This is a genomic window from Streptomyces sp. NPDC007917 (genome assembly GCF_042959105.1).
GTDB lineage: Bacteria > Actinomycetota > Actinomycetes > Streptomycetales > Streptomycetaceae > Streptomyces.
Map to the genome: position 1 here is coordinate 1 of NZ_JBIBKK010000014.1, position 57,671 is coordinate 57,671.

44 protein-coding genes and 5 pseudogenes (1 of these 49 running past the window's edge) are annotated in these 57,671 nt (G+C 70.2%); 25 read left to right on the top strand and 24 right to left on the bottom strand.

Annotation, left to right across the window (positions count from 1 at the left end; translation table 11 throughout):
* Window positions 1–175 precede the first annotated feature (175 nt).
* The gene (locus ACFZDL_RS26605; protein WP_353593737.1) at window positions 176–1,231 is read right to left on the bottom strand and encodes a polyprenyl synthetase family protein; all 1,056 of its coding nucleotides are present in this window, start codon (window positions 1,229–1,231) and stop codon (window positions 176–178) included.
* A complete protein-coding gene (locus ACFZDL_RS26610) occupies window positions 1,221–1,499 on the bottom strand; it encodes a polyprenyl synthetase (RefSeq protein ID WP_353593738.1) in 279 nt (92 codons plus the stop codon). Before ACFZDL_RS26610 ends, ACFZDL_RS26605 begins: the two co-directional genes overlap by 11 nt.
* 325 nt (window positions 1,500–1,824) lie before the next feature.
* Between ACFZDL_RS26610 and ACFZDL_RS26615 the strand changes: the two genes are divergently transcribed.
* Window positions 1,825–2,055 (top strand): SDR family NAD(P)-dependent oxidoreductase, encoded by a 231-nt coding sequence (locus ACFZDL_RS26615; RefSeq protein ID WP_353593739.1) that lies wholly within the window; start codon window positions 1,825–1,827, stop codon window positions 2,053–2,055.
* Between the two features lie 305 nt (window positions 2,056–2,360).
* Here ACFZDL_RS26615 and ACFZDL_RS26620 read toward each other — a convergent pair whose 3' ends face one another.
* Window positions 2,361–3,014 (bottom strand): helix-turn-helix domain-containing protein, encoded by a 654-nt coding sequence (locus ACFZDL_RS26620; protein ID WP_353593740.1) that lies wholly within the window; start codon window positions 3,012–3,014, stop codon window positions 2,361–2,363.
* A 130-nt stretch (window positions 3,015–3,144) separates the two neighbouring features.
* Between ACFZDL_RS26620 and ACFZDL_RS26625 the strand changes: the two genes are divergently transcribed.
* The 3 genes and pseudogenes from ACFZDL_RS26625 (at window position 3,145) to ACFZDL_RS26635 (ending at window position 6,293) form a co-directional block, all read left to right on the top strand.
* A complete protein-coding gene (locus ACFZDL_RS26625) occupies window positions 3,145–4,107 on the top strand; it encodes an alpha/beta hydrolase (RefSeq protein WP_353593741.1) in 963 nt (320 codons plus the stop codon).
* A gap of 67 nt (window positions 4,108–4,174) precedes the next feature.
* A complete protein-coding gene (locus ACFZDL_RS26630; protein ID WP_391192559.1) occupies window positions 4,175–4,684 on the top strand; it encodes an aldo/keto reductase in 510 nt (169 codons plus the stop codon).
* Between the two features lie 26 nt (window positions 4,685–4,710).
* Window positions 4,711–6,293 (top strand): annotated as a pseudogene (locus ACFZDL_RS26635) (glycoside hydrolase family 3 N-terminal domain-containing protein).
* A gap of 269 nt (window positions 6,294–6,562) precedes the next feature.
* Here ACFZDL_RS26635 and ACFZDL_RS26640 read toward each other — a convergent pair.
* Entirely contained in the window at window positions 6,563–7,360 is a 798-nt protein-coding gene (locus ACFZDL_RS26640) for an SGNH/GDSL hydrolase family protein (protein WP_353593743.1), read from the bottom strand.
* A gap of 130 nt (window positions 7,361–7,490) precedes the next feature.
* The gene (locus tag ACFZDL_RS26645; protein WP_353593744.1) at window positions 7,491–7,862 is read right to left on the bottom strand and encodes a MerR family transcriptional regulator; all 372 of its coding nucleotides are present in this window, start codon (window positions 7,860–7,862) and stop codon (window positions 7,491–7,493) included.
* 48 nt (window positions 7,863–7,910) lie between these two features.
* Here ACFZDL_RS26645 and ACFZDL_RS26650 point away from each other — a divergent pair, with 48 nt between their 5' ends.
* The 3 genes and pseudogenes from ACFZDL_RS26650 to ACFZDL_RS26660 all read left to right on the top strand — a co-directional run bounded on the left by ACFZDL_RS26650 (window position 7,911) and on the right by ACFZDL_RS26660 (window position 9,975).
* Entirely contained in the window at window positions 7,911–8,792 is an 882-nt protein-coding gene (locus ACFZDL_RS26650) for an NAD(P)H-binding protein (protein ID WP_353593745.1), read from the top strand.
* A gap of 102 nt (window positions 8,793–8,894) precedes the next feature.
* A pseudogene (locus ACFZDL_RS26655) lies at window positions 8,895–9,446 on the top strand (helix-turn-helix domain-containing protein); the annotation flags it as partial.
* A gap of 295 nt (window positions 9,447–9,741) precedes the next feature.
* Window positions 9,742–9,975, top strand: coding sequence for a glycoside hydrolase family 30 beta sandwich domain-containing protein (locus tag ACFZDL_RS26660; RefSeq protein WP_353593746.1), 234 nt, complete (start codon window positions 9,742–9,744; stop codon window positions 9,973–9,975).
* A 425-nt stretch (window positions 9,976–10,400) separates the two neighbouring features.
* Here ACFZDL_RS26660 and ACFZDL_RS26665 read toward each other — a convergent pair whose 3' ends face one another.
* The 8 genes and pseudogenes from ACFZDL_RS26665 to ACFZDL_RS26700 all read right to left on the bottom strand — a co-directional run bounded on the left by ACFZDL_RS26665 (window position 10,401) and on the right by ACFZDL_RS26700 (window position 16,345).
* Window positions 10,401–10,598: a ferredoxin gene (locus ACFZDL_RS26665; RefSeq protein ID WP_353593747.1), complete on the bottom strand. Its 198-nt coding sequence runs from the start codon at window positions 10,596–10,598 to the stop codon at window positions 10,401–10,403.
* A 107-nt stretch (window positions 10,599–10,705) separates the two neighbouring features.
* Window positions 10,706–11,926, bottom strand: coding sequence for a cytochrome P450 (locus tag ACFZDL_RS26670; protein ID WP_353593748.1), 1,221 nt, complete (start codon window positions 11,924–11,926; stop codon window positions 10,706–10,708).
* Entirely contained in the window at window positions 11,923–12,966 is a 1,044-nt protein-coding gene (locus ACFZDL_RS26675; RefSeq protein WP_353593749.1) for a cytochrome P450, read from the bottom strand. Before ACFZDL_RS26675 ends, ACFZDL_RS26670 begins: the two co-directional genes overlap by 4 nt.
* Before the next feature lie 246 nt (window positions 12,967–13,212).
* Complete coding sequence (locus ACFZDL_RS26680) at window positions 13,213–13,386, bottom strand: hypothetical protein (RefSeq protein WP_353593874.1); 174 nt, start codon at window positions 13,384–13,386, stop codon at window positions 13,213–13,215.
* 166 nt (window positions 13,387–13,552) lie between these two features.
* Window positions 13,553–13,708 (bottom strand): annotated as a pseudogene (locus ACFZDL_RS26685) (TetR/AcrR family transcriptional regulator); the annotation flags it as partial.
* Window positions 13,709–13,893: 185 nt separating this feature from the next.
* Window positions 13,894–14,490: a hypothetical protein gene (locus ACFZDL_RS26690; protein WP_353593750.1), complete on the bottom strand. Its 597-nt coding sequence runs from the start codon at window positions 14,488–14,490 to the stop codon at window positions 13,894–13,896.
* Between the two features lie 241 nt (window positions 14,491–14,731).
* Window positions 14,732–15,319 (bottom strand): EamA family transporter, encoded by a 588-nt coding sequence (locus ACFZDL_RS26695; RefSeq protein WP_353593751.1) that lies wholly within the window; start codon window positions 15,317–15,319, stop codon window positions 14,732–14,734.
* Window positions 15,320–15,367: 48 nt separating this feature from the next.
* A complete protein-coding gene (locus ACFZDL_RS26700; RefSeq protein ID WP_353593752.1) occupies window positions 15,368–16,345 on the bottom strand; it encodes a zinc-binding dehydrogenase in 978 nt (325 codons plus the stop codon).
* A 158-nt stretch (window positions 16,346–16,503) separates the two neighbouring features.
* Here ACFZDL_RS26700 and ACFZDL_RS26705 point away from each other — a divergent pair, with 158 nt between their 5' ends.
* From ACFZDL_RS26705 to ACFZDL_RS26735, 7 genes and pseudogenes are all read left to right on the top strand, one after another.
* Window positions 16,504–17,331 carry a sugar-binding domain-containing protein gene (locus ACFZDL_RS26705; RefSeq protein ID WP_353593753.1) on the top strand — a complete coding sequence of 276 codons (828 nt, stop codon included), beginning with the start codon at window positions 16,504–16,506 and terminating at the stop codon, window positions 17,329–17,331.
* Between the two features lie 196 nt (window positions 17,332–17,527).
* The gene (locus ACFZDL_RS26710; RefSeq protein ID WP_353593754.1) at window positions 17,528–18,181 is read left to right on the top strand and encodes a TetR family transcriptional regulator; all 654 of its coding nucleotides are present in this window, start codon (window positions 17,528–17,530) and stop codon (window positions 18,179–18,181) included.
* Between the two features lie 352 nt (window positions 18,182–18,533).
* The gene (locus tag ACFZDL_RS26715) at window positions 18,534–19,799 is read left to right on the top strand and encodes a cytochrome P450 (protein WP_353593755.1); all 1,266 of its coding nucleotides are present in this window, start codon (window positions 18,534–18,536) and stop codon (window positions 19,797–19,799) included.
* A 5-nt stretch (window positions 19,800–19,804) separates the two neighbouring features.
* The gene (locus tag ACFZDL_RS26720; RefSeq protein WP_353593756.1) at window positions 19,805–20,986 is read left to right on the top strand and encodes an FAD-dependent oxidoreductase; all 1,182 of its coding nucleotides are present in this window, start codon (window positions 19,805–19,807) and stop codon (window positions 20,984–20,986) included.
* 13 nt (window positions 20,987–20,999) lie between these two features.
* Window positions 21,000–22,475, top strand: a complete 1,476-nt coding sequence (locus ACFZDL_RS26725) for an aldehyde dehydrogenase family protein (RefSeq protein WP_353593757.1) — start codon at window positions 21,000–21,002, stop codon at window positions 22,473–22,475.
* A pseudogene (locus tag ACFZDL_RS26730) lies at window positions 22,475–22,774 on the top strand (alcohol dehydrogenase catalytic domain-containing protein); the annotation flags it as partial. The gene ACFZDL_RS26725 and the pseudogene ACFZDL_RS26730, both read left to right, overlap by 1 nt.
* Window positions 22,740–23,744: an MFS transporter gene (locus ACFZDL_RS26735; protein WP_353593758.1), complete on the top strand. Its 1,005-nt coding sequence runs from the start codon at window positions 22,740–22,742 to the stop codon at window positions 23,742–23,744. The pseudogene ACFZDL_RS26730 and the gene ACFZDL_RS26735, both read left to right, overlap by 35 nt.
* A 3-nt stretch (window positions 23,745–23,747) precedes the next feature.
* Here ACFZDL_RS26735 and ACFZDL_RS26740 read toward each other — a convergent pair whose 3' ends face one another.
* Window positions 23,748–25,625, bottom strand: coding sequence for an RICIN domain-containing protein (locus ACFZDL_RS26740; protein WP_353593759.1), 1,878 nt, complete (start codon window positions 25,623–25,625; stop codon window positions 23,748–23,750).
* 521 nt (window positions 25,626–26,146) lie between these two features.
* Here ACFZDL_RS26740 and ACFZDL_RS26745 point away from each other — a divergent pair.
* Window positions 26,147–26,302, top strand: coding sequence for a hypothetical protein (locus ACFZDL_RS26745; RefSeq protein WP_353593760.1), 156 nt, complete (start codon window positions 26,147–26,149; stop codon window positions 26,300–26,302).
* A 114-nt stretch (window positions 26,303–26,416) separates the two neighbouring features.
* Here the strand turns inward: ACFZDL_RS26745 and ACFZDL_RS26750 are convergent, their stop codons facing one another.
* The 3 genes and pseudogenes from ACFZDL_RS26750 to ACFZDL_RS26760 all read right to left on the bottom strand — a co-directional run bounded on the left by ACFZDL_RS26750 (window position 26,417) and on the right by ACFZDL_RS26760 (window position 30,854).
* Window positions 26,417–26,734 (bottom strand): alpha/beta hydrolase fold domain-containing protein, encoded by a 318-nt coding sequence (locus ACFZDL_RS26750; protein WP_353593761.1) that lies wholly within the window; start codon window positions 26,732–26,734, stop codon window positions 26,417–26,419.
* Window positions 26,735–26,820: 86 nt separating this feature from the next.
* Window positions 26,821–26,946 (bottom strand): annotated as a pseudogene (locus ACFZDL_RS26755) (alpha/beta hydrolase fold domain-containing protein); the annotation flags it as partial.
* Between the two features lie 248 nt (window positions 26,947–27,194).
* Entirely contained in the window at window positions 27,195–30,854 is a 3,660-nt protein-coding gene (locus ACFZDL_RS26760; protein ID WP_353593762.1) for a LamG-like jellyroll fold domain-containing protein, read from the bottom strand.
* Between the two features lie 473 nt (window positions 30,855–31,327).
* On the opposite strand from ACFZDL_RS26760, the gene ACFZDL_RS26765 reads away from it, so the two are divergent.
* The 5 genes from ACFZDL_RS26765 (at window position 31,328) to ACFZDL_RS26785 (ending at window position 37,448) form a co-directional block, all read left to right on the top strand.
* The gene (locus ACFZDL_RS26765; protein ID WP_353593763.1) at window positions 31,328–32,374 is read left to right on the top strand and encodes a LacI family DNA-binding transcriptional regulator; all 1,047 of its coding nucleotides are present in this window, start codon (window positions 31,328–31,330) and stop codon (window positions 32,372–32,374) included.
* 129 nt (window positions 32,375–32,503) lie between these two features.
* Entirely contained in the window at window positions 32,504–33,745 is a 1,242-nt protein-coding gene (locus ACFZDL_RS26770) for a sugar ABC transporter substrate-binding protein (protein ID WP_353593764.1), read from the top strand.
* Between the two features lie 19 nt (window positions 33,746–33,764).
* Window positions 33,765–34,733, top strand: a complete 969-nt coding sequence (locus ACFZDL_RS26775) for a sugar ABC transporter permease (protein ID WP_353593765.1) — start codon at window positions 33,765–33,767, stop codon at window positions 34,731–34,733.
* A complete protein-coding gene (locus ACFZDL_RS26780; protein ID WP_353593766.1) occupies window positions 34,730–35,554 on the top strand; it encodes a carbohydrate ABC transporter permease in 825 nt (274 codons plus the stop codon). Before ACFZDL_RS26775 ends, ACFZDL_RS26780 begins: the two co-directional genes overlap by 4 nt.
* A gap of 136 nt (window positions 35,555–35,690) precedes the next feature.
* Window positions 35,691–37,448 (top strand): trehalase family glycosidase, encoded by a 1,758-nt coding sequence (locus ACFZDL_RS26785; protein WP_353593767.1) that lies wholly within the window; start codon window positions 35,691–35,693, stop codon window positions 37,446–37,448.
* 46 nt (window positions 37,449–37,494) lie between these two features.
* Here ACFZDL_RS26785 and ACFZDL_RS26790 read toward each other — a convergent pair whose 3' ends face one another.
* On the bottom strand, window positions 37,495–38,277 hold the full coding sequence (locus ACFZDL_RS26790; RefSeq protein WP_353593768.1) for a Rid family hydrolase: 783 nt from the start codon (window positions 38,275–38,277) through the stop codon (window positions 37,495–37,497).
* Between the two features lie 72 nt (window positions 38,278–38,349).
* Between ACFZDL_RS26790 and ACFZDL_RS26795 the strand changes: the two genes are divergently transcribed.
* Window positions 38,350–39,258, top strand: coding sequence for a LysR family transcriptional regulator (locus ACFZDL_RS26795; protein WP_353593769.1), 909 nt, complete (start codon window positions 38,350–38,352; stop codon window positions 39,256–39,258).
* Here ACFZDL_RS26795 and ACFZDL_RS26800 read toward each other — a convergent pair.
* Both ACFZDL_RS26800 and ACFZDL_RS26805 read right to left on the bottom strand, forming a co-directional pair.
* Entirely contained in the window at window positions 39,255–40,040 is a 786-nt protein-coding gene (locus ACFZDL_RS26800; RefSeq protein WP_353593770.1) for a phosphotransferase, read from the bottom strand. The genes ACFZDL_RS26795 and ACFZDL_RS26800 overlap by 4 nt on opposite strands.
* A gap of 70 nt (window positions 40,041–40,110) precedes the next feature.
* Window positions 40,111–40,716 (bottom strand): GNAT family N-acetyltransferase, encoded by a 606-nt coding sequence (locus ACFZDL_RS26805; protein WP_353593771.1) that lies wholly within the window; start codon window positions 40,714–40,716, stop codon window positions 40,111–40,113.
* 450 nt (window positions 40,717–41,166) lie between these two features.
* Between ACFZDL_RS26805 and tap the strand changes: the two genes are divergently transcribed.
* Both tap and tpg read left to right on the top strand, forming a co-directional pair.
* Window positions 41,167–43,389 carry a telomere-associated protein Tap gene (tap, locus tag ACFZDL_RS26810; RefSeq protein ID WP_353593772.1) on the top strand — a complete coding sequence of 741 codons (2,223 nt, stop codon included), beginning with the start codon at window positions 41,167–41,169 and terminating at the stop codon, window positions 43,387–43,389.
* An 11-nt stretch (window positions 43,390–43,400) separates the two neighbouring features.
* Window positions 43,401–43,958, top strand: coding sequence for a telomere-protecting terminal protein Tpg (tpg, locus tag ACFZDL_RS26815; protein ID WP_353593773.1), 558 nt, complete (start codon window positions 43,401–43,403; stop codon window positions 43,956–43,958).
* Window positions 43,959–44,079: 121 nt separating this feature from the next.
* Here tpg and ACFZDL_RS26820 read toward each other — a convergent pair whose 3' ends face one another.
* Window positions 44,080–44,316 (bottom strand): acyl carrier protein, encoded by a 237-nt coding sequence (locus ACFZDL_RS26820; protein WP_353593774.1) that lies wholly within the window; start codon window positions 44,314–44,316, stop codon window positions 44,080–44,082.
* A gap of 81 nt (window positions 44,317–44,397) precedes the next feature.
* The gene (locus tag ACFZDL_RS26825) at window positions 44,398–45,156 is read right to left on the bottom strand and encodes a thioesterase domain-containing protein (protein WP_353593775.1); all 759 of its coding nucleotides are present in this window, start codon (window positions 45,154–45,156) and stop codon (window positions 44,398–44,400) included.
* Window positions 45,157–45,274: 118 nt separating this feature from the next.
* Here ACFZDL_RS26825 and ACFZDL_RS26830 point away from each other — a divergent pair, with 118 nt between their 5' ends.
* Entirely contained in the window at window positions 45,275–51,850 is a 6,576-nt protein-coding gene (locus ACFZDL_RS26830) for an amino acid adenylation domain-containing protein (RefSeq protein ID WP_353593776.1), read from the top strand.
* A 48-nt stretch (window positions 51,851–51,898) separates the two neighbouring features.
* On the opposite strand, the gene ACFZDL_RS26835 is transcribed toward ACFZDL_RS26830, so the two are convergent.
* Window positions 51,899–55,885, bottom strand: coding sequence for an SDR family NAD(P)-dependent oxidoreductase (locus ACFZDL_RS26835; RefSeq protein WP_353593777.1), 3,987 nt, complete (start codon window positions 55,883–55,885; stop codon window positions 51,899–51,901).
* A gap of 43 nt (window positions 55,886–55,928) precedes the next feature.
* Window positions 55,929–57,134 carry an MFS transporter gene (locus ACFZDL_RS26840; RefSeq protein WP_353593778.1) on the bottom strand — a complete coding sequence of 402 codons (1,206 nt, stop codon included), beginning with the start codon at window positions 57,132–57,134 and terminating at the stop codon, window positions 55,929–55,931.
* Window positions 57,135–57,195: 61 nt separating this feature from the next.
* Between ACFZDL_RS26840 and ACFZDL_RS26845 the strand changes: the two genes are divergently transcribed.
* Window positions 57,196–57,671: the 5' portion of an AMP-binding protein gene (locus ACFZDL_RS26845; protein WP_353593779.1), read on the top strand. 1,000 nt of this gene lie beyond the right edge of the window; only the first 476 of its 1,476 coding nucleotides appear in the window; its start codon is at window positions 57,196–57,198; its stop codon lies beyond the right edge, outside the window.

Genomic DNA, 57,671 nt, shown 5'->3' on the forward strand with positions numbered 1-57,671 from the left:
AATGTCCTGTGGGCCATGATCCGCGACGGAGCGTGTTACCAAGCCACATCGCCTGTTACGGCAGCAGCTTGACATCAGCATTGGGAAGCTCCTTGTCTTCCACGGGACCGTCCACGGCCGGCGGGATGGCCGGCGGCGGTGGAGAGCACGGGTCTGTGCCGTCCCGGTGGCGGGGTCAGGACAGGCGGACCGTCGCCGAATGCGCCAGCGCGGTCAGGGCAGCGGCGGCGTGCGCCGGTACATCCAGCTCGTGGAGGGCGCCGAGCGCTTCCTCGACCCGTGCGCTGATCATGTCCTCGATGCGGTCGGGTGCCCTGAGCCGGCGCATCACCTCGCGGACCGTGTCCAGATCCTCCGCGTCCAGGTCGCGTCGGCCCAGTACCGCACGGAGCCCCTCCCGGTCGTCGTCGCGGGCGAGGCGCCAGGTCTCTGCCAGCAGGGCCGTGGGCCGGTGGCCGCGCACGTCGTCGGCGTCGGCCTTGCCGGTGCGTTCCGGATTTCCGAACAGACCGAGCAGGTCGTCCCGCAGCTGGAACGCCTCGCCCAGCGGCAGCCCGTACGCGCAGTAGCCCTCGCGCAGCCGCGCGCCGGCCCCGGCCAGGGCGCCGCCGATCAGCAGGGGCTGCTCGACGGTGTACTTGGCGGTCTTGTAGCGGATCACCTTCAGCGACGCTGTGGTGTCCGGACCGGCTCCGGTACGCAGGATCTCCAGGCACTCGCCCGCGATCAGCTCGCGGGCCATCACCGACCACAGGGGGCGGGCCCGGGCGAGGTACGCGGCGGGCAGACCGCTGGTGGCGAACAACTGCCCGGCCAGCGCCATCAGCAGGTCTCCCACCAGCATCGCCAGCGACCTGGCGGCGGCGTCGGCGCGCGGGCGACGCCGTACGGCACCGCGCAGGGCGACATGTGCAGTGGGGCGCCCGTGCCGCAGCGGGCTGTCGTCGATGAGGTCGTCGTGCACGACCGCGGCGGCGTGCACCAGCTCCATGGAGGCCGCCGCCCGCACCAGCGCGCCGCTGTCCGGCTGTCCCACCGCACGCCAGCCCCAGTAGCAGAATGCCGCCCGCAGCCGTTTGCCGTCCGCTACTGCCGCCTCCAGCTGCTCGGCCACCGGGCCCAGGAGCGGATCAATCGCCGCGAACTGGTCGGCCTCCTGGGCGACGAACCGGTGCAGTACCTCATCCACGCGGACCTTGAACGCGGCCGGCTCCCACCGGTCAGACGTCATCAGCGGTCTTCCGAGCCAGGGCGTGCCGGGCGAGGATCTCCAGGTGGGCCGGGGGTACGGCGGCGTACCGGTCAAGCACCAGGCGCCCACGCGCCATCAGGTCGTCCCCGGCCTCCGCCGCCAGCTCCGCGGCGTCCGAGCGGCGCAGCAGCCCCCGCACCGTCCCCAGGGCCGCACCCAGCGTGCTCACCGCCAGATCGGCCAGCCCGGCCGCCAGCAGCACCGCCTTGCCGTCCAGGCCCCCGCCCCGTCCCGCTTCCTGCGTCATGGCATCTCCCCACCCACTGCACGTTCAGGCGGCGCCGGTCCCACGCCGTCCTTCTGAGCGTCGAGGTCACATATCGCACGACCGTACGGATCCACAGCCGCTGCTGTCCCGCACCCGCACTCCATGCTGCTCAGACTTCGATGGCACGAAACTTGCTGCTCTCGGGGTGGCACCAGCCTCACCCTGCCGCTGGATCGGGCCGCGGAGGACTGCAAGGCGATGGGCGTGGTCCGCGTAGGGCATTGCGCGCGGGCTCGTCATGCGGCGGGCATTCCCGGCCGAGGGTTCACGGCACCCGTTGCCACAAGGGCGGGAGATGATTGACATGGCACTGGTTCTGGTGACGGGGGCGTCCAGTGGTCTCGGGCGCGATACGGCGAACGCGTTGGCCGAGGACGGGCATGACGTGGTCATCCACGTCCGTAACCCGGCCCGTCTTGGCGACGGGGATGACACCGCCCGATGGAAGGGTGTCGTCGCCGGTGATCTCGCCGAGCTGTTCCAGACTCACCTCATCCAGGCCCTGGAAGGCCATGCGGGTGTTCCGCTCGGCTGACCGTGCCCCCGCTGCACGCGGAAGCCTTCCGGCCCTACAGCCGGTTCGAGCTGGACATGAACCCCCACCTCGAATTGGCCGCCGCCGCGGCGACGGCCAGGATGCCCGGCCCCCGCCCCGCGCCCGGAGTGCCCACTGACCAGTCGGCGGGCGGCCGGACAGGCTCGGTCTGAACGACCGCCCGGCTCTCCTCCCTCCGGTACGACCACATCACCTTCCCCGGCCGCTGCTCCGGCACCCGGCCTCAGGCACCGGGCCTGCGGCAGTGGCGCGACCCATCCGCATCGCATTCGTGATCCGGCACATCAGGGGATCTGGGCCTCGATGTGGACGAGGTGGGCGGCGAGGATTTCTTCGAATGCGGCGCGGCGGTCCGCTCCGAGGGGGCGGATGTCGCGGGCGAAGTGGGCCAGGGCGGGGAAGCGTTCGGGGTCGGCGCCGAGCACCGCGACGCGGAACTGCTCCATGCCCTGTTCGTACTCCTTGGGGGTGATGGTGCTGATACCGGCTTCGGAGGCGATCAGCGCGGCGAGGAGGATCACGATGCGGTGGTATCGCACCGGGACCTCCTCGTCGGGCAGGCCGGACGCGCGCAGGGCCTGCAGCAGCTCCTCCATGACCAATCGGGATCCGGTGCCGCCGGAACCATAGCGTCCCCACACCGTGGCGAGTTGGGGTTGCTCGCCGAAGGCCTCGCGCAGGTGCAGGGCCAGGGCGGTGACACGCTGCTTCCAGTTGCCCTCGGGACGGTAGCTGTCCATGGCGGCCAGCAGGATCCGGTCGGCAACCGCGCGCAGCAGTTCGGTCTTGTTGCGGAAGTGCCGGTAGAGGCTGGAGGAGTCGGTTCCGAGCGCTGCGGCGAGTTTGCGCACGCTGAATGACTCGGCGTCGCTCGTGCGCAGCAGCTCCGCCGCCGTGTCCAGGATCTCCTCGGTCGACCATCGCCTTCGGCCAGTCATCTCGCCCCTCTCGTCCGGGCTCAGCCTAACCTATGCACTTGCTGATGCACGCACCGCGTGCATAATGAGGTCAACGCACTGGCCGGCCACATCGACACACTCGGCATCCGGCCGGGAGGGGAGAAGGCACATGAGTGAGACCACTACCGCGACACGGCCGCCGACGCCGGACTTCTCGGCGATCACGACCGAGGAACTGCGCGCCTACCGCGACGCGGAGAACCGCTTCCGGGCCTCCAGCACGGCACGGACGATCCTCGGAGAGCCGGACGCCGACGCCGCGATCGTCTGGCAGGAGATCGCGCTTCCCGGCCGCGAACTACCGGTCCGGGTCTACCGGCCGGCCCCGACGGGAGACGATGAAGCCGCAGCCCGAACCGAACTGCCACTCGTGGTTCATGTCCACGGAGGCGGCTTCGTGGGCACGGCGGTGCAGTGCGACTGGACCAACAGCCACCTCGCCGTGGGACTGCCGGCCCTCGTCGTCTCGGTCGAGCACCGCCTCCTCGCCCCCGGCAGCCCGCTCGCGAACGCCGCCGACGACGGCTGGGACGTGCTCCAACACGTGATGCGGCACGCAGCGCAGTGGGGCGTCGACCCGGCGCGCACGGCCGTCTTCGGTGAGAGCTGCGGCGCGCTCATCAGCGCGCTGACGGCCATCCGGGCCAGGGAGGCCGGCCTGGAGCTCAAGGCGCAGGTGCTGGTCAACCCCGCAGTCGACGTGACCGAGACGATGTTCGACTACCCCTCGATCGCCGAGTACGCAGACAGCCCGACCCTGGCCCTGCCGCAACTGCGGTTCTTCCAGCGGCTCGCCGTCCCGCCGGGAACCGACGCCAGCGCGGTCTCGCCGCTGTACGCGGACGACCTGAGCGGGCTCGCCCCGGCGCTCGTGGTGGTGCCCACCCAGGACGCGGTCGCCGATCACGGCCGCTGCTACGCCGAGCGACTGCAAGCGGCCGGGACCTCCGTGCGGCTCACCGAATACCCGGGAGCGCGACACGCGTTCCTCACCCTGCCCGGCGTGGAACCCCAGGCCGAGGCCGCCCAGGCGGAGATCCTCGCGTTCCTCCGCGCGGCCCTGGCAAAGTGACGGAGGAACGGTGCACCCCAACCTTGCACCCGACGGCCCAGCGCTCTCCCGACTCGGCCTCGGCTGCATGAGCATGACCGGCATCTACGGCCCCACCGACCCGCACGAAGCCGCGGCCACCCTGCTGGAGGCCCTCGATTCGGGCGTCACCCTGTTCGACACCGGCGACTTCTACGGCGACGGAGCAAACGAGGAACTCCTCGGCCGGACCCTCGCACCGCACCGCGACCGCGTCGTACTGGCCACCAAGACCGGAGTCCGCCGCACCGCCGAGGGCCTGGCGCCCGCCGGCTCACCCAACGAGCTGCGCCATGCCTGCGAAGCGTCGTTGCGACGGCTGCGCACCGATCACCTCGACCTGTACTACCTCGCCCGCATCGACCCCGCCGTCCCCGTCGAGGAGTCCGTCGGCGCCCTGGCCGACCTGGTCGCCCAGGGCAAGGTGTGCCACATCGGCCTGTCCGAAGTCTCGGCCGCCACCCTCCGCTGCGCCCACGCCATCCATCCGATCAGCGCCGTCCAGACCGAGTACTCGCTGTGGGAACGCCATGTCGAAATCGACATGGATACGACGTGATCCACGGGCTGCGTACGATCTTCCCGGTGCCGATCGCGCTCAGCGCCACCTGGTCCCCGCGGGCCATCGAGGCCGCCCAGACGGTCGCGGCGCGGGAGGCCCGCGCGGCCGGCATCCACTGGACCTTCGCACCGATGATCGACATCGCCCGTGACGCGCGCTGGGGTCGCATGATCGAGGGCTCCGGCGAGGACCCGGTGCTCACCGCGGCCGTCGCCGCGGCGCAGGTGCGGGGGTTCCAGGGCGACCTCGGTCCGGACCGTGTGATGGCCGGGCCCAAGCACCTCGTCGGATACGGCGCGGCACGCGGCGGCCGGGACTACGACGACGCGGACATCTCCGACTCCGAGCTGTGGAACGTCTACCTCGCGCCGTTCAAGGCGGCCATCGAGGCCGGGGCCGCCAATGTCATGAGCGCCTACATGGACCTCAACGGAGCCCCGGCCTCGGGCAACCGCCAACTGCTGACCGACGTGCTCCGCGACGCGCTGGGCTTCACGGGTTGGGTGGTCTTGGACGCCAACGCGGTGCGGTCGCTGGAGACCCAGCACTTCGCGCGGGACCAGAAGGACGCCGCAGCACGGGCGCTCCACGCCGGTGTGGACATGGAGATGGCCGCCTTTGACCCGGAGTACGACAACCTGCCGCATGCGCTCGCCGAGGGGAAAATCAGCACGGAGAAGCTGGACCAGGCGGCGCGTCGCGTGCTCACCGCCAAGTTCCGCCTGGGCCTGTTCGACAACCCGTTCGTCGACGAGGACGCCGCGCCGGCGATCCTCGCCCAAACCGCCCACCGGGACCAGGCGCGGTCGGCGGCGGAGCAGTCGATGGTGCTCCTCAAGAACGACGAGCGGACCCTGCCCCTGGAGGCTGGGAAACTGACGTCGGTCGCCGTCATCGGCCAGCTCGCCGACAGCAAGCGCGACACCCTGGGGCCGTGGGTCTTCGACCACGACACCCAGGAGACGGTGACGATCGTGGAGGGACTGCGGGGGCGCCTCGGCGACGGCGTCCGTGTCGAGCACGCCCCCGGCGCGGGCATCGTCGAGCGGGTCTTCCCGACTCCGTTCGACCAGATGGACACGACGGTCGAGTCGACCCCCGCGGACTGGACGACGACGCCGGGATCGGCCGGGCCGTCGCACGTGCCGCCGAAGCGGACGTGGCCGTCGTCGTGGTCGGCCAGCGGCAGAGCCAGATCGGCGAGAAGGCCTCCACCTCCACCCTCGACCTCCCTGGCCGACAGCTCGAACAGCTCAAGCGGATCACCGCCACCGGCACCCCGGTCGTGGTCGTCGTCATGACCGGCCGCCCGGTGGACCTCCGCTGGGCGGACGCCAACGTACCGGCGATCGTGCAGGCGTGGTACCCGGGGACGCGCGGCGGCGAGGCCGTCGCGGCCGTGCTGCTGGGCGACGTCTCCCCGGCCGGGCGCCTGCCGTTCACCTGGCCCCGGCACGTCGGACAGGTGCCCATGGTCGGTCCCGACCAGCTGCGCTACTGGTCCGCCGCCACCCGCGACTTCGTCGAGGACGCCACGACACTCGACATCTGGGTCGGGGGCAGTTCCACGGCTCGGCTCACCACCACCCTGGAGGTGACTGCATGACCGCGGAATCGCCCGGTGGGACGGCGCGGACGATCACCGCTGCCCCCACCGGCAGCGCTCCGCACATGACCAGCGCCTGCGCCACACCGGCTCCCATGCCCTGTACTTGATCGAACCGGCGGTGAAGCACGGCAGGCGTCGACAAACCGGCCGAAGTACGCCGCGTAGGTCGCCGGGTGGCGGTCGTCAAGGATCAACGATCTGCGCCTGTCGGCGTCGCCGTGGAGCCGTATGCCCATCGGGGCGAACGACTTCGCTTCGGAGTGGTACTAAAGGTGTTCGGTGATGGCGTCCGCCACGGCGCACATGCCGGCGATGTTGGGGTGGAAGGAGTCGATGACGCCGGAGCCGCGAAGATGCTCGCCAAGCCCGACCCCCCACGGTTCTGCTGACCCGACAGCATGCCCGTGGCTGATCTCCCCCACAGCGACGAGCTCCGCCCCAGTGCGACGGGCCGCGCGGGCGAACACCTCGGCGACCTGGTCGCCGAGCCGGCGGAACTCCTCCAACCTCTCTGCTTCGAAGGGTGCTTCACGGCTGGGGCAGGTGTCCGGACCGATGACCGTGAGATAGTCCACCAACAACACTCGTGCATCCTCGGCCCTGCGCCGTGCCTCCTCCACGACATGGGCGAGGTTCGCCGCCGCCTGGTCCATGTCATCCTTCGCCGGACGCAGTACACCGCGCCGTCGCAACACGGCGGTCATTGGCCGCGAAAACGAGCCGGACGCCAGGCGGGCTGACAGGCCCAGCCTCATCATGCTGCTGATGTAGCCGAGATCGTTGCCCCCCGCGGTGATCGTCACCAGGGCGGCATCCGCAGGCAGCCCGTGCAACTGGGGCGGGAACTTGCGGAACAGGACCCGTTGGGGGGTGTCGATGATCGTCTTTGTGGTGGCTCCGCTGACAGTGAGGTCCGTGAGCGTGGCACCGAGCCGTTCGGCAAGCAGATGCGGATAGTTCCGCGCCGATCGGCGTGCTCTCCGGTCCGCAACAGGCTCGATACCCGGCCCTGCGGCGAAAGAGCTGCCCAGCGCGGCGATGTGTCGAATACGCGTACCTGCCACGACATCTCTCCTAAGGTGTCTGCCTGATTCGAACGGTGGTCGGCTCGGGGCACCCTGCTGTTGCGGGACGTGACGTTCATGACGGTGGCGTGGGCACCGTCGGGGCTGCCAATCCCAGCGGGAGAAAGGTTCAAGCTCCGCGGACGAAGGTCGCGCAGTCCGGACAGTCGTCGAGGTATCGGTGCCGGCACTCAACGGTGTGCTGCAGAAAGGTGATTGCCTGCTGTCTATGGACGACTTCATTCTCGAGTGCCGCGATCTTCGCCCTCACCACGGCCTGTGCCGCCGACTTCGTCGGCGACATGGCGGCAGTGACCTCGGGCAGTGAGAGCCCAACGCGTCGCAGTTTCAGCACGGTACGTGCCTGTTCCAGCGCGCTCTCGTCATAGATGCGGTAGCCGTTGCCATCACGACGCACGGTGAGGGCACCAACTTGTTCCCAGTGCCGCAGCACGTGAGCCTCAACGCCGAGCTCTGCGGCTACTTCCCCGATCGTCTTCACCACACGCACCTTGCCTTCATGTCGACCTGAACCCATAGCGTCACGATCATGCCTGATACCACCAAGCCCACGAGCTCCCCGTACTGTCCATCGATCCTGGTCACCGGCGCGACTGGCAACCTCGGCCGAGAGATCGTTGACCGTCTCCAAGCACACGGCGCGCGCGTACGATGCCTTGTGCGCAATCAGGCTGGCCCGCGACCAGGAGTCGAGTGGGTGGTCGGCGACCTCACGGACCCCGGTGTCGTGCACGAGGCGCTCGTGGACATCGACGCTGTCTTTCTGATCTGGCCACTGCTCGATTCCGGCCCTGCCCACGGCCTGATCGCAGAACTCACCACGGCGGCGCCGCGTGTCGTCTACCTGTCCTCGACCGCCATAGACGACGAAGCCACTCGCCAGAGCGATCCAATCGTTCAAGTGCACGCGGACATGGAAGCCCTGCTTCACGAGGCCGGTCTGAGACCCGTGGTGCTGCGGAGCGACACGCTGGCCTCCAACGCGCGTGGATGGGTGAAACAGTTGCGGGCGGGCGATGTCGTCTCAGGCCCCAAGGCGGCGCGCACAGCCGTCGTCGACGAGCGCGATGTCGCTGATGCGGCCATAGCCGTATTGCTCGCGCACCACGATCAACTGGACCACGGCCCGCACGTGCTGACCGGCCCCGAGGTCCTCAGCCGTGCCGACCAGGTCGCTCACCTCGGTGCTGCCCTCCGGCGCGATCTGCGGTTCGAGGCGCTCCCTGCCCATCTCGCGCGATCACGGATGCTCGCAGACGGCCGTCCCGAGCCGCTGGTGGAGGCGCTGATCGCCGCCTCAAAGTGGCGACCAGAGTCATACCGCACCACCGATCATATTGAGCGACTCGCCGGCCGACCGGCCGGCACCTTCGCGAAGTGGGCCATCGACCACGCGGCCGAGTTCAACTGACCGGAACCGCGGCACGCCCCACCAGACTGACCCACGTGCTCGATGACCTGCATGGGGTCTTGGGGCGGCGATCGTCGTTCAATTTCCGGCAGGAAGGCTTCCATGGCGCACGCCAACGCTCCGCTGTCCATCGAAGGGCGCCGACGCCTGGTCGAGCGCTGCCAGACTCGGCCGATCGCATACGTCACCGCCGAAATGGGGATATCCCGTGCCTGTGCATCGAAGCGGGTCAACCGCTGGCGGCGTCACGGTGAGGCTGGCCTGCAAGATCGGCCGTCGACCCCGCGCCGGAATCCGAACGCGTCGCCCGCGTGGGTGATCGACAAGATCGAGATCTGGCGGCGCGAGCACAAATGGTCCGCACAACGGATCACCCACGAGTTGGCCGGCATCGGCTTCACCATCAACCGCCGCGCCGTCACCCGGCACCTGACCCGACTTGGCCTCGGCAAACGCAGGTTCATCGACTCCGGCGGCGAGAACAACCGCAAACCGGGGAAGATCACCGCTCGCTGGCCGGGCCATATGGTGCATCTGGGTGTGAAGAAGGTCGGTCGGATCCCGGATGGCGGAGGCTGGCGCATCCACGGCCGCGACAGCAACCAGGCGAAGGCCGCAGGCCGGGCGGAGTCGGCAGGCGCGAAGCATGGCTACGGGCGGGTTTCCAGTGGGACGGCAATCGCGCTGTCGCCGGGTTCCGCAGCCGCCATCCCGAGCTGCGGATCTACCAGACGGAGCAGGAGTGTGGTGACGGCCGTAACGACTGGAGGCACTGCCGGTACGCCTGGTCGCAGATGCGGCACTACATCCACAACGGGGCGAACGCCTACATGTACTGGAACCTCACACTCGACGAAAAGGCAGTGAGTACCTGGGGCTGGTCACAGAACTACTCGTCACGGTCGACACGGCCACGGGCACATACACCCTCAATCACGAGTACTACGTGATGCGCCATGTCTCGCAGTTCGTGCGGCCGGGCGCGCGCGTCTTCAACACCGCCAGCCTGAATGGACACGAGAACCTTCTCACGTTCGCCAACCCGGACGGAAGCGTCGTGGTCGTCGTCCACAACGACCTCGCCCAGGACGATGAGATCAATGTGATGATCGGCGACCGTCTGCTGCGGGCCAACCTCCCGGCCGACTCGTTCAGCACCTTTGTCGTCCCGCCTGCCGACTGATGGGACCCCACTGACTCCCGCACGACTGGACCCCGGCCGTGCCCGTTGCGCGGCCGGGTCGGTTGCGTACATCCGGCACCGATTCCGGGCCTGGGCTTGCGAACGTCGTCCGGGTGGAATCCGACTACGACTTCACGGGCCCCAACCGGACGTCCTGACCGCCCGGTCGCAGCCGTTCACAGGGGCCGGACCGCCTACGACCACGCCGCGCGCCCCTCGCTCGTCGGCCGCACCCTGCTCCGGGCCCGAGCGGGCGACGCCCGCCCTCTCGGCGTCGGGGAAGGCGGCGGTGACGCCCTGCACACGGGCGTCGGCTGATCGCCGACCCCGAAACGGATCGTCTGGTCGAACCAGCCTCAGGGGCGGGGCGCGTCCGGGACTGCCCGAATGTGCCCCGCCCTGGCTCTCAAGCGTGGTTCAAGCCGTCATACGTCGCTGAGCGCGATGGCGGCGGCGGGGCATACGGCGGCCGCGTCGCGGACGGCCGCGTGGTGGTCCTCGGTGGGCTCGGGGGTGAGGAGGACGACGATGCCGTCCTCGTCGCGCTGGTCGAAGACGTCCGGGGCGGCGAGGACGCAGCTGCCGGCGCCGCAGCACTTGTCCTGGTCCACGGTGATCTTCATGATGGCTCCATTCTTCGTGGCGGGCCCCCTGGCCGTGCCTTCGGTCGTGCCTTCGGTTGTGCCTTCGGTTGTGTTGTCGGTCGGTGCGGTGGTCTCGGCGGGGCGGGTCACCATCGCACGGGTACCTCGCGCAGGCCGCCGACGGAGAGTCCCTCGACTTTCTGCAAGTCCGCGACCGGTACGGCCAGGTCGAGGCTCGGCAGCCTGTCCAGGAGAACCTCGAGGGCGACTTGGAGTTCGGTGCGGGCCAGGGACTGGCCCAGGCAGGAATGGGCTCCGGCGCCGAAGGTGAGATGGGGGTTGGGGCTGCGGGTGAGGTCCATCTGGTCCGGGTCGGCGAAGGCCCGCTCGTCGCGGTTGGCGGAGGACAGGGCGCAGAAGACGGTGGTACCGCGGGGCAGTATCGTTCCGTCGATCTCGAAGTCCTCGGGCAGGTAGCGCCGGACGCCGAAGCCGCCCAGGTTGGTGTCCGAGCGCAGCACCTCTTCGACCGCGGTGCGCACCAGGGACGGATCGGCCAGCAGGGTCTCCCACCGGGTGCGGTCGGCGAGCAGCATGGTGATCATCTTGCCGATCATGTTCGCCGTGGTCTCGTGCCCGGCGACCAGCAGGGCCATGCCGGTGTCGCGGAGTTCCGGGTCCGTCAGCCCCTGGCCCTCCGCTCGGCTCTCCTCGATGAGGGTGCTGATCAGGTCTTCGCCGGGCTCGGCGCGCTCGGCCTGGACCAGTGCGGTCATATAGGCGGAGAAGTCCCTGTGGGCTGCTCGGGTCTCATCCAGCGAGTAGCGGCTGACGTTAAGAAACGCGTCGGACCAGTACGAGAAGCGGTCCCGGTCCTCGGCCGGGGCGCCGAGGAGATCGCAGATCACGTAGACCGGCAGCGGGAAGCCGAGCGCTGCCTTGAGGTCGGCGGGCGCACCGCTTTTGACCATGGCGTCGACGAGGGATTCGGCCATCTCCTTCATGCCGGGCCGCAGTGCCGTCATGCGCTTGGCGGTGAAGTACCTTCCCACGTGCCGCCGCCACTTCTGGTGGCCTTCGCCATTGGCCTGGATGGAAAGCTCCATGTCGCTGTTGGTCGACACGCCGCCGCGCCCCTCCGGAGCGATCCGCGCGCTGTTGTCTTCGGCGGTCGGGCGCGAGATGCGGGAGTCCGACAGGAGCGTCCTGATGTGGTCGTAGCGGGTCAGCAGGGTGCCGGTGTCTCCACTGGGGAGTCCGACATCGGCCACGGGACACTGTGCGCGCAGCGTTTCCCACTCCGGCGGCGGGTCCAGTGGTCCAGCAGTGGACAGTGGCAGGCGGACGGCGGGGTCGTTCTGGCTCATCTGGCCTCTTCGGATGGGGGGTGGGCGTGGATTGCGCAGCGGTTCAGCCAGTCCGCTACGTTTAAAGCAACGGATTTATTTAAAGTAGCTCCGGAGGTGTCCCGCTTCAAGGAGGGGTGGGACTCCGGCTGGATATGGCCGCCGCCCTCGTGATGTGTCATCAGGCCGTGACGGTGGCCGGGGTGGTGATGCTCGGCGCGATACCGACTGTGCGGTGCCGACGGGCAGGTGGTTGTCAGGTCACCGCGGGCCAGTGGCTGCCCGAGGCACTGGTGGATGCCGAAGCCGAAGGCCATATGGCGGCGGGCGTCGCGGTGGACATCGAGGGTGTCGGGCTCGGGGAAGGCATCGGCCTGCCAGTTGGCGGTGTTGCTGGGGATGACGATGCCCTCCCCGGCGCGGATCGTCTGGCCGCCGATCTCGATGTCCTCCAGGGCGATCCGGCGGTTGCCGAGGTGGATGATGGTCAGGTAGCGCAGCAGTTCGTCCACCGCGCTCGCGAGCACCTTCGGGTCATCGGTGTCGCGGACGATGGCCAGTTGGTCGGGGTGTTCCAGCAGTGCGACGGTGCTGAGCGCGATCATGTTGGCGGAGGTCTCGTGGCCGGCGCCGAGCAGCAGCAGGCCCATCGACGCGGCCTGCTGGTGGGTGGGGTCGCCGTCGTGGACGCGGGCGGCGAGCTCGGACAGCAGGTCGTCCCCCGGGTGGGCGAGTTTGTTGTCGATCTGGCCGGCGACGTACTCCAGCAGAGCGCGGTGGGCCGCGCTCGCCGACTCCCGGAAGGCGGGGTTCATGTACGGGAAGCCGGGCCGGGTGAGGTCGACGCTGCAGCGCTGGTCGGAGAGCAGTGCCCGCTGGACGTCGTAGCGCGTGACGACCCAGGGGGTGCTGCCGTCCCACAACCGGACGCGCATGAGCGGCTGTTCGGCCTGAAGTCGGCGCAGCTGCGGCGGCGGGGAGAGCGGACATCCGGCGGCTCGCTCCATCGGGAAGTCGGGGATCGACTCGGCCGAGGGGTCGGGCATGGTGTTGGTGGTCATGTCACTCCTGTGGTGGGGGAGGGGAGTGGTCGTGTCGCTGTCGGCGCCCCGGTGATCGCCACCCACGGGCGGGCTGCTGTCGGGGTGCTGTCGCGTGCGGGTCTCTGGGTCCTGGCGCTGTCGGAGCCGGAGTGAGTGACAAAGGGCGGTGGAGGGCCGCCGCGCTCCCCTTTGTGCGACGACGCCCGCGCGTTCGCCGACGACGGCGGTCAGCACGACGACATCGCCCTGCTGACCATCCGCCGGTCACCACACCACTGTGGCCGCGACTCCCTCCAGGCCGATCACCGCCGCATGGAGGGTCCGCAGCGCGCCGACGCAGCGGAGGTGGTCGGACAGGTTCGCGTCGTCCTTTGTCAGGAGGGCGAGGACACGCGACATGGTGGCCCGGAACGCTGTGCCGGCGGCCAGGTCGCGCACGTCCGCCTTGTTGGCCGAAAAGCTTGAAGAGGGGGTCGGCACGGTTGAGCGCGGTCGCGTACCGGCGCAGTATCTCCTGCCTGGTCGCAAGGGTGGGAGGGGTGTCCCGGGCCCATTCGACCACTTTGTCGCCGGGCTCGATCCACTCCTGGAAGAGAGCGGTCAGGATGTCCTCTTCCGTCTTGAAGTGGTAGTAGAGCGCGGCCTTGGTGACATCGAGGCGTTCGGCGATCTCGCGCAGCGAGGTCTTCTCACACCCCTGCTCGTTGAAGAGCTCCAAGGCCACCTGCTGGATCTTCCCGCGCGTGTCGTCCCTGGTCATGGCCGGTGTGATGCCGTTCCCGAACCGGAGGCCGGCTCAGGACTCGGCCTCGGAGACGTCCGCTGGTGCGAGCGGTTCCCGCGCGGCCGCTGCCGGACTCGACGCGGCGACGGAGGGCCGCCTGGCGGTGCCACTCCGGGCAAACCGGGAGCTGCGCCGACCTCAAGACCTGTGCTCTACGTGCTCTACGTGCCTGATGCCCTCTCGTGCAGGCCGAGCCTCCCGTCCTTCGCCGGGGCCTCACCGCCGTGCGATGACACGAGCGCGACGAACAGCGGCATCTTGTGCAGCGGTGGCGGATCTCCCGGCAGTCCGAGCCGTTGCCAGGCCAGCCGGGCCGATATTTTCAGCACCCGTCGCGCCCGCGCGATGAGCAGGGCGGCGAGCGGCAGCTCAAACAGCACTGCGGAGGCGACACTCCACCAGACATCGTCTTTGCCCAGGTTCAGGGAGATGTCGAACCAGGCGTCGCAGACGAGGAGCGTGGCTGCCACGAACGAGAGCGGGATCAGAGCCTGCCGCCGCAGCCAGACCGCCACTCCCGCAGCGGCCAGTGACGCGAGGAGCATCACATCGAAGCCCACCCACACCATGGGCCAATACCGGGCCTCGAAGTGATCCGGCAAGGACAACGCCAGGTAGACGGTCCAGGGTACGAGCGCGACCACGCACAGGCCGAACTGCCAGAGAGCCCGTCGCCGGCGGCGCTGTCTGTGGTGATCCGGCGCGGATGCGCCGACTGCTGTACCGGTGGGGTCGGTGCGGTCGCGCTGCTCACTCATCTCTGCCTGTTTCTGTCGGCCCGGACAGGGCCCAGCTGCCGCCGGATGGTGAACCGTCCTCTGCTTGCCCCGGCATGGGGACGACACCTCGCCACGACCTTGTGCCGGGAGGGCCACCGACGGTTCTCTCATCGTACGGCGAGGACACTCCAGCACCGGCGCGCGGATGGCCGCCGGTGGTGGGAGAAGGCGGCGGCGAGGCGGGCGGGATCCGGGGGAATCCCCGCGTCTCCACACGGCGTCAGTCGACCGGTGCCTCGGCGGGTGCGCTCTCCGCCCGGGAACGATGCCTGCTGTGGGATGGCTCTCCCTTCGCGCGCATGCGTGAATTCCGCCGTTCACCGGCTCCGAGGAACGTCGCCGCGACGGAGGCGCACGCGACGGCGGTGATGCCCAGCCACTGCGGCCAGGCGAGTCGCTGCCCGAGCAGAAGGAATCCGAACAAGGCGCCGGCCGCCGGTTCCATACTGGTCAGCACGCCGAACACGCGGGGCGGGATCCGGCGCAACGCCTCCAGGTTGGAGTACGGCGGCACGCTGGCGGAGACGGCCACCAATGCCGCCACCGCCAGTACGCGGGGGTCGAGAAGCGCGCTCCCGGCGTGGGCGACGCCGTAGGGGGCGCTCAGCAGTCCGGCCCACAGCACGGCCAGCGCCAGTCCCTGGCCGCCGCTCATCCGTCGTGCCGTGCGGGAGGAGACGAGGATGTAGCCGGCCCAGCAGCACGCGGCCACCGCGGCCAGCGCCAGGCCGACCGGGGCCAGGGGGACGCCACCCCCGCTGAGCAGGAGTGGCGCCCCGGGTTTCCGTCGTAAGGCCCGGTCGCGCACGCCCTGGTGGGGGCGTGCGCGCGATGCCGGTGTCCGGGGTGGCGGTGCTCAGTCGGTCACCCGCAGCAGCAGCTTGCCGGTCGACGTGCGGCCGCCCATCAGCCGATGGGCGTCTGCCGCCTCCGACAGTGCGAACTCCGCGGTGACCGGAAGGGTCACGGTGCCGTCCGTGACCTTGCGGAAGGCGCGCTCGGCCAGTGCGCGCAGAGCCTCGGGCGCCGTCTGCGCGAGAGCCAGGATGGAGAAGCCCCCGACGGAACGGCCATGCGCGTAGAGCTCGGCCTGCCCCACGTGCCACGGCTCCGCTCCGCTCGCGTTGCCGAAGGACACCAGGCGTCCGAAGACGGCCAGGGTGTCGATGCCGCGGCGCAGGCTCTCGCCGCCCACGGGGTCGAGCACCAGGTCGACGCCCCTGCCGTCGGTGGCGCGGCGGACCTCCTCGGGGAAAGTGTCCGCGGTGAACACCTCGTCGTAGCCGTACTTGAGGGCGTGTCCTGCCTTGGTCGCGGAGGAGACCACGCCGTACACCGCACCGGCTCCGGCCGCCCGTGCCAGCTGGCCGGCCGCCGTGCCGATACCTCCCGCCGCGCCGTGCACGAGCACGCTCTCCGCGGAGCGCAGCCGTCCCACCTCGTGGATCAGGGCGTGAGCCGTCGGCAGCACGGTGGGGAGCGTGGCCGCGGTGCGCAGGTCCACGCCCTCGGGAAGGGGGAAGACGGTGGCGGTGTCGGCGACCACCACCTCCGCGTAGGCGCCGCCGCCGACGAGGGCGGCGACCTCCTGCCCCGGGCGGAGGTCCTCGACGCCCTCGCCGACGGCCCGGATTCGCCCGGAGACCTCCAGGCCGGGGCGGAAGGGCAGGGCCTGCACCCGATAGCCCTCGGCGCGTGCCTTGACGTCGGCGAAGTTCACGCCGGCGTAGGCCGCGTCGATGGTCACCTGGCCCGGCCCGGGCTCGGGGATTTCGGCCTCCACGACCGTCAGCACCTCGGGGGCGCCGTACTCCCGGAATTCGACTGCGCGCATGAGCGGAACGCACCCTTCGACGAAGTGTTCAACGGAAACCGAACACTGCGACTGTAAGACGTTCGTCGAACACTCGGCAAGGGGGGCAAGGTGTTTGCCCTAGCCGTCAATTTCATTGAGTGATGGATTTTCGATCGCCGACAACTTATGGAGCCCGCATGATCCGCACGGCCTTCAACGACGGCTGGCAGGCCCGGCCCAGGTCAACCCCTTCGCGGAACTCTCCGGTCAGCTGGCCCCCCTTCCAGCCGGTGACGCTGCCGCACGACGCGATGATCGAGCAGCCGCGGACCGCTCCGGTGGGCGAGGTCACGATGGAGGGCGCGGCGGGCGCCTACTTCCCGGGCGGGGTGTTCGAGTACCGCAAGACCTTCGCCGTTCCGGAGGAGTACCGAGGCAAACGGATCTTCGTCGAGTTCGAGGGCGTGAACCGCGACGCGATGGTGTACATCAACGGCGACTACGCCGGGCAGCGGCCGTACGGCTACTCGCGCTTCCGTATCGACGCGGACCGCTTCCTGCGAGTCGGCGAGGACAACGAGATCCGCGTCGAGGCCCGTGCCCACCGGGACTCGCGCTGGTACACGGGAGCGGGGATCTACCGGGACACCTGGCTGCTGGTCGGCGAAGTGGTCCGCATCGCCCCCGACGGCCTCCGGGTCACCACCCCCGACATCGACGGCTCGCGCGCCGTCGTCGAGGTCGCGACGCTCGTCGCCAACGACTCGATCGCGGTGCGTACGGTCCCCGTCGCCACGGAGACACGGGACGCGTCCGGAACCGTCGTGGCGAGCGATGTGTCAAAGGTGACGGTTCTGCCCGGCGAGCCGGGCACGGTCCGCCGGCGTCTGTACGTCCCGTCCCCGGAACTGTGGTCTCCCCAGGCGCCATCCCTCTACGACTGTCATGTGGCCCTCGGCGGCGTGGACGAGGAAACGGTCACCTTCGGTATCCGTACGCTCCAGCCTGCAATAGCTACGTCGTAACGTGGCCGGGTTCAAGGCCGGATGGCTGAATCCGACCGGAACGCCGTGTGGACGTCAGGCGCGGCGGCCGGCCTGAGCCGGTCCTTCCATTGCGTACGCTTTCGTCGTTCGACCTCGCCGGCCTGGCCGAGGAGCCGCGCTGGTCCGGGGGCGGGCCTTCGGCGGATTAGCGTGAAGTTCCGAAGGGGTGGTGATGATGGCCGGCAGGACGAGACGGGATGAGCAGGTCCACGCGACGCGGGAGGCGCTCCTGGAGGCGGCGGAGCGGCTGTTCGCCGAGCACGGCGTGCACGCGGTCGCCAACCGGCAGATCAGTGAGGCTGCCGGGCAGGGAAACAATGCCGCGGTCAGCTATCACTTCGGCACCAAGGTCGACCTGGTGCGCGCCATCTCCCGCAGGCATGCCGGGGCCATAGAGGTCAATCGCATGCGCATGCTGGACGCCATCGGAGACTCCACCGACCCGCGGGACTGGGTGGCCTGCGCGGTCCGTCCTGTCACCGACCATGTGGCGGCTCTGGGCAGTCCGAGCTGGTACGGCCGGTTCATCGCCCAGGTGACGGCGGACCCCGCCCTGCGTGCGGTCACGACGGAGGAGTTCGCGGCTGCCTCGCCTTCGATGCAGAAGCTGCAGGAGGGCTTGAACCGCTGCCTGGCCGACATGCCGGCCGACGTGCACGCCGAGCGCGTCGCCATGACGCGGCACCTCATCACGCAGATGGTGGCCGAGCGCGAACGTGCCCTCGCGGACGGCGAGCCCACTTCCCGGGCGAGCTGGTGCGAGGCGGCGAACGGTCTGATCGACGCCATCACCGCCCTGTGGCAGGCGCCGGTCACGCACGAGTCCTGACGGACCCGCCCCTTCGGCGCACTCCATGAAGGGTGTGGGGGACAGGTTCGGGCCTGAATTAAATCAATGGATTGACTTAACTCGTGGGTTGGTGTTGCCTGGTCCCAGCGACGTCGAGTCGGAGGAGACCGAGTGGCCCGCAGCGTCGAAGTCCGCGGCTTGTGCCGCCTCGGCGCGGGACGTCTCATGACCTGGCTCCGGCCGGGACACCCCGAGCGCGGTGAACCCGGACCGTGAGCCTTCCGCCGTGACCCACGGGCTGTGGTGCGCCGTGTCATCGCGGCGCACCACAACGGCCTCGACGATCTCTCGCTGCGGCATCCCCACGACCCCCACGAGCGAGGAGACAGCAGTGACCAGCGCGGCAGGCAACGCGACGAACCGAACCCCGGAGGAAACCCCGGAGTACGACATCAGCAGGTCCGCGCGGTGCCCCCTGGACCCGGCGCCCGCGATGCGGGCGCGGCAGGCGGAGGGCGCGCTGACCCGGATCCGGCTGTTCGACGGCACCCTCGCATGGCTGGTGACCGGCTGGGAGGAACACCGAGCGGTCCTGTCCGACCCGAGGGTCAGCGTGGATCCGTCCCGGCCCGGTGCACCGAAGCTGTCCGCCGGGGAGGTCGCGATGGCCGAGGTCCTGAGGAAGCAGGGCACGAAATCGACCGGCATGAGCTTCATCATGATGGACGATCCCGAACACTCCCGGCTGCGGCGCATGGCGACGTCCGGTTTCACCATCAAGCGGGTGGAGGCGCTGCGTCCGCCCACTCAGCGGATCGTGGACGACCTGATCGACAAGATGCTCGACGGCCCGAAACCGGCCGACTTCGTCGAGGCGTTCGCGCTGCCGGTGCCGTCGCTGGTGATCTCCGACCTGCTCGGCGTGCCCTACGACGACCACGAGTTCTTCCAGTCCAACAGCAAGACCATCATCAACCGGAACTCGACCGGGGAGGCACGCACCGCGGCCCGGCAGCGGCTGGCCGAGTACCTGGGCGGGCTGCTGGACGACAAGCTGACCCGTCCCGCCGAAGACCTGCTCTCCGGGCTCGCCGAGCGGTTCAAGGCCGGCGAACTGACCCGGGAAGAAGCCACCGAGATGGGTGTGCTGATGCTGTTCGCGGGACACGAGACCACCGCCAACATGATCACGCTGGGCACGCTCGCCCTGCTGCAACACCCCGATCAGCTGGCTCTGCTGCGGGACGCTGATGACCCGAAGGCGGTCGCGCTGGCGGTCGATGAACTGCTGCGCTACCTCACCATCACCCACGGCGGGTTGCGCCGCGTGGCGCTGGAGGACATCGAGATCGCCGGCCAGGTCATCCGCGCCGGCGAGGGCATCATCCCGGTGAACGAGACCGCGAACCGGGACCCGTCGGTCTTCCCCGACCCGGACCGCCTGGACCTCACCCGCGACGCCCGCCGTCATGTGACGTTCGGGTACGGGGTCCACCAGTGCCTGGGCCAGCCGCTGGCCCGTATGGAGCTGCAGGTCGCCTACCCCACCCTCCTGCGGCGGATTCCCTCCCTGGCCCTGGCCGTGGACCTGGAGGAGATCCCGTTCAAGCACGACGGGTTCATCTTCGGGGCCTACGAGCTCCCGGTGACGTGGTGACGCCGGTGCCCGGGGATGTGGTGATCGTGGGTGCCTCGGCCGCCGGACTGGCCACGGCCGAGGCCCTGCGCAACAAGGGATACGACGGTGCACTGACCCTCATCGGCGACGAGCCGCACCTTCCGTACGACCGGCCCCCGCTGTCCAAGCAGGTCCTGTCCGGCGACTGGCAGCCGGAGAAGGTACGCCTGCGTGACGACGCGGCCATCGCCAGACTGGACGCGGACTTCCGGCTCGGACGGTCGGCGGTCGGGCTGGACACCGTAAGGCGCAAGGTCCTGCTCAACGACGGCGCCGAGGTGGCATACGACGCGCTGGTCATCGCCACCGGCGTCACCCCGCGCCGGCTGCCCGGCGACGACCTGGCAGGCGTGCACGTCCTGCGCACGCTCGACGACGCCCTCAACCTGCGCACCCATCTGCTGGCCCGGCCGAAGGTCGTGGTGGTCGGCGCCGGGTTCCTCGGCGCCGAGGTGGCGGCGGTGGCCCGCACCATGGGGCTGGAGGTCACCCTGGTCGACCCGCTCCCGGTGCCCATGCACCGGCAGTTCGGCGACCGCATCGGCCGACTCGTCGCCCAGATGCACCGCGACCAGGGCGTCGCACTGCGCCTGGGGGTCGGCGTGTCCCGGTTCCTGGACGCCGCCGGCCGGGTGGTCGCCGTCGAACTGGCCGACGGTACGAGGCTCGACGCGGACCTGATCCTGGTCGCCGTGGGGTCCACACCGGCCACGGACTGGCTGACCGACTCCGGTCTCCCCCTGGGCAACGGCGTGGAGTGCGGCGCCCGCTGCCAGGCCGCCCCCGGCATCTACGCCGCTGGGGACGTCGCGTCCTGGCACAACCCCCACTTCGGCGTGCGGATGCGCGTCGAACACCGCCTCAACGCCACCGAGCAGGGCATGGCCGTGGCCGCCGGCATCCTCGGCGAACAACGCCCCTTCGCCCCCATCCCGTACTTCTGGAGCGACCAGTACGACGCCCGCATCCAGGCCCACGGCATCTTCCCCGAACACGCGGAGGTCACGGTCGTGCACGGCAGCCCGGACGATCGCAGGTTCGTCGCCGCCTACAGCCACGAGGGCAAGGTCGTCGGAGTGCTCGGCTGGAACAGCCACCGCGAACTGCGCGCGCTCCGCCAACTCGTCGTCGACCAGGCTCCCCACCCGGTGAGCGCACCGACGTAGGAGGGCAGGAGCCGTGAGAGATCATCCCATGTACCGGCGGGAGTTCTTCATAGGAGGCGAGTGGGCCAAGCCGACGGGCACCTCGGTCCTGAAGGTCGTCTCTCCGTCGACCGAGGAGGCCGTCGGCGAGGTTCCGGTCTCGACCACCGAGGACATGGACCGCGCGGTGGCGGCCGCTCGCGCCGCCTTCGACAACGGCCCGTGGCCCCGGATGACACCGGACGAACGAGCCGACGTCCTGGCCCGTGCCGCCGAACTGTTCCGGCTGCGAAATGCCGAGATCGCCGATGTGCTGGTGGACGAGATGGGCGTCGCCAGCAGCCAGGCGCCCCTCCAGACCGGGACGGTGGCCCCGGTGTTCGACTACTACGCCGAGCTGATCCGGAGTTTCGAGTTCGACCGCGTCGTGCGCTCCGGAGACCGCGTCGGTCTGGTGGTGTCGGACCCGGTCGGCGTGGTCGGTGCGATCGTGCCGTGGAACGCCCCGGTGACGCTGGCCGCGTGGAAGGTGGCACCGGCGCTGGCGGCCGGGTGCACCGTGGTGCTCAAACCGCCGCCCGAGGCGCCGCTGAGCAACTACATCCTCGCCGAGGTGCTGCACGAAGCGGGCGTGCCGGCCGGAGTGGTCAACGTCGTACCCGGCGACCGCGAGGTGGGCGAGCACGTGGTCACCCACCCCGGGACGGACAAGATCGCCTTCACCGGCTCGACCGCGGCCGGAATGCGGATCATGAGTCTGTGCGGCGACCGGGTCAAGCGGGTCTCCCTCGAACTCGGCGGGAAGTCCGCGGCGCTCGTGCTCGACGACGCGGACGTACCGGCCGTGACCGCCAGCCTGTTCCGCGCCGGCATGCACAACTCGGGGCAGGTCTGCGCCGCCGTCACCCGCGTCCTGGTGCCCCGGTCGCGGTACGCGCAGGCCCTGGAGTCGGTGGCGGATGGCGTCGAGCATCCCCGTCGGAGACCTGCACGACCCTTCGACCGTGGTCGGCCCGCTCGTCGCCGAGCGGCAGCGCGACCGCTTGGAGGGCTACATCGGCCTCGCGGCCGAGGAGGGCTTCCGGATCGTGGCCGGCGGTGGCCGCCCGGGCCACCTGCTCAAGGGGTGGTACGTCGAGCCCACCGTCCTCGGCGACGTCGACAACTCCATGCGGTGGCGCAGGAAGAGATCTTCGGACCGGTCGTATGCGTGATCCCGCACGACGGTGACGACGACGCGGTCCGGATCGCCAACGACACCCGGTACGGCTTGTCGGGCAGCGTGTGGACCGGCGACCCCGCCCGGGGCCTCGCCCTTGCCCGACGGCTGCGCACCGGCGGCACCGTGGTCAACGGCGCCATACCGCCTCAGCCGCTGGTGCCCTTCGGCGGGTTCAAGGAGTCGGGCATCGGCCGCGAACTCGGCATCGAGGGCCTGCACCAGTACCTCGAACCCCACACCATCGGCATCCCGCCGGAGCTCGTTCCGCCCACGAAGGGAGCCGCGTGATGAAGGTCGCCGTCGCATACCGGCCGGGCGAACCGCTGGTGCTGGAAGAGCTGCCGACCCCCGCCATCGGGCCCCGGGACGTCCTGGTGAGGATCGCGGCCAGCGGTATCTGCCACACCGACCTGACCTCGATCAACCGGGCCGAACGGACCGATCCCCTGGTCCCCGGACACGAGGCCTGCGGCACGGTCGAGGCCGTCGGGCCCGACGTGCGCCGGGTCGGCGTCGGTGACAGAGTGCTCGCCTCCGTCTCGCCCGCCTGCGGTGCGTGCTGGTGGTGCGTCAACGCCATGTCCAACCACTGCGAGCGCGGGGCCTCCAGAATGGTGCCCCGGTTCGATCGACTACCTCGGCGCGACACTCATCGCCTCGGGCGTCAGCGTCCTGCTCACCTGGATCTCGTTCGTGGACAGCTCGTTCGCCTGGGCGTCCTGGCAGACCGCCGCGATGGTCGGGGCGGCACTGGTGCTGCTGTCCATCGCCCTGTGGGTGGAGAGACGCGCCGCCGAACCCATCGTGCCGCTCCAGACCATCAAGCAGCGCACCACGGTGCTGGCGATCCTCGGCAGCCTCGCCGCCGGCACGGCCATGTTCGCGGCCTCGGTCTACCTCAGCCAGTACTTCCAGGTCAGCCGTGGCCACACGGCCACCGAAGCGGGGCTGCTGACCATTCCGATGATGGGCGGCGTGCTGGTCTCGTCCATCGTCGCGGGTCGGCTGATCAGCAGGAGCGGGAGGCTCAAGCCCTTCGTCGTCGTCGGCTCCGTGCTGCTCACCGCCGGGTTCGCCGGACTCGGCACCATTGACCACGGGACGTCTTTGGTCTTCATGAGCGTCGCGATGCTGCGCATCGGTACCGGCGCCGGCATGACCATGCAGAACTTCATCCTCGTCGTGCAGAACTCCGCGCCGATGAAGGACATCGGCACGGCCAGCACCACGGTGACCTTCTTCCGCTCCCTCGGCGGAACGTTCGGCGTCACCGTTCTCGGCGCCGTCCTGGCCCGACAGGTCGCCGGCCGGATGGCGCAGGACCACGTGAACACCCGTGTCGCTTACGGGGACGCGACAGGAACCATCTTCCTCATCGCCGCCGGCGTGGCCGCGCTCGGCATCCTCGCGGCGGTCCTGCTGAAGCCGGTCACACTCCGGACCAGTCTCGACTCGTCCGAACCGGCTCCAGCAGCCGCCACACCCGCTGCCTCCGCGGACGCACCCGCCGCCGAGGCGGTCGTCGCCGACGACGCGGAGGCCGATCTGAAGCAGTAGGCCTCAGGCGGCCTTGCCCAGCAGTTGCCAGATCTGGTTCCTCTTGTTACCGAGGGCGCTCGCCGGATCGCAGACCCACTGGTGGATCAGCGCCTTTGGCTGGGTGGAGACGTTCGAGACGTCGACGCACTTGCCGCTGTGCACGGCGACGAGCTGATAGTCGTGGCCGTTGCCCAGTGCGGTGACGGGGCTCAGCGTGAACATCTGGCTGGGCTGTCCGTTGCAGGTGTACTGGCCGACGGCGGCGCCGTCGGCCATGGAGGCGCCCGCGATGCCCAGGCACTTGCCGCTGAGCTCGTTGACGACGGTGTAGGTGCCGGCCCGGCCGACGACCGGCTTCAGGTCGAGCATCTGCTGATAGCCGCCTTCGCAGGAGTACTGCTGGTACTGCGTGCCCTCGGCCGTGCTGAGGTCGGTGTCGTCCAGGCACTGGCCGCTGTTCTGGCTCACGGCGACCGTGGAGACGGTGGTGTCGGACGGCGGCAGCAGGGTGACCGTGTAGCCGTCCCGAGCGTTCGACCAGGGGATGCTCAGTGAGGCGGCGTTCCCGCTGACCGTGAGGGTGCTGTCGGAGACGGTCTCCGGGCCCGCCACCGCCGCTCCGTTGTTGTACGGAACGCGCTGGACGACGGCGCGGACGCGGCCGTTCTCCACCACCGACGTCGTGTTCAGCCCGGTCAGGTTCACGGTGACGGTGCCGGTGTTTCCATTGCTGCCCAGCAGCAGTTTTGTGTTCCTGGCGGCGTTGTCCTTGGTGGCCAGTCCGTCGGTACCGGTGCCCGGGGTCAGTTTGACGATGTTGCCGGTCTGGGAGCCGTAGTAGCGGTACAAGAACCACTCGCCGAGCGGCACGTACTGGCCGGCGCTGTTCTTGGTGAGCAGATTGGCCGCGTAGTCGTGCAGATTGCGGCCCGAGGCCCAGTTGGCCCGCAGCCCGTCGGCGCCGGCCCGCTCCAGGCGGCCGACGAACCAGGCGCCACCGCCGGGGGTCTGCTGGGACAGCGGGCCGTACTCGTTGATCTGGTACGGGCGGGTGCGGGTGAGGCCCGCCGCGGCGAGAGTCGAGTCGGCGCGCCCCACGTCGGCCACCGGGTCACCGGGCAGGTCGTGCCAGCTCCAGATGTCCGGGGCCACGTTGTTGGCCTTGGCGTGGCTCAGGAACGTCGTCCACCAGGTGTTGGAGGAGTTCGGCTGCCTGGCGGTGCTGGGTCCGACGATGAGCTGGTTGGGGAAGGCGGCCCGTACGCGGGCATGGAAACGCGACCACATCTGGAGGTACTGGTTCTGCGAGGCCCCCCAGAAGATGCTGAGGTCGGGCTCGTTCCACAGGTCCCACTGGACGGTCATGTTGTTCGCGCGGACGTCGCCGATGAGCTGGGTGACGAAGTTGTCGAACTTCGTCCAGTCACCGTTGTCGCCGGGCCAGCCCTGGCTGGTGGTGCCGTCGGCGCCCCACAGGTCGTGGGGGAGCAGGACGAACGTGCCGCCGAGGGCGACGGTGCGCTTGTACTGGGCGAGGGTGGCGTTCCAGCGGGTCTGGTAGGCGGCGAGGCTGGTGGCGTAGCCGCCGTTGTTGAGCTGGGCGCCGCCGGCTCGCATGGCGTGCCACTTGATGTCCTTGAAGAAGTGGTCCTGGGGGAGCGAGCCGTCCGGGGTCATGCCGTAGATCATTCCCGAGGCACGGTATGCGGGGGCGCCTCCGGCGGTGGCGAAGTCCACGGTGACGGCGGTGTCGGCGGCGTGCGCGGTGGTGACCGGCAGCAGGCTCGCCGCCACGGTCGCCAGCAGGATGGCGACGGCGGACGCGCCGCGTCGGCGGGCGCGCCCTGAGCGGCGGCTGGGAGTGGTTCTGTGGCGGAGGCGCGCTGGTAACAGAGGCATGGGCGGCTCTCCCAAGAGTCGGGGTCTGCGGGTGATTCGAACCGGTTCGACGCCGAGCTGGCCCGGAAGCTAGCACCGGTGGAGACGGGTCGGCAATACTTCTGGCAGAGTTCGACCGGCACTTAGGGAAGTCGGACGCGAGGCATTGACACGCACATGCGTGGTCTCTAACTTTCCTTCACGCGAACCGGTTCGACGACGAAATCCGTACGACCTCGCCACCTCTCAGTCGGTGCGGCCTGCCGGTGCCGTCAGGGTGGCGGATGGTGGGCGTGCTGCGCGCCTGCTCGGGCCCGTGCCGCGAGGGCCTTCGGCAACCCCAGTCTCGAATTTTTTTGAGCGCTAGATTTTCAAGGTCCAAACATCACGGCTGCCCGGGGTCGGGCCGGGATCGGAGTGGTGGCTCGCCTGGGCATGTCCCGCCGCTGCCTTCTGCCGCGGCCGCGGGCGGCGGCGAGTCGGCAACCCATGGAGCCCACATGATCCGCACGTCCTTCATGCCGTGAAGTACGGTCTGACGAGTGACGAGCCAGCGGAAACCACGAGGCCCCTACCGCAAGAGCGCCGTGCGCCGGGAGCAGATCCTCCAGGCCGCCTACGAGGCCATCGACGAGCACGGAGAAAAGGCCGATGCCGTACGGCGACAGGAGCCGCCGCTTCGGCAGGCCACTCCGTAGAAGGCGGTGCCCTTCATCGGCGAGCGCAGCTGGTCCTTCGCCGGTGCGAACGGCACCCTCACCGTTTCGCCCGGCGTCCGCAGCGACCTGGTCGGCCGCCGGCGCGGCCCGAGGTCAGGACCGTAGGAGGGCGAGGATCGCCGGGTCGTCGGTCAGCCCGGAGCCGTTCACCCCGGCGAGAGCCGGGGAGGCATAGAGGTCCTCCGCGCTGTGTCCGCCAAGGTAGTTCTGGGCCATCATCGGTCCGTGGGCGGCCATGAGAATCGCGTCGGTGTCGTCGTTCTCGGCCCAGCTGCCCGTGAGGTAGTTCTCCTGGCGCAGGTCGTAGACGCCGGAGTACAACACCCCGGCGAGTGGGGACGGGGCGCCCGCGTCGCGCAGGCGCAGCAGGAGGGCGGCGGCCAGGCCGGCTCCCGCGGAGTCTCCTGCCACCACGACACGGGCGTCGGAAAGGCAGCGCGAACGGCGGCGTAGGGCCTGGCGCAGTCGTCCAGACCTGCGGGGAAGGGGTGCTCCGGAGCGAGCCGGTATTCGGGTGCCACCGCTCGGGCGCGCGTCCGCAAGGACAGGAGTCCCGCTGCGGAGCGTGCCTGCACCGCACTGCCGATGCGGAAGCCGCCGCCGTGGATGTGGAACAGGATCACAGCCGGACGGTCCGGTCAGCCACCCCGGCCGATCGAGCAGCGCTGGTTGTGCCCGACGACGCCGGCCAGGCCGGCGCCCGGTTCGCACAGCACAGCGGCCGGGGCCGCCGACCGTGACGGACCCGGGCGCTGTGCCTTCGCGGCGCCGACGGCTTGAGTGGACGCGCGCCTGCCGGGCGGGGCGTGGAACGCGATTCCGCCGCTACCCCAGCTTTGCGCGCGGCACATCGCCGCCGGTGGTGATCACCTCATCGCACGTCCTGTGCGTACGGCGCGACGGTGATCCGGTCGATCAGCGGTGCGTAGCGGGAACGGAGCAGTGCCCCGGGGAAGGTGTCCGAGGCGTAGGTGGTGCCGTCGAAGTTCGGCAGTTCCTCGGAGCGGAAGGTGATGGTGTTCTGTCCCTTCTCGAGCTGGACCGGGACGGTCAGCTCCCAGAAGTTGTTCTGGTGGAAGCTGTGCGGGAAGGTCACGCGCCGCGCCTTGCCGCCGTTCACGGCGATGTCGGCGTGGCGGACGAGTGGGTCCGGGTTGTAGTGGGTGGCTTCGGACTGCTCGGGGTTGGAGTAGCGGATGCGCAGCGCGTGCAGCCCGGCCCGGTCGGCGTCGACGGTGAAGGTCGCGGTGTTGCCGTTGCCGGGGTCGCCGCCGATGCCGGTGATCGCCGTGCCGCCGGTGGCCAGGGAGAGCGGGGTGAGCGTGGCCGAGCCCGCGAGTTTGGCGTCCTGGGCCTCGTATGTGCGCGCCGTGAGCTTGCCTTCGGTGGGCGTGACCGTGAGGCGGTCGACGAGGGTGGCGGACGAGCCTCCGGTCACTGTCACCTTGTTGATGCCGCCGGAGAGGGAGACCGCGACGCTGTGCTTGCCACGGGACAGGCGCAGGACATCGTGTCCGTTGACGGAGAGCCGGGCGTTCGCGCCGCCGAGGGTGTCGACCTTGAGGGTGGCCTCGCGGTCGGCGGGGGAGTACACCCAGAAGGTGGCGGTCCCGTTCTTCGGGAGCTGGATCGCGCCCGAGCCGGTGGCGGGGGTTCCGGCCTGCTCGGGCAGGTCGTAGACGGGCCGTGCGCCGCCGGCCGGCCAGGCCAGTTCGCCTTCGTACACCTGGGTGGCGGCGGAGGGCCCGGGGAGGGAGAGGGTGAGGCGGTCGACGATGGCGTCGCCCTTGGTGGCGCGCTCGCCGTCGAGGCTCTTCGCGGCGAGCGTCAGGGTGTGCTTGCCCTGGGTGAGGCGGACCTTGGTGTCCGTGTGGTCCCACACCACCCACTTGTAGCCGAGCGGCAGGTACAGCTCCCGCTCGCCGTCCGCCTTGCCGTCCACGCGCAGGAAGACGTTGGTGGGGCCCTGCTCCTTCACCTTGTCGAAGGTGTTGAGGGAGTTGGCGAAGACGCTCAGGTCGTAGGTGCCGTCCTCGGGCACGTCCACGGTGAAGTCGAGCGTGACGTCCGAGCCGGTGCGCAGGCCGCCCACGTCGTAGCCGCCGGAGGTGTAGAACTTCGACACCTCGCGCGGCGAGCCCTCCGGGCCGTTCTTCGAGTAGCCGGACCCGGTGTGGGCGGCGTCCTCCGCTTCGTACGAGGCATGCCAGCGCACGGGCGCGGACTGGGTGTCCTTCGCCTTCCCGGCCGGGCTGAGGACGATCTCGTACGCCGAGGACTCGTCCAGCTTCGGCAGCCCGCCGTCGCCGAAGTCGACGACGACCTTGCCGTCGTCACCGACCTTCAGGTTCGTCTCCGTGAGCAGCTTGGGGCCGGACGAGTCGCCCACCTGCCCGCTCCACTCGATCTCCCGCACCCAGGCGTGCACACGCTCCCCGAAGAGCTTCTTTGGGACATCGGCGAAGGTGATGTGGCCCTTGCCGGCGGACCCGCCGAAGAGCAGCCGGGCCTGCCGCTTCTTCTCGTCCAGGGTGGCGACGCCCTGCATGGTGTAACTCTCGCCGGGGAACGGCGGGGTCACCTTCACCGTGTGCCCGCTCATCGAGGCGTAGGAGTGCAGCAGCCACCACTGTCCGTTGGCGCGGTTCGACTGCACCGCGGAGTCGGAGAGGTTGCCGTCGATGTTCCAGTACGCGATGTCGGCGTCCACCTTGGACTCCTCGATCGCGGACACCCACTGGATCATCTGACCGGGGACGGAGGTGTGGTAGTTCCACGCGTACTCGTTGATGTTGATCGGGAGCTGGGCGCCCTCCTTGTCGGTGCTCTTGAACAGTTCCTTCTCCCACCCCCGGTACGTGGCGACGCTCTCGCGGACCGCCTCCGGGTGGCTCATCTCATGCCAGGTGATGACGTCCGGGAGGGTGCCGGCGGCAAGGGTGTGGGCGAGGAAGCCCTTCACCTGGTCGTACAGGGTGCTCGTGTTGGGACCGGCGATGCGGGCGCTGGGCATCTTGCCCTTGATGAGCTTGTAGACGTCGTCCCAGGCGGCGAAGTAGTCGTCCGGGTCGCTCAGCCAACTGACCTTGTTGTAGCTCCACTGCCCGGTGCCGAACATGTTGCCCTCGACCTCGTTGAACGGCACGAAGACGATGTTGTCCTGGTACTGCTTCGGCAGGCGCAGGACCTGGTCGACCTGGACCGCGATCTTCTCCTTGTAGAGCCCCAGCTTCTCCTCGGGGGTGTCGCCCGGCCACTCGTACGGGAATCCGCGAAGGATGTCGGTCATGTAGATGTACACGTCGCCGTCGGTGGAGTCGGCCAGCGGCCCCACCACCTCCAGAGCGTCGGCACCGGGGTGCTGCGGGCCGTCCTGCGCCTTCGTGGAGACCGTGCGCAGGCCCATGCCCTCGATGAGGTTGTTGGTGGGGACGCCCGGTCCGTACACGCCGTAGAGGGTGCCGGAGGCGCCGCCGTGGAACGCTCCGGTGTCCGAGCCGAGGTCGACGGTGAGCTGCGCGCGGACCACGGTGACGGTCGCCTCCACCGCACGCCCGGCGGCCGTTCCCGCCACGCTGAAGGTGCCCGGCTGGGCGTACCTGTCGGGCGCCACCGCGTCCCAGGTGATCGGCGTGTCCCGGTCGTATCCGTCGGAGAAGGAGGAGCGGACGGCGGCGGGGAGGGACGGGGCGGTCTCGGTTGCCGTACGGACCTCGAACGACGTCTTCGAGAGCTGCTGGAGGGTGGGCACCTCCCCGGCCAGGCGGGCCACCTGCTCGGGGGTGAGCGCCGAGTGCCATACGGCGAAGTCGTCGATCACGCCCTTGAGCAGCGGATCCAGGTGGAAGGACTTGCCGATGCAGCCGGCGGCCGTGGCCGAACCGTCCAACAGATCTCGGGCCTTGATGCCGCTCGGGGCGGAGGAGATCACCACGCCGTCGAGGTAGGTGGTGAGCCGGCCGGCGGCGGTGTCGAGGGTGACGGTGACGGTCCGCCACTCGTCCGCGGGAAGCGGTGCGTAGCCGCGGATCTGCGTCTCCGCGCCCCCTCCGGCGGTGGTCACGGAGGTCTGCAGCAGCCCGCTGCTGTTGGCCGGGGTGGCGAAGAGGTATTTGGCGGTGTTGGTGCCCAGGTCGAAGATCCGCTGCCACGGCGACGTGTCGACGCTCCACTTCACCCGGGCGGAGACCGTCAAGCTGTCGGCGTCGCCGATCACTTCGCGGGGCAGGCGTACGTACGCGCCGGTGGAGGTGGGCGACCCGCCGGGGAGAGCGAGCGCCTTGCCCCCGTCCGTGCCGGCGACGTATTGGGCGGTGGAGCCGTTGACCAGGCTCGCCGTCAGGCCGTTGCCGGAGCTGTCGGTGATCTTGCCGGAGGAGAGTTCGTCCTGGTCGAAGGTGTAGCGGGCGGTGGGCTGGGGTGTGTCGGCCGCCTGTGCGGGGATGGCTGGTGCGGCCAGCAGGTCCGCGCCGAGGGCCGGCGCCATGGCGGCCGGTGCCCGGCGCCGGGCGGATCTGTCAGCGGATGGCATGGGATTGCGTCCTCATCCTTGAGTTGGCGGTTCCGGTCGGCCGACCTCGGTCGGCTACTCGTCCATTGGCGCGGCCCGGCGGGAGAGTTCGTGGGTGGTGTTGGTGGCAGGCGAATCGATTCGATTTCCTGCGCCACGGGAACTTCTCCGGCCGGCCGTGGCGGCAGCTCCTCTCCTCGGGGGTGTACGGAGCGCGCCCAGGGTTGCCGGAAGGATCGCTTCGTCGAACCGGTTCGCGAAGCTAGCACCGGGAAACCCGACCAGCAATCCCCGCGACGCAAGTGCGCTACCCAGACCTTGGATGGATCGAGAAAGTGATGTTCAGGGTGTTGACAGGCGTTCGAGTGGTTCCTACCGTCACTTCACGCGAACCGGTTCGACGACCGGGCGCCCCTCTCCTCCCGTACCGCATCCCCACAACCGGCGGCCGCTCCTCCTGTGAAGCGGCGAACCGGTTCGAGCAAGGAGTTGCCGTGAACATCGGTGAGATCGCGCGGCGGGCCGGTGTCTCGCGGAGTACCGTGTCCTACGCGCTGAGCGGCAAGCGCCCGGTGTCGGAGGACACGCGCCGGAAGATCCAGCAGGTCGTCGACGAGCTGGGCTACCGGCCCAGCGCCAGTGCCCGCGCCCTGGCCAACGGGCGGACCAGCACCCTCGGCCTGGTTTTCCCGCCGGCCGGGAACCACTACACGGGGATGCAGCTGGACTTCATCGGGAGCGTGGTGGAGGCCGCCGCGGCCTACGACTACGACGTGCTGCTGTCGCCGAGCGGTGTGGACAGTGACCGGTCGTTCCAGCGGCTGCTGGGGGAGCGGCGGGTCGACGGGGCGATCCTGATGGAGATCAGACTGGAGGACGACCGGGTGGACCATCTGGCCGCCCTGGACTTCCCCTCCGTCACCATCGGACGCACCGCCCGCCCTGAGGGCGTTTGGTGGGTCGGCCTGGACCACACCGCGCTGGTGGAGGCGTGCGTCCACCACCTGGCGGATCTCGGCCACCGCCGGGTCGCCTTCGTCAACCGTCCCGAGCAGCTGCTGCGGGCCGGATACGAGTCCGCGCACCGCGGCCTGGACGGTTTCACCAAGGCGGCGGCCGAGCGCGGACTGACGGTCCGGACGTACTGCTGCGGAGACGACGCCGCCTCGGGCCAGAGCTGCGTACAGCGCATCCTGCACGACGATCCCGCCACCACGGCCCTGGTCACGCTGAACGAGGCGGCGCTGGGCGGCCTTTACCGGGGGCTCGCCCAGGCCGGCCGCCACGTACCGCGCGACTTCTCCGTCACCGGGGTGGTGGCCGGCCGCTGGGCGGAGACGGTGACCCCGCAGCTCACCGCGGCGGACGTACCGGCCGCCGAGATGGGGCGGCTCGCCGTCGAGCTGCTGGTGGAGCGACTCGAGCATCCCCACGCGCCGCCCCGGCACCATCTCCTCACGCCGCCCATCTCCCTGCGGGCCAGCACCGGGCCCTCGGGAGCCACGCCCGCGGCGGACACCTGGCCCGATACGACCCCCTGATCGCACCCCACGCTCACCTCCTCACGCCCACCGGACGCTCGAACCGCTCAACGGCGCCGTTCGTCGTGCCCGCGCCCTCCTCACCATCCAGCCCTCGGCACCCGCATGCCAAGAACAAAGGAACCGGCCATGAACAGCTCCTCCGGACGGCGTCGCCTCACCGCCGCAGCTCTGACCGCCCTGGCCATCGCGGCCAGTGCCACCGCCTGCGGCTCGGGAGGCACCGGGGCGAAAGCGGCTGACAGTGGCACGTACACCATCTGGGACCCGTATCCCCAGTTCGACAAGGGCTCGGCATGGGTGAAGCTGCTGGACGAGTGCGGCACCAAGGCAGGCGTGAAGGTCAAGCGCACCGGCTTCGACACCAGCGACCTGGCGAACAAGGCACTGCTGGCCGCACAACAGGGCAACTCCCCGGACGTCCTCATCGTCGACAACCCGGTGGTGTCGACCCTGGCCGAGGCGGGCGTACTGACCACCACCGACGACAACAAGCTCGACACCTCGAAGGTGGATCCCAACCTGCTCGCGGCCGGCCAGTCGGGCGGCAAGACCTACGGCACCCCGATCGGCGCCAACACCCTCGCCCTCTACTACAACAAGAAGGTCCTGAAGGAGGCCGGGGTCGACATCGCCTCGGTCAAGGACTGGAAGTCGCTGACGGCGGCGCTGGAGAAGGTCAAGAAGGCGGGCAAGAAGGGCATCACGTTCTCGGCGATCGGCACCGAGGAAGGCAGCTTCCAGTTCCTCCCGTGGTTCTGGGGCTCGGGTGCGAAGCTCACCGAGCTCGACTCCGCCCAGGCCGTTTCCGCGCTGTCCCTGTGGAAGGACTGGCTGGCCAAGGGCTACGCCCCGAACTCGGTGCTCAACAACACCCAGACCACCAGTTGGCAGGAGTTCGCGACCGGCGACTACGCGTTCAGCGAGAACGGCACCTGGCAGCTCGCAGGCGCCAAGAAGGCGGGCTTCGACTACGGCGTTCTGCCCATCCCCGGCGCCGAGGGAGACAAGGCCGCGGCCCCGACGGGCGGCGAGTTCGTGACCGTCCCGGTCCAGGACTCGACCGACCGCTACGCCACCACGCAGAAGCTCGCGGCCTGCCTGACCAGCACCCAGAACCTGTACGACACCGACACCACCCTCTCCTACGTCGCCCCCACCTCCGCGGTCCAGGACAAGCAGGTGGCGGCCAACCCCGACCTCAAGCCGTGGGTGGACGCGGTCAAGGCGGCCCGCGGCCGTACCAGCGACAACCTGGGCACCAAGTACCCGAAGATTTCAGAGCAGCTGTGGAAGGCCGTGCAGTCCGCCCTGAGCGGCTCGAAGTCTCCGAAGGACGCGCTGAGCGCCGCTCAGTCCGCCGTCAAGTGACGCACTCCAGGGCCTTTTGATGAGTCACACCACACAAGTGCCGCATCGCCGGTCCGTGCCCGACCACACGGCGGTCCCCACCGCACCGCCCCGGACACGGCGCCGCCCCAGCTCCCAGCAGTGGGCCGCCTGGGCCTTCCTCACCCCGGTCACCCTCTACCTCGCCCTCTTCTACGCCTATCCGCTGTACCGCAACCTCGACCTGAGCCTGCGCAACTACACCGTCCGCTCCTTCGTCCAGGGCGACGCACCCTTCACCGGCCTGGCCAACTACCGCACCGTCTTCGACGACCCGACCTTCGCCCCCGCCCTGTTCCACACCGTGGTGTTCACCGCCGTGTGCCTGTTCTTCCAGTACGCCATCGGCCTGGCCCTCGCGGTCTTCTTCAACCAGCACTTCCGGCTCTCCGCCACCCTGCGCGCCCTGTTCCTGGTGCCCTGGCTGCTGCCGCTGATCGTGTCGGCCTCCACCTGGTCATGGATGCTCAACAGCGACTCCGGTGTCGTGAACGCCGCCCTGCACGCCGTCGGCATCGACCCGGTGAACTGGCTGACGTCACCGTCGTGGTCGCTCACCTCTGTGATCATCGCGAACATCTGGATCGGCGTCCCGTTCAACCTGGTCGTGCTCTACAGCGGCCTGCAGTCCATCCCGGCAGGCCTGTACGAGGCCGCCGCCCTCGACGGGGCGGGCGCCTGGCGCCGGTTCTGGAGCATCACCTTCCCGCTGCTGCGTCCGGTGTCCGCGATCACCCTGCTGCTGGGGCTGGTCTACACGCTCAAGGTCTTCGACATCATCTGGATCATGACCAAGGGCGGCCCGGCGGAATCATCCACAACCTTCGCCACCTGGTCCTATCAACTCGGCTTCGGCAACCTGCTGCCCGCTTTCGGCCCGGGTGCGGCCGTCGGCAACCTCCTCGTGGTCGCCGCTCTGGTCTTCGGCCTGGTCTACGTCCGGGTGCAGAGAAAGCAGGCGCTGACATGATGCGAAGCTCCAAGCGCACCTGGGGAAAGACGACGATCGGCCTCCTGCTGACCGGGATCATGCTCTTCCCGGTCTACTGGATGGTGAACGTGTCCTTCACCCGCGACCAGGACATGCGCAAGAGCCCACCGGACCTGTTCCCCGCCCACGGCACCCTGGCCGGCTACCGCAGGGTCCTCGACGAGCAGCTGCCCTACCTCGGCACCAGCCTCGTCATCGGCCTGGGCACCGTCGTGCTGACCGTGGCCCTGTCCGCGCCGGCCGGTTACGCGCTGGCCAAGCTGCGCCCGCGCGGCGGCGGGGTACTGAGCTTTCTCCTCCTGGTGGCCCAGATGATCCCCGGCATCATCATGGCGATGGGCTTCTACGCCATCTACCTCCAGCTCGGCCTGCTCCAGACCGTACCCGGCCTGATCGTCGCCGACTCCACCCTGGCCGTCCCCTTCGCGGTCCTCATCTTCACCGCGTTCATGTCCGGGATCCCGGGCGAACTGCTCCAGGCCGCGAAGACCGACGGCGCCGGGCCGGGGCGCACCTTCTGGTCGATCGTCCTGCCGATGAGCCGCAACGCCGTCGTCACGGTGTCCCTGTTCGCCTTCCTGTGGTCCTGGTCCGACTTCGTCTTCGCCAGCACCCTCGCGGGCGGCGGCACACACAAGCCGATCACCCTCGGCATCTACCACTACATCGGCAACAACAACCAGGAGTGGAACGCCATCATGGCCACCGCCGTTGTGGCCTCGCTGCCGGCCGCGGTCATCCTCGTCCTCGCCCAGCGGTACGTCGCCGCCGGCGTGACCGCCGGCGCCGTCAAGGACTGACCTTCCCCGGCGATCCTTCCCCCGCCCACCGGGAGGCCCCCGCCGGAACGCCGCACACCGTCGACCGGTCCGGCGCGCCACCACAGCCGTTCGGCACGCTGCCGACCCGCCACCGCTGAAGAAACGAGTAACGTTCATGACCGCCGCCCCGTCCGGCCCGGCTTTCTCCATCCACGACATTCCGTTCAGCACGCATGGATCCTGGTTCGGCATCTCGCCCGTCGTGGCCCAGAAGACCCATGCCGACGACCTCCACCTGGTTTCCCACCAGAACGGTATGCACGCAGTGCTGCGGTTCGTCCCCCTCGATGCCGGGACCGGCGCCCGGGCCACGACCCGCATCGAGGCGACACCGGGACTGCTCAGCTGGATCGGCGAAGGCGGCCGCATCGACCTAGCCTACGAGTCACCGGACACCGTACGGTTGCGCGGTGAGGGGCTCGGCCTGCGTATCTGTGCTGCCGAGCAGACCCTGACGCCCTTCACCGGCACCTACTTCTTCCGTGACCCGGTGGACGGGGCGTACGTCCTCACCTCGTACGAAACCGGGCGCCGCTACCGGATCACCGTGCTGTCCGCCGACGCGGTCGGTGTCTTCGGCGCCCAGGATCTGGGGAGCGCGGAACGCGGTCTGGCCATCGCGGCACAGAACGGCGGGGCCTGGGAGGCCGCTGTCGAGGAACTGGACAGCGCGCGCCGCCCCTACATCGCGCAGACCGCCTTCGACCAGGTCGTGACCGCCGCACAGAACGCCTTCGCCCAATTCACCGACATGGTCGCCCCGTGGCGCTCGGCCGCCACCCCGGCCGCCGAACTGGCGGCCTACGTCCTGTGGTCCGCGACGGTGAACCCAGCGGGCTTCGTCACCCGGCCCGCGGTGCTGATGTCCAAGCACTGGATGGACAAGGTCTGGAGCTGGGACCACTGCTTCAACGCACTGGCGCTGGCCCCCGGGCTGTCCGCGTCCGCCTGGGACCAGTTCTGCCTCCCCTTCGACCACCAGGACGAGAGCGGCGCCCTGCCCGACTCCGTGTGCCACTCGGAGATCCTCTACAACTACGTCAAACCCCCCATCCACGGCTGGGCTCTGGGCCACCTGCGCCGGCGCCTGCGCGAACCGCTGGACCCGGCGGAGCTGGCCCGGACGTACGACCGGCTAACCCGCTGGACCGAGTTCTGGCTCACCGCGCGAAGAGCGCCCGGCAGCGCCCTTCCCCACTACCAGCACGGCAACGACAGCGGCTGGGACAACGCCACGACCTTCGACCCGGAACGGGTGGTCGCCACCGCCGACCTCGCCGGGTTCCTGGTCCTCCAACTGCGCGAACTCGCTACCCTGGCCGAAGAGTTGGGGCGGTCGGACGACGCCCGCCGGTGGACGCGGACCGCGGACGCGACTCAGACCGCGATGCTCGACCACCTGTGGAAGGGTGACCACTTCGTCGCCCGCGGAGCGCACAGTGGGGACACATGGAGCAGTTCCAGCCTGCTGGACCTGATGCCGATCGCGCTGGGCGAGCACCTGCCGCAGCACGTCGCCGCCGTGCTGGCCGAGCGCATCCAGGCGCACCTGACGCCGTACGGGCTCGCGACCGAACTGCCCAGCTCCCCGCACTACCTCTCCGACGGCTACTGGCGCGGCCCCGTCTGGGCCCCCGCCGTCGTCCTCATCGAGGACGGCCTGCGCCGCAGCGGCCACCAGAGCCTCGCGGACGAGATCAGCGCCCGCTTCCGGACCCTGTGCGAGACCCACGGCTTCGCGGAGAACTTCGACGCCCTCACCGGAACCGGCCTGCGCGACCGCGCCTACACCTGGACCGCCAGTGGCTACCTGCTCCTCGCCGAAGCCCACGCACTCCGGCACGCCACGCCCGCCCCGCAGACGGGCGGATGAAGAACCCCTGTCCGCACTCCGTCCAACGGCAGCACACCATGGTTGGTCAGCCTGCCGTCGGGCTCTGCTGGGCATCCGCGCGCACGAATCCGTGGCTTCGTTCCACTTTCGCCACATGCAGCGTATAGGTCTGGTACCACTGGGCTCGCCCACGCTGTTGCGCCGCGCGGTGCTCGGCGTTGGTCCGCCACTCCGTGAGGGCGTCGGCATCACGGAAGTAGCTGACGGTGATGCCCAGCCCGCCAGGAGTCTGCGCGTGGTCCATCCCCAGATACCCGGGGACGTCCTTCACCAGGTCTTCCAAGTGTGCGCTGGTCTCGCTGTACTCGCTCTGGTCCTGGGTTCGGACCGTGGTGAAGACGGCCGCGTAGTAAGGGGGCTCATAGGCCTCGACGGGCACGGCAGGCGCTTGCGAGCGATTGCTTGTGGTGCCACCGTGAGGCGGGATGCGCCGCCGCGCGTCCACCTCTATTTCGATCTTCATCCGCGGGTCGGCGAGACCGCACATGAGCATCGTGGCGGCGGGCTGAACGTCGCCGAAGTAGCGGCGCAGGACCGGCCAGCAGGGTTCGAAGTCTTCGCGGTCGGGCAGTAGGTAGCGCACGCGCACCACGTCGGCGAAGGTGCACTTCGCCTCGGCCAGTGCGGCCCCGATGTTGCGGAGGCACTGCTCGGCCTGCTCCACCACGTCGTCGGAGATCGTCATGGTGGCGTAGTCGAACCCGGTCGTCCCGGACACATGCACCCAGTCGCCGTCGACCACAGCACGGGCATAGCCGATCTGCTCCTCAAAGGCCGAGCCGCTGAGGATCGCGCGTCGCTTTGTCATGCGCCGAACGCTAAATGCCCAGCACTGATACGTCTAATACGGCCGCATGCATGGTCTGATATCTCTAGGCGTATGGAGCGCCCCGAACTCCCCCTACCGCAGCTGCACGCCTTCGTCGTGCTCGCCGAGGAACTCCACTTCGGCCACGCGGCCGCCCGCCTGGGCATCGCCCAGCCGCCGCTGAGCCAGCAGATCCGCCGCCTGGAGGACAAGGTCGGCCACGCGCTGTTCACCCGCGCCCCAGGGCATGTCACCCTGACCCCAGCCGGCAGCGAGCTGCTGCCCGCCGCCCGGCGGGCACTCACCGACCTCGCGGACGGCCTGGCCGCAGCCCGGGCCGTCGGCAGCGGCCAGGCCGGCCACCTACGGATCGGCTTCGCCGCCTCCCTCGCCCTGACGATCCTGCCCGGCCTGCTGCGCACCTTCCGTCACCAGTTCCCTGGCGTGCACCTGGACATCCACGAGATGACCACCGCTCCACAGATCGCCGCCCTGCACGACAAGACCATAGACATCGGTCTACTGCGCGAACCCCCCACCGACGAGACAGAGCTCAGCTTCAGAACGGTACTCAGCGAGCCTTTCGTGGCCGTGCTGCCGTCCACCCATCCTCTCGCCACCCAACGGACCGTACAGCTTGCGCAGTTGGCAGACTCGCCCTTCGTGCTGCTGCCCCGCACGGTCGGCCCGACACTGCATGACCAGATCATCGGCCTGTGCACCGCGGCAGGGTTCACACCGCAGATAGTCCAGCACGCGGTGGAGTGGCAAACCGTGTGCGCCCTCGTGGAAACCGGCCTGGGTGTCTCCTTGGCCCCGGCGAGCATCCGACGCATCCGCCTCAAAGGCGTCGCCTTCCGCAGGATCGAACCCGGCATCGCCCGCACACGAGTCGCCGTCGCCTGGCGCAAAAACGACCACAATCCCCTGGTCACACGCCTGCTGGCGACCATCAGCCAAGTCCCGCCTGACAGCCCCTAGGCGGCGGCCGGCCTGCGCCAGAAGCCTGCGGGCAGGTCTTCGACTTCGACGGCTGCGTGGCGAAGATCAGCCGCGACCGGTAGCAGGGCGGTGTACGCCGGGTCGCCGTCGGCGGCCATACGCTCAATGACGTGGGCGTTAACGCGGGCCCGCTGGGCGACAACGGCCGCGAACGCCGCCCGGTCGCCGTCGTACCCATAGGCATCAAGCAGCAGATGCAGACGCCGGGATCGGTCCTCGAATGCCGTGAATCCGGTCTTCTCAGCAAACCGGCGGGCGTGCAACGGCACCCAGGTCAAGGCCATGAAGGCCAGGTCGAACTCGCGCGACGAAGGCCCGGCGGTGTCCCAGTCGAAGAACCCGGCCAAACCGCCGTCGCGCCACACCGCATTCCACGGGGCCGCGTCATGGTGACCAATGATCAAACCAGGCCGCCAGGTCTGTCCGGCGAGCCATCGCACGCCCTCCGGCGGGACGAACTCCGCCGTCGCGTCATGCAACCGCCGGGCCCACTGGCCGACGCCTTCCAGCGCGGTGTCCGAGTACACCCACGCAGGCCAGGGCAGGTCCTCACCGGCCGTCTCGCCCGCAAGATGGGTCACGACCTCGCGTTGCTGGTCGTCCACCCCCAACACGCGGGGCGCACCGTCGAACCCCACGGCTTCCAGGTGGCGCAGCACCGCGTGCACGCCGGGCGTCCACGGCTGCAGGGGCCGGTGGACCGCATCCCCGATCCGCACTGCGCCCACAGTCCTACCGCCGGGCAGACGCTGTTCTTCCATGCGCTGGTTCTACCGCATCCCGACCGGCCGCACATTTCCTTTTCCCGGCCGCGAACACACGGGCATTGCCTTATCGGCGCTGCTCACCGTCGCTGCGGGTCCGCCGGAGCGTGAAGGTGTCGACGGGTTCGACGCCTTTTGCGGCCGCCAGTCCCGGCGACCGAGTCGAATCTGGGGAGGTGGCGGGCCAGGTGTACTCGAACTCGGGAAGCTCGAAACCCTGGTCGAAGCGGCAGACGCGGGACGCGGTACGGCGGCCTCCGTGGCGTTCGTAAAACGCGATCGCGCGGGTATTGCCCTGCAGGACCTCCAGGTAGACGTCCTGGCCGGGGTGTGCGTGGGTGGACCAGGCCAGGGCATGCTCGATAAGCCGACTGCCCACCCCGCGCCCGGTGTCGCCGGGCCGGGCATGCAGGTTGTCGAGCAGGACCCGGCCGTCTGGCTGAGGTTCCAGGTAGACGAAGCCGAACAGCACGCCGGTTTCTACGGCCAGGAACAGTGCCGCGCCCGGGACGGGATCGGCCAACCGCGCCCGCCACACCTGTCGGCGTTCGGCGAGCAGCGGGCCGTCAAGGTACTGCGCGGGGAACAGGGTCGCGTAGGCTTTTCGCCAGCTGGCCGTGTGCAGCTCGGCGACGGCATCGGCATCGGTCGCCACGGCGGTTGTGATCTCCATAGCCGCATCCTCGCGGCCGACGCGGCCAACGTCTATGAACTGCGGCACGCTCGCCCCACTCGCTCGCTTACGCAGTCGCAGTCACCCGGCTGAGCGATCACGACGTGATGCCCGATCCCTGATACCCCAGTCTGAATACGCGAACGGCCGTGCGGGACGATCATGATCGTGACACCAGGATGGACCCGCACGGCCTTGAGCCATCGTGTCTGCACCGGAATCCCGCGCCGCCGCCTGGGCAAGCTGATCGCCGAGCTGTCCGAGCCATGAGTGGACCGCTCCACGATCACTCGCGCCGTTCACGAGGTCCGCCCCCTGCTCGCCGCCGCGGCTTCGCCGTCCCCGGTCCGTCCGACCTACGCCTGCGCACCCCTGGATGCGGCCTTCATGAGGTAATGACACGCGATTCACATGGTTTTCATGTACTATTGATGAGTGGAGGTGGATCCTGTGCCCAACGATCACGAGGCGCTGTTCAGCGCGGTCGATGCCCTGCTCGAACAGGTCGCCGACCCCTTGCCGCCGCCTGCCGAGCGCAAGCGTCTGCGGGAGGCGGCGGGGCTGAGTCAGGAGCAGATCGCAACGGCACTGGAGACCCGGCGTGAGTCGGTGGGGAACTGGGAGGCCGGGCGGGCCGAGCCGCGGCCGCCGAAGCGGGCCGCCTACGCCCGGCTCCTGGAAGGCCTCGCCGCCCGTTTTCCCTCCCCGGCTGCCGAATCCGTGCACGACACGCCGGCGGTGCCGTCGCCGAAGGCATCACCGGAACCGCGGACCGGGTCCCCAAGCCCGGCCCCGGAAGCTGCGGCCGCGAGCAGGGAGAGCCCCCCGCAGCGCTCCGATCCCGCTGATCCGTCGCCTTCGGCGGGCACCAGGAGGCCGTCGACTTCGCGGCGCCCGGGCGTGAAGAAGGCCGCCCCCGGAAGAACCCCCACGGCGGCCGCCGACGATCCACGGTTCACCCATGGGCCGCTCGCCGTCGTCGACGCCGGCGACGACCGGCAGGTCGTGGCGTACGGCGTCGGCGGCCTGCTCTTGGACGTGCCCGCCAAGTCCCTCCCGGCACTGGTGGAGTGGACGCTGAGGGAGGCGAGGCTCGGCGCGGCGCGCCTGCATGGGTCGGGTAAGGATGCTGACCCGCTGCTGGTGCTCACCGAGGCCGCGTGCGAGCGGTTCGGGCTGCCCGTGACACTGTCGGAGTCCGAGCGGCTCGCCGGGCGGCTACCGGAGGACCACAAGGTCCTGGGGCAGCTCGATCGCGCGGAGTGGCGGCTGACGAAGCGTGGGTTCGGCCCGTGGGCGCGGATCTACCGTCCTGCTCAGGGCGGGCAGCGGCAGTGCGTGCAGCTGTGCATCCCGTCGTGGAATGCGCTCGATGCCCGTTCCTGGGGCCACGCCGCCCAGCTGCCGCCGGCGGAGCTCGTCCGTCTGCTGGGCACCTACGCGCAGCGGGTGATGACGCCGCGTGGCTCCACCGCCGTCACCGGGCTGGAGCTGATGACCGCCCTTAACCCGCCCACGAGGGCGAGCGAGCCGGACGAAAGCGGCAGGCGACACAAGGAGCATCGGCCCGGCTCATTGGGCGAGCAGGCGATGGACTGCGCGCCGTGCGAGGCACCTGACGGGCACCCGCTGCTCGCCGATCTGCCCCGTTTCCACCAGCGAGGGCCGGCGGAGATGCTGTTCGAGGAGGCGTACGACTGGGCGCGGGAGTTGACCGACGCCGAGTGTATGAAGCGGTTCCTGGTCGGCATCGACGTCAACCTCGCTTTCGGCGCGGCCGCCAACGGCGCGGTCGTCGGCCTGGCGACACCGCCCGTGCACGTCGTCAACCCCGAGTTCGACCCGGCACTGCCCGGGGCGTGGCTCGTCGACCTCTCCCACGTCGACCTCTCCCGCGTGGTGGTCGGCAAACAGTGGCGGCAGCTCGACGGCGACCTGCTGCCCAGCCCCTTCACCCCGACCGGCGAGCGGCCCACGGGCCCGGCCTGGTACGCCACGCCGACCGTGGCGTACGCGGTGGAGCTCGGCTACGAGGTCGCCCCCATCGAGGCCTGGGTGCGGCGGGAGAAGGGCAAGTTCCTGGACGGCTGGTACAAGCGGCTCCGGGACGCGTACGTCCACACCATGGGCGACCTCGGGGTAGGCGAGAAGCTACCGCCGAGCGAGTTCCTGGCGGCAATGGACGGCTACAAGCAGCGCGACCCCGAGATGGCGATCGTCCTGGACGCGATCAAGTCGACGGTCAAGGGCGGTATCGGCAAACTGCGGGAGCGGGCACGGGGCGGCAAGCCCGGGCAGGCGTGGCCGGCCCTGTCCCGGCCGACATGGCGGCCCGACATCCGCGCCGTCGTGATTTCCCGGGCGCGAGTGAACATGCACCGCAAGATGATCAGCTTGGCCGCTGCCACCGGGCAGTATCCGGTGGCGATCCTGTCGGACTGCGCCGTCTACGCCGCCGACGGGCCCTCCCCGCTGGACGTCCTGCCGTACGACGCCGACGGCAAGACGGTGCCCGGCTCCTTCCGGCTCGGAGTCTCGCCGGGGATGGTCAAGCACGAGGGCACCCAGACCACCCTGTGGGGTGAGGAAGTGCGCGAGCAGTACAGCCCGACCCTGAACCTGGCCCGCTACATCAAGACAGGCGAGGTCACCGCCAAGGACGACGGAGAATAGGGGAGCGAGCGATGGTCACGGTCGGGGAAGGGCTCGACAAGGCGGTGCAGGGCGCGTTCACCCGCCCCGTCCCGAAGTCCGCCGGTGCGCAGATGCGGTACCTGGTCAAGCAGCTCAAGGGCACCAGGCCCGTCGCCCAGCTGCTCGGCATCACCCAGCGCACCGTCGAACGCTACGTCAAGGACCAGATCAAAAAGCCCCGCAGGGACCTCGCCAAGCGGATAGAGCGCGAGGTGAAGAAGCGGTGGCAGCCGCAGATCCGGGCCAAGGCCAGGCAGACCGCGGCCACCACCACCGGCATCGTCATCGACGTCCGCGCCCGCTTCGGCTTCACCGCCGCCCCCGGCACCACCGACGACGCCCGACTACGCCACCTCCCCCCACTCGCCCTGCCACCGCGGCACGCCGCACGCCTCTTCGACGCCCAGGAAACCGGAGCCACCGAACAGCAGCTGCGCGACATCACCGCCGAGGCCCTGGGCGAGGTGTACTTCCGCGACAACGGCCGCCGTGCCCACGGCCTGGAAGTGGAATTCACCGACCTCGAACACCTGGAGTTCGACCTGTAGACCAGGTGCGTATGCCCCCGCATGCAACGTTCAAGCAGGTGGTGACCTGCGCAGATCGCCGGGGCGGGACGTCGAGGAGGGCAGATGAGCCACGGACAGGGTTCCCACCTGTGCGGATGCCTTATCGACCCCCGCACCGTTCTGCCGCCAGTCTCGCGAACGAGTCGATGTCACCCGCGTCAAAGGCCTCCATGATGGACACCGGCGCACCGCATTCCTGCTCGACCAGACTCACGATCTGCATGATGGACAGAGAAGTCGCCGCCAGATCGAAGAAATCCTTGTGCACGTCGATGGTGTCGAGGCGCAGGACCCGACGCACGATGTCGAGCACGCACTCATAGGGGCTGTCCTGCATCGAGGCCTTTCCTCCCGCTGTGGACGCCGTCGTGATGACGGTCGGCTCACCCGGCTCAGGGGAGCTCGGAGAGACAGACTGCTAGGACGGCGGTCGCAGTGCCCGTGCCACATGGGAAACGATCTCCTCCATGGCGTCCCGTACGAAGAAGTGGCCTCCCGTGACGCCCCTGGTCTCGAAGGAGCCGGTGGTGTGGGTACGCCACCCTGACACTGCCTCGGCGCCGACGATCGGGTCGTCGTGGCCGACGAACGCCGTGACCGGGCTCTCGAGTGGTGGGCCGGGCTGATACTCGTATGTCTCGTACCACGTGAAGTCCGCCCGCAGCACCGGGAGCAACAAGTCCATCAGCTCCTCGTTCTCGGCGATCTCCGGCGGAGTACCGCCCCGGGCCCGGAGCTGCCGTATGAGCTCGGCGTCGTCGAGCGTGTGGAGCCTCGTGGCCGAGTGCGGCACATCCGGGGGAGGCTCCGCGCTGAGGAACAAGCGGGTGGGCGCGGGGTGTCCTCGTTGCCGCAAGGCCCGGGCGAGCTCGAAGGCGAGCAGGGCCCCGCCACTGTGTCCGAACAGTGCGAACGGCGTGTCGGCCGTATGCGGTGCGATCGCGTCGGCGAGTTCGGCGACCAGCGCTCCGAAGCAGGTCTGCGGAGGCTCCGCGAAGCGGTCCTCGCGCCCCGCCAGTTGCACCGCCCACAGCTCGACGTCCGGCGGCAGGACATCCGCCCAGGGCAGGAACGCCGATGCGGCGGCGCCCGGAAAGGGAAGACAGAACAGGCGATGGTGCGCGTTGGGCCGACGAACTCTGCCCAGGCAGGGTGTGTCGAATGCGAACGTAGCCACCGGCCCAGCTAATCACACGGCCCCGGCCTCTCGTAATGCCACGCATCCCGCATCCCACATCGCGTGGTCGGCACCATGTCCCACTGCCACGGCCCGGGTCTCGGCCTACGATGAGGGGATGGACCAGCGGCCACTGTCGTTCAGCCAGGAAGCACTGTGGTTCCTCTGCCGACTCCAACCGGACAGCCCTTTCTACAACATGTCGCGCGGCTACCGGCTGTGCGGGGCGCTGGAGCGACAGGCGCTGGAGAACGCGTTCGCCGATGTGGTGCGCCGGCACGCCATCCTGCGTTCGAGGATCGTCGAGCGCGATGACCGCCCCGAGTTGATCGTCGATCCGCCGCAGTCTCGCTGGACCTTCGAAACGGCCGACGTGAGCGCGCTGCCGGCGTCGAAGCGGCAGGCAGAAGTGGCACGGCTCAACCTCGAGCTCGCACGGCGCCCGTTCGACCTCGCTCGCGACCTCCCCGTCCGCGCCCGGCTGACGCGTCTGGACGAGACCGAGCACTTATTACATGTGGTGTTCCATCACATCGTTGCCGACCGATGGTCCCTGGACCGCGTCTTCGCCCCCGAGCTCGCCCGGCGGTACGCCCACCACCTCGCAGGCGACGCCGCGCCCATGCCGGAACTCACCACCCAGTACTGGGACTTCGCCCGGCGGCAACGTGAGGAACTGACCGAGGAGAGGCGTCGGAGCCGGCTCCGCCACTGGTGGGATTCGCTGATCGGCGCCCCGGCGGTGCTGGAGGTGCCCGGCGACCGGCCTCGCCCCCCGACGCGGGCGTTCCGAGGCGAGACGTACGCCTTCTCGCTCCCGGACTCCCTGGTGAAGGGAGCCCACGAGCTGTCGCGGCGGTCCCGCACGACAATGTTCATGACCATGCTGACGGCGTTCGCCGGGGCCGTGGCGCAGGCCGGCGGCACCGATGACCTGATCATCGGCGTACCGGTGATGAGCCGGGGAAGGTTCGACCACCCCGAACTGATCGGCATGTTCGTCAACACGCTGCCGCTCCGCATCGACCTCCGCGGCGGCCCGCCCGTTCTGGCCGCGCTCAAGCGGGTACGGTCGGCGGTGCTCGGGGCGCTCGGAAACGGTGAGCTTCCGTTCGAGCAGATCGTCGCGGGGCTGGACATCGACCGTGACCTCTCCCGCAACCCGCTCATCCAGGTCGTGTTCCAGTTCGAGGACGTGCCGCCGGGGGCGCGGTTCACCGGGCCGGAGCCCTTCGCGGAACCGGTCGGCGTCTCGTCGAAGTCGATCCGCTTCGACCTCGAACTGCATATGTGGCTGCGGCCCGATGGCGGTGTCTCGGGCAAAGCCGCCTACGCCACGGATCTCTACGACCGGGACACGATCGCGGCCCTGGTGCGCCGGATCGAGAGAATTCTGGGGGCGATGGTCGCGTCCCCCGACCAGCCACTGCCGGGTGTGGCGGCGCCGTCGCACGGGTCGGCCACGACCGTGCCGCGAGTGCGCCGCCTGGATGATCAGCCGGATGTGGCCGTGTCCGCGCCGGACTCCGTCGCGCGGCCACTGACCCCCGCGGAGCGTCTGGTGCTGGACGTCTGGCAGGAGGTGCTGGACGTCACCGGCATCCGTCCCGGCGACAATTTCTTCCACGTCGGGGGCAGTTCGCTGCGTGCCACCCGGGTCGCCGCCCGGCTGCGCCAGCGACTGGATCTGGAGGTGCCGCTGCGCCTGCTGTTCCAGCACCGCACCGCCGAGAAGCTGGCGGCGGCCCTGCCGGCCGCGCCGAAAGCGGCGGGCGGCGAACTCACCGGCATCTCCCGGCCCGCCATGCCACCGCTCTCCTTCGGCCAGGAACGGCTGTGGTTCCTGGACCAGTTGGTGCCGGGTAGCACCGCCTATGTCATGGGCACCGGGTTCCGGCTCGTCGGCGACCTCGATCCGGTGGTGCTCCGGCGCGCGCTGGACGAACTCGTCCGGCGCCACGAAATCCTGCGGACGTCCTTTCCCCTGGACGCGTCCGGGCGCCCCTGGCAGTCGGTCGCGTCGGCCATGCCGGTGGAACTGCCGGTGGTGGAGGTGTCCCAGGCCACCGACAAGGACATCACCGACGAGAACATCACCGATGCGGTGGTCCGCCTGGCCCGGGAGCGTGTCGAAGGAGGCTTTCCGCTGGCGTCCGGCCCACTGCTGCGGGCCACGCTCTTCCGCGTCACGCCACGGCTGCACGCACTCGCCCTGCACCTACACCACTCGGTGGGCGACGCGGTCTCCCTCAACCTGATCGCCCGTGAAATCTCCGCCCTCTACACCGCCTTCGCCCAAGGGACGCCGCCGGCTCTGCCCGAGCCGCCACTCCAGTACGCCGACTACGCCACCTGGCAGCGGCAGCGGGCCCAGGGCGCCGAGGCCGAACGGGAGATCGCCCACTGGCGGCGCCGGCTGGCCGGACTGACACCGCTCGACCTGCCCACGGACCGGCCGCGCCCGGCAGTGCAGAGCCTGACCGGCGGAAGGTACTCCTTCGTCCTGCCCCAGGACCTGACCCGGGCGATGGCGCGGTCCGGCGAGGGCGAGGACGGCACACCGTACCTCGTCATGCTCGCGGCCTGGGCCGCGCTGCTCGCCCGGTACTGCGACCAGGACGACGTGTGCGTCGCCACGCCCGTCGACAACAGGACCCGGCCGGAGCTGGAACAGCTGGTCGGGTTCTTCGCCGACACCGTCGTCATGCGGATCGACCTCGGCGGCGACCCGTCCTTCCGTGAGCTGCTGCACCGCGTGCGCGACACCTTCCTGGAGGCTCACGAGCACCGGAACGTGCCCTTTGAACGTCTGGTGGCGGAACTCCCCGTGGAGCAGGACGCCAGTCGCAACCCACTGGCCCAGGTGGCCCTGGTCCTCCATGACGACCGTGTGCCGGCCACCGTCCTGGGGCCGGTGCGCGCCGAGCCGTTCGGCCTGTCCAACCCGGCCACGCGGTTCGACCTCGAACTGCATGTGCGTACCGAGGCGGACCGGACCCGCTGCCTGCTCACCTACGCGGCCGACCTGTTCGACGAGAAGACCGTCGCCCGGATGGCCCGGCACCTGGTGAATCTGCTCGGCGCGGCCGTCGCCGACCCGGAGCGGCCGGTGTCCCGGCTGGATCTTCTGGAGCCCGAGGAGCGGCACGAACTGCTCGTGTCGTTCAACGACACCGACATGGACCTCGGCGGTTTCGCCGCGCTCCATGAACTGGTGGAGGAGCAGGTACGCCGTTCGCCGGAGGCACCGGCCGTCGTCTTCGGCGACCGTGTGCTCAGCTACTCCGCACTCGACGCCGGTGCCGATCGCCTCGCCGCACACCTGCGGGACCTGGGCGCCGGTGCCGAGCGCATCGTGGCCGTCTGCCTGGAGCGGTCCTTCGACCTCGTCACGGCGCTCCTGGCGACGCTGAAGTCCGGGGCCGCTTTCATGCCGCTGAGTCCGGACGACCCGCCGGGGCGCCTCGCCGCGCTCCTCGGCGACGCGTCCCCCGCCGTCCTGGTCACCTCCGAGTCGCTGCGACGGCGACTGCCCGTGGACCTGCCGGTGGCGGTCGTCGACGCGGTCGGGGCCCAGGAGCCGCGGTCACCGGCGCCTCGGACGGCGGTCGAGCCGCGCCGGATGGCGTATGTGCTGTACACGTCCGGGTCCACCGGGAAGCCGAACGGGGCCGTCAACACCCACGAGGGCATCGTCAACCGGCTGCGCTGGATGCAGGCCCAATTCCCGCTCGACGCGGGGGACGCCGTCCTCCAGAAGACGCCGGTCACCTTCGACGTCTGCGTCTGGGAGTTCTTCTGGCCGCTGATCAGCGGGGCCCGGCTGGTTCTGGCCGAGCCCGGCGGACATCGCGATCCGGACTACCTCGCCCGGGTCATCCGGGAGCAGCGGATCACCACGGTGCACTTCGTACCGTCGATGCTTCACCTGTTCCTGGCCCGGCCCGGGGTCGAGGAGGCCACCGCGACCCTGCGCCGGGTGCTGTGCAGCGGGGAGGCGCTGGACCCCGCGTTGCAGGAGCGGTGCCGGCGCAGGATCGCCGCCGACCTGTACAACCTGTACGGCCCGGCGGAGGCCGCGGTCGATGTGGCCTTCTGGCGGTGCCGGCGCGGTCCCCGGCCGGATACCGTGCCCATCGGCCACCCGATCGCCAACACCCAGCTCTATGTGGTCGACAGGCACCTTCAGCCGGTGCCGGCGGGCATACCGGGCGAGCTGTGCATCGGCGGTGTCGGCGTGGGCCGTGGTTACCTCGGGCGCGACGCCCTGACCGAACTCCGCTTTCCGCCCGACCCGTTCCGCCCCGGTCCCGGCCGACGGCTGTTCCGGACGGGTGACCGGGCGCGCCACCGCCCCGACGGGGCGCTGGAGTTCCTGGGCCGCCGCGACGACCAGGTCAAGCTGCGCGGAGTCCGGATGGAACTCGGCGAGATCGAGGCGGCCCTCACCGCCCACCCGGCGGTGGAGACCGCGGCCGTGGCGCTGCGTGAGGACACCCCCGGCGGTCCGCGGCTGGTGGCCTACACCGTCCCCGAGCCGCGGCGGGCGGGCGTGCCACGGCGCCTGGCGGGTATGGACCGCACCGGCCGCGCCACAGGGCGGCACAGGACCGTGCTGCCGGACGGTACGCCGGTGTTCCACCAGAACGGCGGCGAGACCGCGTTCATGTACAGCGAGATCTTCACGGCCCGCACCTACGCTCCGCCCGGTGCCCGGCTGCCGGACCGCGCGGTGGTCTTCGACGTCGGCGCCAACATCGGCCTGTTCAGCCTCTTCGCGCACCGCGACTGCCGCGACCCGGTGGTGTACGCCTTCGAACCCGTGCCCCAGGTGTGCGACATCCTGCGCCTCAACGCCGAGCTCCACGGCATCGACGCGCGGGTGTGCGACAAGGCGCTGGGTGACCGGCCGGGGACCGCCGAGTTCACCTTCTACCCCGCCGTCTCCCTGCTGTCCGGCCGATACGCCGACGCCCGGCTCGACCGGCGGCGGGTGCGTACCATCGCGTCGAGGGATCTCGGGCCGACCGCCACCGGACGGGATGTGGAGGACATGCTCGACGCGCGGCTCGGCGCGACGCGGATGACCCGGCCCGTCCTCACCTTGTCGAGCGTCATCGAGGAGCAGGGGATCGCCCGGATCGACTTGCTGAAGATCGACGTCGAGCGCGGCGAACTGGACGTGCTGGCCGGGATCGCCGACGGCCACTGGCCACTGATCCGGCGGATCGCGATCGAGGTGGACGACGCCGACGGCCGACTGGCCACCGTGCTCGACCTGCTGCGGTCGCGCGGCTACACCGTGGCCGTGGACGACGGCACCGGTCAGGCGGCCGACGGGCTGTGCGTGGTCCACGCCTCGCGTGAGCCCGCCGGGCCGCAGGGGACCGGCGGGGGTGACGCGCCGGGCACCGACCCGGGCCGGGAGGACGAGGCCGGCCGGCCGCCGGGGGGACACCACGGTGACCCCGAGGAGAGGTACACCAGCCCCGACCGGCTCGCCGACGGCCTCATCGCGTTTCTGCGCCACCGACTGCCGCTGCCCATGGTGCCCTCGTCCCTGGTGTTCCTCGACGAGCTGCCCCTTTCACCCAACGGCAAGACCGACCGCCGCGGCTTGCCCGCGCCGGGCGACCGGCCGGAACAGCGCGGCGCGGTGTCCCCGCGCGACGACACGGAGCGCACCCTGACGGAGTTGGCACAGGAGCTGCTCGGCGTGTCGCCGGTGGGCGTGACGGACGACTTCTTCACCCTGGGCGGCCACTCGATCCTCGCCGCACAGCTGATGGCCCGCGTCGAGACCGCGTTCGGCCGCCGTGCCTCCCTGGCCGCCTTCCTGAAGGAGCCCACGGTCGAGCGGCTTGCCGGATCGCTGCGCGGGGACCCGCCCCCGGGTCCGGTCCCCGACGGTGTCGTACGGCTCCGCGCGGGCACCGGCGACCAGCCGCCGCTGTTCCTCTTCGCACCGCTGGGCGGCGGAGTCCTGTGCTACCGGGATCTGGTCCGGCACCTTCCGCCGGGGCCCGCCGTGTACGGGCTGCGTGCCCCCGGCCTGGACGAGGGCACCAGCCCCGAGAACGACCTGGCGCGGCTGGCCGCCCGTCAGGCGGCGATCGTCCGGCGCGTGTGGCCGAGCGGACCGTATCGGCTGGCCGGCTGGTCGTTCGGTGGTGTTGTCGCGTTCGGGGTCGCGTGCGAGCTCGCCCGGGAAGGACTGCGCGTCGAGCCACCGGTGCTGATCGACAGCTATCCGGTGGTCGAACCGGCCACGGCCGGCCAGAGGGCGGCCGAGTTCGTCGCCACGCTCGCCCGAGAACGAGGACTGCCGACCCCGCCGACACCACAGCGGTCCGCCGCCGTCCAGGGTGGCGACCCGCTCGGATGGATCTTCGGCCGGCTGCGGGAGATCGGCGTGCCGCCGCGGGAGATCGACGAGGAGGAGGTCGCCCGGTACTGGCGAGTCTTCGACGCGGCGGCACGGGCCGCCGAGCGGCACCGGCCCACCCGCTTCCCCGGACCGCTCCTGCTGCTGCGGCCGCAGCGCCCGGGACGGCCGCAGGCCGGTCCGGCGGGCGGCTGGGGCACTCTGGCCGACGGCGGGGTGGAGGTGCGCCGGGTGCCGGGCGACCACTTCACGGTCCTGGGCGCCGACGCCGCCGCGGAACTCGGCAGGACCCTGAGCCCAGGACCCTGACCCGCTGACAGGGCGTTGGCGGCGGCCAGGGTCTGGGCATCGACGTGGTCAGCCCTCCTGCTCCCGCAGGGCGGTGGCGAGAGCCCGTACCGTCGGATGGCGGTACAGCGCGCGCAGCGGAAGCCTGCGTTCCAGCCGCCGGGCGACCTCGTGCTGCAACCGTGCGGCGAACAGGGAGTTTCCGCCGACCTCGAAGAAGCTCTCCTCACGGCCGATGAACCCACGGCCCAGGACGTCGCAGACGACACGGGCGATATCGGCCTCGAGCCCCGCCTTCGGCGGCTGGGTCCGTGAGGGATCACCGCTGCCGATCGCCAGGCGCGCCAGGGCCGTGCCGTCGATCTCTCCGGCCGGGGTGCGCGGCAGGGTCGGCACGGAGGCGACGCGGACGGGCACACCGCCGCCGGTGACGCCTGTCGCGGCCCTCAGCACGTCTTCGGCCCGCGCCCCGCCTGTGTAGCCGAGGAGAACGGCCGGCCGGGTCGCCGCGTCGGCCAGCAGCGGGCTGATGTCCGGGTTGTGCGCGTCCAGACCGATCAGCAGGTGGCGTTCGGCGCCGGCGCGTGCCAGGAGCAGCGAGCCGAGGCCCTGTTCCGGTGTGATCGGGCGGAATCCGCGGGCCGCCGCGGCGGCCGCCATCGGCCCGTCGGCGTTCATGCCGACACCGCTCCACTGGCTCCAGGCGAGCGACCGCACATCACGGCCCCTGGTGCGGGACCAATAGGCGGCGAACGCGTCCTGGAAGCTGCCGGCCGCGGCGTACGCGCCGAAGCCCGTGCCGCCGAAGTAGCCGTTCACCGAGGAGAAGAGCAGGAGGAAAGCGTCCGGTCGGCCGTCCAGCAGGTGTGCCGCCGCGAGCGTGCCCGCCGTCTTGGGCGCGAGGGTCTGCTCGTACTCCTCCAACGGTTCGCGCGCCACCACATGTGCGGTGATGTCGTCCCACTGGTGGCGCAGGGACCGCCCGGCCAGGTGGAGCACTCCCGCCAGCGGCTGCCGCCATGCCTGCTCGGCCCTGGTCACCGCGTCGCCCAGCGCGTCGGCGTCGGTCACGTCGGCGCGCTCGTAGCGGATCTCGCCCTTGCACGCCGGCGGCAGCGGGGAGGCAGCGGGCGTCTTGGCGGCGTCCCGGCGGCCGAGCAGCAGGACCTTGGCGCCGTACGCGGTCGCCAGGTGGTGTGCGATCTCCTGGCCGATTCCGCCGAGGCCGCCGGTGATGGCGTACATCCCGCCTTCGCGGAACGCGTCGCCGGGACGAGAGGCGGCCGGCACGGCGATCGGCCGGAGCCTGGCGGCCAGGCGCCGCCCGGCGGCGTAGCGCGTCAGCGTCTCCCCGGGGGAGGCGAGTTCGGCGCGGATCGCGGCGATCAGGGCGGCGCGTCCCGCGTCGTCGGCCACGTCGATCAGGCGGGTCACCCCCGGTCCACGCTCGGTCGCCACGCTCCTCACCAGCCCGGTGAGCGCTCCGTTGGCGAGCGCCCCCGGGGCCGTCAGCGCGGGCGAAGCCGCCTCCGGAGCGACGGGGAGCCGGGTCGCCACCAGGAGCGCGGCGTTCGGCCATGAGCTGTCGGCCAGGGCCCGGACCAGCCTCGCCACGGACAGCGCCCCACGGCGCAGGCCCCCGGGGACGTCCTCGGGGGCGTCCCCGGCGAGCGACCAGGCGTGGACGATCCCATCCAGTTCCGGGTGTTCGCGCGCGACGGCCGCCAGCAGCTCTCGGTAGCCGGCTTCGTCCTCGGGGTCCAGCCGATAGCCGTCCGCGTCCTCACGCAGGCCGCAGGGCCCGTCCGCCGGGCGGACGAGGATCACCGGGCCGGGCGTCTGCGCCGCCGGTGCCCCGGCCAGGAGACCGTCCCCGTCGAAGACCAGAAGGGGACGTGCATCGGGGGTCCTCGCGGGGTGTGCGGGACCGCGCAGCGGGATCTCTTCCCACACCGGGGCGTAGAACCAGGGCGGCACGGTGCGCGGACCTTCCTCGACGACTTCCAGACGGCGAAGGCGCTCGTCGAAGGAGCCGGCGGTGTAGGACGCCAGGAGCTGTCCGCGCTGGATCTTGCCTGAGACGGTGCGCGGAAACTCCTCCGCGGCCAGCGGTACGACACGGTACGGAGCGAGGCCGGTCCGCGCGGCGACGCCGGTCGTGATGGCGCGGACGAGGTCCGCTTGATGTAAGAGGCCGTCGTCATCGGCCCGTTCGGGCCCCTCTGGCCGACCGGGCTGCCCGGTGGTGTCGGGCGCGGGGTCGGGTACGAAGAAGACCAGCAGGCGGTCGGTGCCGATGTCGGGGGAGAAGAGTCCACAGGCCGCCGCCGAGGACGGTGCGACGCCCGGGATCGAGGTCACGACGTCCTCGATCTCGTGACAGAAGTAGTTCGCCCCGTTGACGATGATCAGGTCGCGTTCCCGCCCGGCGATGACGAGGCCGCCGTCCCAGACGAAGCCCAGGTCTCCGGTCCGGAACCAGCCGTCGGCGGTGTACGCCTCGGCGTTCGCCTCCTCGTTGCCGAAGTAGCCGGTCATCATGGTCTCGCCGCTCACTTCCAGCCGGCCCACGCGGCCGCGCGGCACCACCGCCCCGTGCGCGTCGACGATGCGCAGCAGGGCTCCGGGCACGGGCTCGCCGACCGAGGTGAAGGTGACGGTCCGGGGGGAGCCCGGCCGCGCGGGCCGCAGATCCCCGCCCAGGGAATCCTGGTCGACCACGACCACGCCGAGGGTCCGGTCGTCGCGCGACAGCGGGGCGTGGGTGACCGCGGAGGCCGTTTCCGACATGCCCCAGACGACCATCATGGCGTCGGGGCGCAGACCGTGGCGGGCGAGGAGGGTCAGAAAGGTGTGCGCGGTGCCGCTGACGACCGGCTCCCCGCCGTTGTAGATCACCCGCAGCGAGCTGAGGTCCCACCGGCCTTCGGCGATTTCGTCGGCGTGCCGGTTGACCAGCGCGAAGGCGAAGTTGGGGGCCGAGATGTTGGTGACGCGGTAGCGATCGATCCAGTCGAGCCAGTTCAGGGGGCGGGCGGCGAACATGTCGGGGGTGACGTTCACCTGGGCGCAGCACAGGAACACATCCCGGGTGTGTGCCATCACCGAGCCCATCACATGGTCCATCGCGATCCAGTTGAGGGTCACGTCGTTCTCGGTGAGCCCGTTCACCACGGCGTCTCCCCAGGTGCGGGCCACGATGCTGTGGTGGTTGTGCCGTACGCACTTGGGCAGTCCGGTGCTGCCCGACGTGAGCAGGTTGAGCGCGGGGCTGTTCGGCCGCGCCGCGAACCAGTCCCGGTCCCTGCGGTCGGTCATGACGTCGGCGATGGCGGCCACCCGGACGCCTGCGTCCCACTGCCCTGACAGGGCCTCCGCCAGCTCAGCGGCGTCGAGGTCGGTGAGGATCAGCGGACGGCCCAGCAGCGACCAGGTGTTGCGGAGCTTGCCCGAGCCCCGTTCCGCGTCCGGGACCACGGCCAGCGGGGCGGGAAGGAATCCGCCGAGGACGCAGGCCCAGAAGGCGGTCACGAAGGAGTGGTTTGCGTCGAACTGGAAGAGGACCGACTCGCCCGCGCGCAGACCGAGCGCGCGCAACCCGGCCAGGGCGCGCTCGGCGTCGGCGAGGAGCCTGGGGTAGGTCACCTGGACACTGGTGCCGTGCCGGGTCAGGAAGGTGATCCCTCGGTCCGGTGCCGTAGCGGCGGCCCTGGCGAGGGCCGCCTGAAGGGTACGCGGGTGGTCGTCGGGCAGGCCGAGTGAGCGTGAGCCGAGGACGGAGGGCTCCCGGGCGCCGCCCTCGGCCGGTGTTCCGCCGTCGGGGGCCGCGGCTGCGGCTTCGGCGGTGTCGGCGCCCGTCCCCTCCGCCGTCTCCGTCGGCTCCCGCGCCGACACGGTGGGCAGTACGTCGGCGAGGTGCCGGCCGCGCATGGGCAGCGGTACCCGCCAGCCCAGTGCGACCGCGTCGGACACCTGCGGGAGCGTCTGAACGGCCGACTTGATCATGCCGAGCACTTCGGCCGGAACATCGGGCATGTGCGCACGGGGCTCGTTCAACGGTTCTCCTCCTGTCTTCGAGGCGCGGCGGGGCGTCATCGGGTCACTCGCGCATGTCGGCCTTTCCGAGCGGGCCCAGCCAGAAGCAGCCGGTGACGGCGGCCATGAGCACGGCCGTTCCGGCGTACACCACCGCGATACGTCCGGTGACGCCGATGAGCCAGGCGCCGATGAAGGCGCCGATGGGCTGGGCCGACCAGGCGAGCACCTGTCCGGTTGTCTGCACGCGGCCCAGCAGGTGGTCGGGCACGACAGTCTGACGTAGCGTCAGGGTCCTGACGGCGTAGACGGACGGCAGCCCGGCCGCGCACGCCCAGAACACGGCGCCGAGGCGGATGTCGGTGCTGACCGAAAGCCCCAGCACCAGGACGCTCCAGCACATCATCACCCCCAGCGTGGCCGTCGTGAAGGACGCCCGGCGCGCGAGGCGGCTGAAGGTGAACAGCGCGGCGGCGGTGCCCAGAGCCCCGCAGGCGAACAACAGGCCGACCTGCGCGTCGTCGGCTCCGAGCCGCTGGTGGGCGAACAACACAAGCTGGGACGTGACGGTGGAGCCGATCAGGTTGTACAGCGCCGCGTGCAGGGCGATGCCGCGCAGCACCGGGTCGGACAGCACATACCGCAGTCCGGTGCCGATGTCGGAGGCGACGGAGCGCCGCTCCTTCCGTGGCGGGTCGCCGCTGAAGCGGGTGCGGATGGCCAGGAGCAGCGCCGCCGCGAGCCAGAACGAGACGGCGTCGATGGCGAAGACACCGGTGACCGGTAATCCGCCGCCGATCAGCGCTCCCGCGAGCAGGGGCCCGGTGACCTGCGCCGCCGCGTAACCGGCGCGCAGTTTCCCGTTGGCGTCCGCCAGTTCGTCCCGGGACACCAGACTGGGGATCGCCGTGCTCTCGACCGCGGAGGAGACGATCCCCAGAGAGGTGTTGACGAACGCGACCGCGTACACGGCCCACACGGTCAGTACGTCCAGGCCCGCGAGGACCGGCAGGACCGCGATCGTCAGCCCCCGGGCCACCACCGCGCCGACCAGCGCGCGGCGGCGGTCCACCCGGTCGACCCAGGCGCCGATCACCAGGCCGAACAGTACGTAGGGCAGGAACCCGGCGACGGTGGTGAGCGCGAGGTTCATCGCGGAGCCGGTGAGCCTGAACACCAGCAGCGGCAGACCGAAGGCCGTGAAAGACGATCCGACATTCGATATCGTCTGGCTGATCAGAAACAGCCGGTAGTCGCGCCGCCGCGGCATGGTGCCAACCTACATGAGGCGATCGGGGCGTTCGAGACCCAGCGAAAAGGCAGGGCCGTACATGCCTTCTTCCCAGCGGGAGTCCACGGAGTCCACCGTCACCATCGGCGAACGCATCGGGCAGCTGGCCGCCGAACACCCGGCCGCCACCGCCGTCCTGTCGGTGGCGCCGAACGGCGATGCGTCGGAGCTGACCTGGTCCGAGCTCGAGCGGCTGACCAACTCCGCGGCGCGCGGACTCGCCGAGCGCGGTGTCACCCCGGGGAGAACGGTGGCGGTGGCCCTGCCAGCCGGTCTGGACCATGTGGTGGCGACTGTCGCCGCCTGGAAACTCGGCGGCCTCGTGGTGCCGCTCGATCCGCAGGGAACGGCGGCCGAGCGCGCCGCCCTCGGCGCCGCGATCGGCGAGCACGTCCTGATCGGCGACGTCGAGGGGGCGGCTGTACGGCCGGGGTGGTGGCGCGAGCGCCGGCACGGCGACACTCCGCTCCCGCGGCAGGGCACGCCGCGGTCCGCCACGCTGACCGGCGGTACGAC

What these genes read in the sequence shown, in the direction of transcription:
- ACFZDL_RS26820 (WP_353593774.1), bottom strand. Translation starts at nt 44,316, where the DNA reads ATGCAGGACAGCCCCTATGAGTGCGTGCTCGACATCGTGCGTCGGGTC.
- ACFZDL_RS26660 (WP_353593746.1), top strand. Translation starts at nt 9,742, where the DNA reads ATGCGCCATGTCTCGCAGTTCGTGCGGCCGGGCGCGCGCGTCTTCAAC.
- ACFZDL_RS26840 (WP_353593778.1), bottom strand. Translation starts at nt 57,134, where the DNA reads ATGCCGCGGCGGCGCGACTACCGGCTGTTTCTGATCAGCCAGACGATA.
- ACFZDL_RS26665 (WP_353593747.1), bottom strand. Translation starts at nt 10,598, where the DNA reads ATGAAGATCACCGTGGACCAGGACAAGTGCTGCGGCGCCGGCAGCTGC.
- ACFZDL_RS26785 (WP_353593767.1), top strand. Translation starts at nt 35,691, where the DNA reads ATGACCGCCGCCCCGTCCGGCCCGGCTTTCTCCATCCACGACATTCCG.
- ACFZDL_RS26830 (WP_353593776.1), top strand. Translation starts at nt 45,275, where the DNA reads ATGGACCAGCGGCCACTGTCGTTCAGCCAGGAAGCACTGTGGTTCCTC.
- ACFZDL_RS26625 (WP_353593741.1), top strand. Translation starts at nt 3,145, where the DNA reads ATGAGTGAGACCACTACCGCGACACGGCCGCCGACGCCGGACTTCTCG.
- ACFZDL_RS26740 (WP_353593759.1), bottom strand. Translation starts at nt 25,625, where the DNA reads ATGCCTCTGTTACCAGCGCGCCTCCGCCACAGAACCACTCCCAGCCGC.
- tpg (WP_353593773.1), top strand. Translation starts at nt 43,401, where the DNA reads ATGGTCACGGTCGGGGAAGGGCTCGACAAGGCGGTGCAGGGCGCGTTC.
- ACFZDL_RS26805 (WP_353593771.1), bottom strand. Translation starts at nt 40,716, where the DNA reads ATGGAGATCACAACCGCCGTGGCGACCGATGCCGATGCCGTCGCCGAG.
- ACFZDL_RS26800 (WP_353593770.1), bottom strand. Translation starts at nt 40,040, where the DNA reads ATGGAAGAACAGCGTCTGCCCGGCGGTAGGACTGTGGGCGCAGTGCGG.
- ACFZDL_RS26650 (WP_353593745.1), top strand. Translation starts at nt 7,911, where the DNA reads ATGCCTGATACCACCAAGCCCACGAGCTCCCCGTACTGTCCATCGATC.
- ACFZDL_RS26770 (WP_353593764.1), top strand. Translation starts at nt 32,504, where the DNA reads ATGAACAGCTCCTCCGGACGGCGTCGCCTCACCGCCGCAGCTCTGACC.
- ACFZDL_RS26795 (WP_353593769.1), top strand. Translation starts at nt 38,350, where the DNA reads ATGGAGCGCCCCGAACTCCCCCTACCGCAGCTGCACGCCTTCGTCGTG.
- ACFZDL_RS26790 (WP_353593768.1), bottom strand. Translation starts at nt 38,277, where the DNA reads ATGACAAAGCGACGCGCGATCCTCAGCGGCTCGGCCTTTGAGGAGCAG.
- ACFZDL_RS26615 (WP_353593739.1), top strand. Translation starts at nt 1,825, where the DNA reads ATGGCACTGGTTCTGGTGACGGGGGCGTCCAGTGGTCTCGGGCGCGAT.
- ACFZDL_RS26670 (WP_353593748.1), bottom strand. Translation starts at nt 11,926, where the DNA reads ATGAGCCAGAACGACCCCGCCGTCCGCCTGCCACTGTCCACTGCTGGA.
- ACFZDL_RS26705 (WP_353593753.1), top strand. Translation starts at nt 16,504, where the DNA reads ATGATCCGCACGGCCTTCAACGACGGCTGGCAGGCCCGGCCCAGGTCA.
- ACFZDL_RS26675 (WP_353593749.1), bottom strand. Translation starts at nt 12,966, where the DNA reads ATGACCACCAACACCATGCCCGACCCCTCGGCCGAGTCGATCCCCGAC.
- ACFZDL_RS26620 (WP_353593740.1), bottom strand. Translation starts at nt 3,014, where the DNA reads ATGACTGGCCGAAGGCGATGGTCGACCGAGGAGATCCTGGACACGGCG.
- ACFZDL_RS26630 (WP_391192559.1), top strand. Translation starts at nt 4,175, where the DNA reads ATGAGCATGACCGGCATCTACGGCCCCACCGACCCGCACGAAGCCGCG.
- ACFZDL_RS26610 (WP_353593738.1), bottom strand. Translation starts at nt 1,499, where the DNA reads ATGACGCAGGAAGCGGGACGGGGCGGGGGCCTGGACGGCAAGGCGGTG.
- ACFZDL_RS26780 (WP_353593766.1), top strand. Translation starts at nt 34,730, where the DNA reads ATGATGCGAAGCTCCAAGCGCACCTGGGGAAAGACGACGATCGGCCTC.
- ACFZDL_RS26605 (WP_353593737.1), bottom strand. Translation starts at nt 1,231, where the DNA reads ATGACGTCTGACCGGTGGGAGCCGGCCGCGTTCAAGGTCCGCGTGGAT.
- ACFZDL_RS26690 (WP_353593750.1), bottom strand. Translation starts at nt 14,490, where the DNA reads ATGAGTGAGCAGCGCGACCGCACCGACCCCACCGGTACAGCAGTCGGC.
- ACFZDL_RS26700 (WP_353593752.1), bottom strand. Translation starts at nt 16,345, where the DNA reads ATGCGCGCAGTCGAATTCCGGGAGTACGGCGCCCCCGAGGTGCTGACG.
- ACFZDL_RS26775 (WP_353593765.1), top strand. Translation starts at nt 33,765, where the DNA reads ATGAGTCACACCACACAAGTGCCGCATCGCCGGTCCGTGCCCGACCAC.
- ACFZDL_RS26760 (WP_353593762.1), bottom strand. Translation starts at nt 30,854, where the DNA reads ATGCCATCCGCTGACAGATCCGCCCGGCGCCGGGCACCGGCCGCCATG.
- ACFZDL_RS26710 (WP_353593754.1), top strand. Translation starts at nt 17,528, where the DNA reads ATGGCCGGCAGGACGAGACGGGATGAGCAGGTCCACGCGACGCGGGAG.